Below are 56,588 nucleotides of genomic sequence, written 5' to 3' on the forward strand. Positions count from 1 at the left end.
ACACGCCAATTGCTCGCATGACCATGTTTCCACCTAAGTCGGAACGACTCTAGGCTTGTCCCGTTACGAGCCGCCGCCCGCGCGTCCCCCCGCGATCGTGCGGTGGAGCACCACCAGCGGCACGAGCCCCGCGAGCACGATGGTCAGCGCGCCGAGCGCTCCGCTCTCGATCTGCTCGACCGCGGCGAGCGCGTACACGTGCGTGGCGAGCGTCTCGAAGTTGAACGGGCGCAGGAGCAGCGTCGTCGGCAGCTCCTTGAGGGCGTCGACGAACACCAGGAGCCCCGCCGCGCCGAGCGCCGGGGCGAGCAGCGGCAGATGGATGCGCCACAGCGCTGAATGAGCGGTCTCCCCGAGCGCGCGCGCCGCCGCATCGAGATTGGGTGAGATGCGCTCGAGCCCCGCTTCGATGCCGCCGCGCGCGACGGCGAGGAAGCGGATGACGTAGGCATAGACCAGGGCTGCGACCGAGCCCGAGAGAATAAGCCCGGTCGACACGCCGAACAGGCTGCGCATCATCGCATCGACGCCGTTGTCGAGCGCCGCCAGGGGGATGAGGACGCCGAGCGCCAGCACCGCGCCCGGCAGCGCATAGCCGAAGCCCGAGATCTGCGCCGCGGTCCGCGTGAACCCGGTTCGCGCGACGCGCGGCGCATAGCTGACCAGGAGGCCGAGCGCCACGGCGGCGGCGGCGGCGAGGGTGGCGAGCAGCATGCTGTTCCACGCCGCCTTGAGGAAGCCGCTCTCGAGCGCGCCTGCCGCGTGCCCCATGGCGAAACGGGCGAGCACCAGGACGGGCACGAGGAAACCTGCAAGGAACGGCAGCGAGCAGAGAAGGGCCACCGCGTAACCGCGCCAGCCCTCGATGTCCTGGAACGGGATGGCTCGATAGCGCCCCGTCGTGTGATGGGTCTTGGCGCCGCCGCGCGCGATGCGCTCTCCCACCAGCAGGAGCGCGATGAGCCCCAGCATGACGGCTGCGAGTTGCGCCGCCCCGCCGAGGTTCGACCGCTGCAGCCAGGTCGCATAGATGGCGGCCGACAGCGTCTCGACGCCCAGGTGCTGCACGGCGCCAAGGTCGTTCAGCGTCTCCATGGCGACGAGCGCCGCGCCGGCGGCGAGCGCCGGGCGCGCGAGCGGCAGCGCCACGGCCCAGAAGGTTCCCATGGAGGTGCGCCCCAGCGTGCGGGCGACTTCGAGCGCGCACACGGATTGCTGCACGAACGTCGCCCGCGCGGCGAGATAGACGTAAGGGTAGAGCACGGCCGACATCACGAGCACCGCGCCTCCGAGCGACCGGATCGGCGGAAACCAGTAGTCGCGCGCCGTCCATCCGAAGAGGGCGCGCAGGCCCGACTGCACGGGTCCAGCGAAATCGAAGAGGTCGCCGTAGCAGTAGGCGGCGATGTAGGTCGGGATGGCGAGCGGCAGCACCAGCAGCCGGTCGAGCGCCGCGCGCCCCGGGAAGCGGTACATGGTGATGAGCCAGGCCGTTCCGGTCCCCGCGACGAGCGCCACTAGGCAGGCTCCGAGCGCGAGCAGCAGCGTGTTCTGCAACGCGGCCGGAAGCACCGATCCGATGAGATGCGGCCAGTCGTTGGCGCTGGCCGTCGCGGCCAGATAGAGCACCGCCGCCACCGGCAGCAGGATGACGCAAACGATGAGACCGGCCGTCACGCTCCATCCGGGCGCGTGCGAGCGCGTGCGCCTCGCGTCGAGCGCGCGCCGCAGGCGATCGAACGGACCGCCGGCCGGTGGATCGATGGATATCGGAGGGATGGAGCTCATCGCGGGCGACCATTGCGGCGTGGGCGGGGAGCGTCAGGCGCCGCCCGCGGTGGAAGCGAGATCCTGTCCCTGCGGAGAGGCGGCGCCTGATCCTTCCCCTTGGATCCAAGTGGGCGCCGCGTCCCCTCCCCGTGTGAGGGGAGGGTCGGCGACCAGCGCTTACGAGCTCGGCCCGGCGTCGAAGCGGACCTTGTCGACCAGCTCGGACGCTTTCTTGCGCAATGTCGCGATCTGGGAGAGCGGGATCGCATCCGGCTTGAGAGCGCCCCAGCTCGCCACGAGATCCGACGTCTTGGCCGTCGTGGTGACGGGATATTCGCCGTTGCCCTCCGCATAGAGCGCCTGCGCCTCGGGCGACACCATGAACTCGAGCAGCTTCACCGCGTTGTCCCGGTGCGGAGCGTGGGCCGCGACCGCCGCGCCCGAGATGTTGACGTGCGTGCCGCGGTCGGCCGCGTTCGGAAACAGGATCTTGACCGCGTCGGCCCAGGGCTTTTGCTCGGGGTTCTTCAGCATCGCGGCCATGTAGTAGGTGTTGCCGATCGCGAGATCGCAGAGCCCCGCCTTGACGTCGCGCACGCCCTCGCGGTCGCCGCCGGCCGGCTTGCGGGCCAGGTTGTCGCGCAGGCCGATGAGCCACTTCTCGGCCTTCTCCTCGCCGTCGTGCGCGATCATCGAGGCGATCAATGCGATGTTATAGGTGTGCTGCCCGGAGCGGATGCAGATCTTGCCCTTCCACTTGGGATCGGCGAGCTCCTCGTAGGTGATCGCGTCCTGTGCGACCCGCTCCTTGGACGCGTACACGACGCGCGCACGGCGCGTGAGACCGAACCAGTGCCCGTTCGGGTCCCGCAGCTTCTCGTCGATCGCGTCCTCGAGCACCTTCGATTGGATGGCCTGCGTGACGCCCGCGGCCTCGGCCTGGATGAGCAGGCCCGATTCCGGCGTGATCAGGAGATCTGCAGGGCTGTTGCGGCCTTCGGCGGACATGCGCTCGATGAGGCCGTCCTTGGAATAGACCACGTTGACCTTGATGCCGGTCTCGTCCGTGAACCTTTTGAAGATGGGATCGATCAGCCCGGGCTCGCGGTACGAGTAGACGTTGACTTCTTCTGCGGCATGGGCCGGTGTGCCCGGGCCGGCAAGCCCAAAGAGCACGAGCGCCGCCGCCGTGACGGCGCCGCGGACAGGAAACCGTGGGGATCTCATGGATCGAACTCCAATAATCGGCGGTCAGGGACCCGCTGTCGGCTGGCCGCGATCGGGCCTGCAAGATGCGACGCCCATAAAGCAGCGCCCATAAACTACGTCAAGAAAGTCAACAATTGGACGGGCGCAAAGTGCCTCTGGCCGGTGGAGAGGGACTGCGCAGCGCTCACACGGGGACCACGCGGCCTTTCTCGAACACGACCGACGCGGACGTCCCCTTGCCGGGCGCGCTCAGGATGCTGAGCTCCGCCCCGTTGGCCGCGGCGAGGGCCTGCACGAGGGGCAGGCCGAGCCCAAGCCCCTCCCCTTTCGCCGCACCGCCGCGCGCCTCGCGTGGGGCCCGCGCCACCGGCGCGAGCCGCCGCTCGATCTCGGCCACGGACATGCCGGATCCGGTGTCCGACACGGTGATCGAAAGAAGGCCGTCCCCGCCTGAGCGCGCCGCAACCGTGATCCGCCCGCCCCGGTCCGTGAACTTGAGCGCGTTGGTGACGAGGTTGAGCACGATCTGTCGAAGGCTCGTCGCATCGGCGATGACATGGGGGAGACGTGGCGCGAGATCGAGTACGAGCGTGATGCCGGCGCGCTCGGCGAGCGGGGCGAGTTGCGAGACCATCGCTGCGAGCATCTCTCCCGTATCGATCTCGGTGACGGCGAAATCATGCGGGAGGACCTGCGGCTCCGCGCGGCTGTCCGCCAGCATGCGGTCGATGACGCCGAGCGCGTGCTGCGCGCTGCCGCGGATATCGCGGACATAGCCGGCATAGCGCGGATTTCCGAGTGGCCCGAAGCGCTCGTCCTCCATGATCTCGGCCGCGGCGGCGATCGCGCTGACGGGTGTTTTGAGTTCGTGTGCCAGACGCGCCCGGGCCGGAAACGATACGTCGTGGGCGGGCCCGTTTGCTTGGGGGTGTGCGGGCACGGGTGCGACGATGTCCTGGTGCGGGGCCTTGGGCGCAGGGGAGAGGCGCGTCATTCGCCCTTCCCGGATGCGCCGCGCAATATCGTCGATCCGCTCCGCGCCAGGGGTCGCGACGGCTTCGGCGGGCAGCGTCTCCTCTCCGGCCTCGAGCGCCGTGACGAGGGCGAGCGCCTCGGGCCACGCCCGGACGATATGCACACGGCATCTGAGACGCACGACACCATCCGGCCTCCAGAACAGAAGGCGTTCGGGTGCGCGCTGATCGCCGCCGGTCTCGCGCGCGATCGCCCGCAGCCGCACGAGGGCCGGCATCGCGGCGTCGAGGAGCGGTGCGGAGACGACGCGGTCGAGGCCCAGCATCGCGCTTCCTGCCGCGTTGGCTGCGGGAATGCATCCGGCCGCCACGTCGATGAGCCACGCGGGCGCGCCGTTCGCCGCGAGCGAGGACAAGGCCGCCGCGGGCAGGTCTTCGGCAAAGGTCAGGACGCGGGCCGGTGTCATGAGTGGAAAGATTAATCGCCGCCGCGCCTAAGAGCGAGATCCTTCCTCGGGACGCGAGCTTCGCCGGGCGCGCGAGCGGCGCACGGCAGGCGATCATAGGCCGGCCGGCGAATTTGAGGATTGCCGGCTCTCGCCCTAAATTCTATAAGGCGGGCCCGTGGTGGAGACCCGCGCGGGGCCTGATGTCAGGCCCTTGTCGCAGTCATAAAAATTAAGATACTGAAATCCATCAGGTAAGCCGCCTTAGCTCAGATGGTTAGAGCGCTAGATTGTGGATCTAGAGGTCCCCCGTTCGATCCGGGGAGGCGGTACCAGATGAAATCCCGCAAGCAAGCATAAAGAAAAAACGGCGCCCCGTGGTGCGTGCGCCCGATTACGCACACGTGCCCGCCGGTACGCATTATGGGCCGATATGCGGTATGGAGCATGCCCTTGCTGCCCCCTCCGGCAGGGTCATGGCTCCGGACGCGCGTCAGTATCGCGCGGCTATTTATCCGTTTTGTTCGCTGGTCTGGAGCGACTGAATATTGACAGGACGAGTATAGTTTAATTTATGTCCTCCAAGGCAGTGTCGTAAAGGGCGGGTTGTCTAGACCATGAAAATGCGTTCCGCGAACGTTCCTGGGCTCCAGGATTGGCTGGCACGTTCGGTTCGAGCCACTGCGGCCGTGGCGATGATCATCGCGTCTTCGGTTCCGGTCGTCGCCCAGGAGTCGACCCCGCCCGCGGCGGAGACGACCGAGGCGGCGCCGGCGTCATCCGAGCCCGCGGCCGTGACGCCTCCCTCGCCGCCTCCGCCCGCCGCCGAGATGCCCGCGCCCGTCTCGCCCGCGAGCGAGACGGCTGCGTCGCCCGCGCCGTCCGCTGCGCCCGACGCGGTGACCACTACCCCTTCCGAAGCGGTGACCGCCGCTCCTCCGGCATCCGACGCCGCACCGCCGCCCGCGGAGCCCGGCCTTTCGCCGACCATGCCCCCCGAGCAGCAGGACACGCAAGCGCCCCAGGCGTCAGAAGAGATGCCGGTGACAGAGGACGCGCAGAAAACGGTCGACGCCTCGCATCTTCCGCGCGATCTCTCCCCGTGGAACATGTTCCTGTCGGCTGATATCATCGTCAAAGCGGTGATGATCGGCCTCGCCTTGGCATCCGTCGTCACATGGACAGTCTGGCTCGCGAAATCACTGGAGCTCACCTGGGCCAAGCGGCGCCTGTCGCGGGCGTTCGCGAGCATTCACGCCTCCTCGAGCCTGGCGGAAGCTGCGCAGCGGCTCAGTGGCCGCAAGGGGATCGTCGCAAGCCTCATCGAGCTCGCGGCCGTGGAGCTCCATTTGTCGGCGGACGTCCCCGACAAGGGGGGCATCAAGGAGCGTGTGGCCTCACGGCTCGACGGCTTGGCGTCGGCGGCCGGCCGGGATATGAACCGCGGCACGGGCGTGCTGGCCACCATCGGCTCGACGTCGCCGTTCGTCGGCCTGTTCGGCACCGTCTGGGGCATCATGAACAGCTTCATCGGCATCTCGGAAGCGCAGACGACCAACCTCGCCGTCGTCGCTCCGGGCATTGCCGAGGCGCTGCTGGCGACCGCCTTGGGCCTTGTTGCCGCCATCCCCGCCGTTATCATCTACAATCAGTTCGCTCGCCAGATCGGCGGCTACAGAGCCATGATCGCGGAGGCGTCGGCCGAGGTGCAAAGGCTTGTCTCGCGCGATCTCGACCGCGGCCTGCGCGTCGTGCCCGCCGCGCGTGCGGCCGAGTGATCGGGGGGAGATGACCCATGGCCGCGAAGCTCGACGACGGCAGCGACGATCTTGCAGAGAACCACGACATCAACGTCACGCCGTTCATCGACGTGATGCTCGTGCTCTTGATCATCTTCATGGTCGCGGCCCCGCTTTCGACAGTCGACGTCCCGGTCGATCTGCCGGTCGCGAGTGCTAAGCCCCAGCAGCGTCCGAACAAGCCGCTGTTCCTCACCGTCAAGTCCGACCTGTCGCTGGCATTCGGCAACGACACCGTCGCACGCGGGCATTTGAGGAGCGCGCTCGACGCCGCGACAGGGGCCGACCGCCAGCAGCGCGTGTTTCTGCGCGCGGATAAGACGGTGCCCTACGGCGAGCTGATGGTGGTCATGAACCTCCTGCGCACGGCCGGCTATCTGAAAGTGGCTCTGGTCGGCCTCGAGGATGTGCCGCCCCCGCCGGGCCAGCCGGCGCCCGCTTCGGATACGGGAGCAGCGTCCGGTCCATGATCAACACTTTCGAGCTGCTGGAGCCGGGATGGCGGCGCTGGCGTCGATGGATCGGCGCGGCGGTGCTGGTGGTGACGCTTCATGTCGGGGGAGCCGCGGCGGCGCTGTGGCAATGGCCCGTGGAGGATCAGAGCGAAGACCCCGAAGGCGCGATGATGCTCGAGCTCTCGCCGATGCCGATCGCCCCTCCCGAGGAGCGCCAGGATCTTGCGCCCGGGCCCCAGGCCGAGGATTCCGTGCCGGTCCCTCCCACGGAGGAGGTGAAGGAGGTGCAGGCCGAGGAAATCCTTCCGCCTGTCGAGGAAGCGCCGCTCGCCCCCAATCCCGAAGTGGTGATGGAGAAGGTGAAGCCCGTCGAGGAGACGGAGGAGGAAGAGGAGAAGAAGCCCCAGGAGGAGATGCAGGCTCAGACGGTTGCCTCGCTTGCCGCCGCCCCGCCGCCCATTGAGGCGGCCGAGAAGGGCCCCAAGGCCGCCGCGCCCCATCAGGGCGCCTCGCAGAAGCCCAATCGGGCAGTGCTCTCCTGGCAGAAGGCGCTGCATCTGCATTTGAGCAAGCACAAGCGCTATCCGGCCGAGGCCCGCAGTCGTCGTGTCCAGGGCGTGGTCACGGTCGGCTTCGTCATCGATCGCGGCGGACGCGTCCTCAAGGCCCGGGTGGTCAAGGGATCGGGCTCGGCGCTGCTCGACGGGGAGGCGCTCGAGATGCTCGCGCGGGCGGCTCCGCTCCCCGCGCCGCCCGAGGACGCAACGACCGGCACGCTCAACCTCACGCTGCCGATCCAGTTCAACATCCGCTAAAAAAGAGCCCCGCCTCTCATACCATGAGAGGCGGGGCTCCAGATCATGATCGCTTCGGATCGAAGGGGTCCGAGGTGGTTGCGGTCTAACTTGCCTTCTTGTTCTGCCGGTTCGAGATCAGGTCATCGACCACCGACGGATCGGCGAGGGTCGAGGTGTCGCCGAGGCTTCCGAACTCGTCCTCCGCGATCTTGCGCAGAATACGCCGCATGATCTTGCCCGAGCGGGTCTTCGGCAGGCCTGGCGCGAACTGCACCACGTCCGGCGAGGCGATCGGCCCGATCTCGCGGCGCACGTGCTGCACCAGCTCGCGGCGCAGCTCCTCCGACGCGGTCTCGCCGGCGTTGAGCGTCACGTAGCAGTAGATGCCCTGGCCCTTGAGGTCGTGCGGATAGCCGACCACGGCCGCCTCCGCGACCTTGGGATGCGCAACGAGCGCGCTCTCGACCTCGGCCGTCCCCATGCGGTGGCCCGAGACGTTGATGACATCGTCCACGCGGCCCGTGACCCAGTAGTAGCCATCCTCGTCGCGCCGGCACCCGTCGCCGGTGAAGTAGGTGCCGGGGTAGGTGCTGAAATAGGTCTGCACGAAACGGTCGTGGTCGCCGAACAATGTGCGCGCCTGCCCGGGCCAGCTGTCGAGGATGACGAGGTTGCCCTGCGCGGCGCCCTCGATGAGGCTGCCCTTGTCGTCGACGAGAGCCGGCCTGACCCCGAAGAACGGCCGTGTCGCCGAGCCGGGCTTCAAGGCCGTCGCGCCCGGCAGCGGCGAGATGAGGATGCCGCCCGTCTCGGTCTGCCACCAGGTGTCGACGATCGGGCATCGGCTGTCGCCGACCACGCGGTAGTACCACTCCCACGCCTCGGGATTGATGGGCTCGCCGACGCTGCCGAGCAGCCTGAGCGACGAGCGGTCGGAGCCCTTGACGAGATCGTCGCCCGCGCCCATGAGCGAGCGGATCGCGGTCGGCGCCGTGTAGAACGTGTTCACCTTCCACTTGTCGACCACGTCCCAGAAGCGCGATGCCGTGGGATACGTCGGCACGCCTTCGAACATGAGCGTCGTCGCGCCGTTGGCGAGCGGGCCGTAGACGATGTAGCTGTGACCCGTGACCCAGCCGACGTCCGCCGTGCACCAGTAGATGTCGCCGTCGTGATAATCGAACACGTACTGGTGCGTCATGGCCGAGAACAGGAGATAGCCGCCGGTCGTGTGCACCACGCCTTTGGGCTTTCCGGTCGAGCCCGACGTGTAGAGGATGAACAAGGGATCCTCGGCGTTGACCTCGACGGCGGGGCAGTCGGCGGAGACCTTCTCGAGTTCCTCGTGCAGCCAGAAATCCCGCCCGCCGGTCCACGGCACGGCCCCGCCGGTGCGGCGCACGACAAGCACTTTCTCGTTGCCCTTGGCGCACCTTTTGAGCGCATCGTCGGTGTTTTTCTTGAGCCCGACCGTCTTGCCCCCGCGCAGCCCCTCGTCGGCCGTGATGATGAGCGTCGAGCCCGCATCCTCGATGCGCCCGCCGAGGCTGTCCGGTGAAAATCCGGCAAATACGATCGAATGGATGGCGCCGATGCGCGCGCAGGCGAGCATGGCGTAGGCGGCTTCGGGGATCATCGGCAGGTAGATCGTGACCCGGTCGCCCTTCTTGACGCCGTGTGCCTTGAGCACGTTGGCGAACTTGCACACGCGCTCGTGCAGTTGGCGGTAGGTGATGGTGGTGTCCTCGGTCGGGTCGTCCCCTTCCCAGATGATCGCCACCTGGTCGCCCCGCGTTGCGAGATGCCGGTCGATGCAGTTGACGGACACGTTGAGCGTGCCGTCCTCGAACCATTTGATGGAAACCTCGTCCGGCCCGAAGGTGGTGTTCTTGGCCTTGGTATAAGGCTTGATCCAGTCGAGCCGCCGGCCGTTTTCGCTCCAGAAGCCTTCCGGGTCTTTGATCGAGCGCTCGTAAAGCGCAGTGTACTTGGCCTCGTCGAGCCACGCGCGGGCCGCCCATTCGGGCGTGACGGGATACGTCTTGTCCGACATCGTTAATCCTCCCGGAGCAGATTTTTGTTCTTCGAATTTATTGTTCGTCCGCCATTATGGGGAAACGGACGCCACGCGACAACTTCCCCCTTGGTCGAATGCGTTTCGCTGTCCGGAGACCAAGTCATGACCTAGGCCGCGACGGCCGCGCCGCCCGGGTCTCGTTTTGGCTCAGCCGCGCCGTGAGAGCGTGCCGGCCGCCTTGAGGCCGGGCGCGTCCGCGTCGTCGATGTCGGGGCCGGGATCGTCCGGCGCGCGCGGCGGGGTGAAGATCTTGGGCGGCTCGGCGGGCTCGGCCGCCTTCGCCTGGCGGTCGATGGCGCGCTGCGGCCGCAGGGGCTGCGTGACGGGCTCCGGCACGATGGTGACCGGACCGTCGTCTTCCGCCTGCGGGGCATCCGCCTCCGCGGGCGCCGCTGCCGCTGCCGCGTTTCGGGCCGCTGCCGGTGCCTCGCCCGCCGCACCCGTCACGGCCTCGGCCTTGACGATCACCGTCTCCGGCTCGCCCGTCGCGATGAACTCCGTAAGGTCTGCGCCGAGGATGCGCTCCTCCCCGCCCTCCGCTTCGTCCGCCGGCACCTGCCAGACGAAGGCGTCGATTGCGCCCGTCGCCGGAGAGACGGGCGCCCACCGGTCGGAGGTCACGCCGTCGGCAATCCAGGCGGCGTCGCGCGGCGCCGTCACCGCACGCGCGAGCCACTCGCGCGCGCGGCCCTTGTCGCCGCTCTCCTCGGCTTCGATGCGCGCCATCAGCGCCGCCACGCGCCGCGTCAGACCCTGCTCCGTGAACGGCTGCAGGATGCGCCGCGCCTCGGTATAGTCGTGTGCCTCGATGGCTGCCACCGCGACCGCGATCGAGCTCTCGATGGACATGGGGTTCAAGGTGAAGAGATGCTTCGCGCGGTCGAGCCGGTCGCGCGGGCTGTCGCCGATGCGGGCGTAGGCGTAGGCGGTCGCAAGCTCGGGATGCGGCGACTTGGTCCACGTCTTCTGGATGACCTTGGCGGCGCGCGCCGTGTTCCCGCGCGCGGCCAGGAGCCGCCCGGCCACGGCCGCGGCCGGGATGAGCGACGGGGCGAGGCCGTGCGCCTCGAGCGCCAGCGTCAGCGCCTTCTCGGGGTCGTCCTCCTCGAGCGCCAGCGCCTGCGCGGCAAGCAGCACCGCCCGGCGGCGGTCGGCCACCGGCCGCTCGATGTGTCCGTGACGTTTCGCGAGCGTGAGCGTCGCGAGCGCGCCGGCCCAGTCGCCCGCCTTGCATTGGAGATCGAACAGAGCTTCGACCGGCCACGACAGCTTCGGATTGAGCGTCAGGGCCCGGTCCGCGAACTGCCGCTGCACCTCGGTCTCGCCTTCGCGCCCGGCTTCGAGGAAGAGGCCGCGCAGACCAAGCTGCTCGGTATCGGGAGAGGCGAGCATCGCCTCGAAGATCCGCCGCGCCGTGGCTTTGTCGCCCGAGAGCTGCGCGGCCTGCGCGCGCAGGAGATGCGTCAGCGGCTCGTTGGGGAGCGACTTGCGCGCCTGCAGCGCATAGCGTGTCGCCATGGCGCGGTCGCCGGCGCCGATGGCGATCATGCCCGACGAGAGCGCATCGAGGCCGCGCCGCTGGCGCCGCCGCGTGAGGAAATGGCTGACGGCCGCCGGGCTTGACCAGACCTGGTTGAGCGCCGTCCAGGCGACGAGCGCGAGCCCGATCAGGGCGGCGAGGATCACCACGGCGCGAAACACGCTGGTTTCGACCTCGTAGCCCTGCCATGTCACGAGGAGGGAGCCCGGGCGGTCGGCGAGCCAGGCAAGACCGCTCGCAATGAGGATCACGCCGAGAAGGAAAAGAACGAGACGCGTCATCGCTCGCGATCCTCTCAGTTCTGCACGGGGGCTGGCGCGGCGGCGGGCTCAGGCGCGCCCGCGAGCGACGCCTTGAGCTTCTGATCGACCGCAGCGATGGCCTGGTCGACCGTATCGCGTGCCGTGACCTTGGTGAGCCAGTCCTCGATCGGCACGCGGGCCCGCTGCGGCAGCAGCTTGGCCTGCGCGAGCACGTCGCCGAGCCGGCCCTCGTCGATCGCCGCTTCCATGCGCGCTACGATCGCCTCCGTGCTCGTATCTTCGGCATCGTGACTGACCCTGCGCACGCGCACGACCGACTTGGCCCCGGCCAGCAGCCGGTCGATCACCGAGCCGTCCGCGGGCTCGAGGTCCGCATCGATTACCGCGTTGATGAGCGGCCGGAACTGGGCCTTGAGCTCGGCGGGCGTCGCCACGCCCGTATCCTTGAAGCGCTCGAGCGGCGCGAGGTCGAGCTGTCCGGCCGAGGCCTTCTGCACCTCCTCGAGCTCGGCCGCATAGCCCTGCCCCTGCCCGCGGTCGAGCGCGCGCTTGAGATTGGAGAGCTCGAGGGAGAGCACGATCCGCTCGGCGTTCTGCTGCCGGCTCTGCTCGTTGCTGGCGATGGTCTGAACGTTCTGCTCGATCTCGGCGACCTTGCTGGTGATCGGATCCACGGCCGCGGCTACGTCGGCCGGCCTGGCGAACGTTTTGAGCTGACTGTCGATCGAGCTTCTGAGCTCGCCGACGGCGGCGGCGAGGCGCGCGACCTCCTCTTTGGCCGCGGCGGTCACTCCCGAAATGCGGTCCGTGTCGGCTTTCGCCGTCTCGGCCTTCTGCGTGACGCGCGCCTGCTCGCTGCGGATGTCGGACAGCTCGCGACCGAGGCTCCGTATCGCTTCCTCGGCAGCCGCGAGCTTCTCCTCGGCGTCCGCAGGCAGGCTTTTGCGCAGCGCGGCGATCTCGCCGCCGAGCGACGATTGCAGGTCCGCGATCTTGCCGGAGATCGCCGCGAGGTGTGGGACGTCGCCGCCGGCCCCCGAAGCGCCCGAGGCGATCATCGACAGTTGCTCCTCGAGCCTCGAGAGCCGTTCGGCGGCAGCGTCGGTCTTCGGCACGGCCTCGCCAAGCGCCTTGGTTTCGGCCTGGAGCGCGCTCTGCGCTTCGCCGAGGCCGGCGACGTTGCGCTCGATATCATCGATCCTGGCCGAGCGGCCTTCGATATCTCCGAGCCGGGCCTGGAGCGCCGGGAGGTTCTGAGACGCCTCTTCGAGCGCCGCGATCCGCGCCGCGACGTCAGGCGCGCCACCGGCGAGGCCAGGGAGCCAGTTCGGCCCGAGGAACGAGGCGCCGGCATAGACGAGCGCGCCGCCGATGACGCCGGCTGCAAGATGGGAGAAAAAGCCGCCACCCGAGCGCGCGGCCTTCGGATCCGGCGCGGAGGAGGCCGGTTTGGGAGAGGCGCTCGCCGCCGCGGCCGTCTTGGAGGATGAGGCGTCGGCTCCGGATGCGGGCGTCGCGGGCGCAGCGGACGACGAGGATGGCGCGCTGCCGGCGGAGGGTGGGCTCTTGGAGGCGCTGGCAGCGGGCGCGCCGAGCGCGGCCTGAGGCGTCGTGCTCGGTGTGGTCGCGGGCTGAGCCGGTTTCACTTCCGTCGCCTTGATATCGAGCGTCGCGTGCGGACGCTTCGTGCCAGGAGCATCGGTCCGGCCGCCGTCCTTCGCGGGATCGGGCTTGTCGATCATGAAAGCAGGGTCTCCAGGGACTTGCGGTCGCCTCCGGGGGGGGGGATGAGGCACACCTAGAGTGAGTCTGACGCCTTGCGGGCGATGAGAGCAAGCATTTCTTGAGAGTTGGGCAGGCGCGCAACCGCGACCCTGACGCCGCCGAGCGCTTCGAGCGCCCGGCCGACCGCGTCCGAAAGGCAGAAATGCAGCATCGGGCGGACGGCGGCGCCGAGGGCGGCCTCGGAGATCAACCCGGCGTAAGTCTTGGCCGTTCTTGGCGACATCAGCACGACCCCGTCGAACGCGCCCTGCCGGAGCAGGGAGACGATGTCCGCCGTAAGGGCGCCGGCAGGTTCCGCGCGGTAGACAGTCTCGGTACGGACCGTAAATCCGCGGGCCGCGAGCGCGCCCTTGAGATCGAAGGCCAGCGTCTCGCCCGCTAGGTGCACGAGCGGCCCGACCGCCGGGTCCGCGTCGGACGCGATCAGCGCCGCAAGCTCGCGTCCCGTACCCGGCCCTTCGATCACATGGCGGAAACCGAGGGTGCGCGCCAGAGCGCCCGTTCCCGGGCCGACCGCATAAAGCGTGAGCGCAAAGGCCGCGTCTGGAAACGGTGCGACGGACTTGAGCGCATTGCGGCTCGTCACGATCAGCCCGCCCGCGCCGTCGAAGGCCGGCGCGGCGCCCGTCGGCACGATGGAGAGCAGGGGCGCCTGCGTGACGCGGTGCCCCGCCGCGACGAGCGCGTCCGTGAACGGATCGGGCTCCGCACCCGCGTCCGGTCTCGTCAGCAGGAGATGCATCAGAAGGACCGCGCGAGAAGAGCGTAGGCGCCGAGCTCGATGAGAGCGTCCGCTGCCGCCGTGCCGAGCGCATCGGCGGTGTCGGCCGGCCCTTCGCGCGTGATGTCGAAGCTCCGCTCGCCGTCCACCGAGAACACCATGCCGCGGAACCTCAGCGTGTCGCCGAGAAGCTCCGCGAGGCCCGCGATCGGCGTGCGGCACGACCCCTCGAGTCGCGCCAGGAAAGCGCGCTCCGCCGTGACGCACCGGCCGGTCGCCGCATCGTCGAGCGGCGCGACGGCCTCTGCCGTCGCCGCGTCGTCGCCGCGGATCTCGACGGCGATGGCGCCCTGTGCGACGGCAGGCAGGATCTCCTCCGTCGCGATCGGCGCCGTGATGCGGTCCGCCATGCCGAGCCGCTTCAGGCCCGCGCAGGCCAGCAGCGTCGCGTCGGCCACGCCGTCCGCGAGCTTCTTGAGGCGCGTCTGCACGTTGCCGCGGAACCCGACCACCTGGAGATCCGGCCGGAGGCGCTTCACCTGTGCTTGCCGCCTGAGGCTCGACGTGCCGACCACCGCGCCCTCGGGCAGGGCTGCGAACGATGCATATTTGAGAGAGAGGAAGGCATCGCGCACGTCCTCGCGCTTGAGCACCGCGCCGACGGCGAGCCCGTCCGGCAGCACGGTCTGCATGTCCTTCATGGAATGCACGGCGAGATCGATCTCGCGCGCGATCAGCGCCTCCTCGATCTCCTTGGTGAAGAGCCCCTTGCCGCCGACCTCGGCCAGCGGCCGGTCCTGGATGACATCGCCCGTGGTCTTGTAAACGCGGATTTCGAACGCCGCTTCAGGAAGCCCGTGTGCTGCCATGAGACGCGCCCGGACCTCGTGGGCCTGAGCGAGGGCGAGGGGCGAACCGCGCGTGCCGATGCGGAGGGTGCGAGCTTGCAAGTCGAGGGCTCCCGATGTTAGGGCCACGGTGCTCCGCGGCGGCGCCATTAATGCCCGCCTCGCAGAGCGAACGCAAATCGGCCCCTGTCGGGTCGTCAGGTCTGGGTAATGCTTCCGTCAAGCCGCAAGGCCATGCCCCATTGCCGGCGTGCCTGGACTCCGGCCTTCGCCGGAGTGACGGGAAATTCATGTCAGGCGGCCGCAACACCCTCAACGTCATCCCGGCGCAGGTCGGGATCCAGACACGCAGGAACCGGGCACGGCACCTGTCCTCCGCACGGGAGGCGCCCGTGACCATCGGATCGGCCGCGCCCGGAAAATCCCTGATCGTCCTCGGCATCGAGACGAGCTGCGACGAGACGGCTGCCGCCGTCGTCGTGCGCGAGGGCGAGGCGAACGGCCGCATCCTGTCCAACGTCGTGCGCTCCCAGCTCGCCGAGCACCGCCCGTACGGCGGCGTCGTGCCCGAGATCGCGGCCCGCGCTCACGTCGAGTGCCTGGACACAATCATCGAGGCGGCCCTCGCCGAAGCCGGTGTCGGGCTCACCGACCTCTCGGGCATCGCAGCGACCGCCGGGCCGGGGCTCAACGGCGGCCTCGTCGTCGGCCTCGTGACCGCCAAGACGCTGGCGCTCGCGGCGGATAAGCCGTTCCTTGCCGTCAACCATCTCGAGGCTCACGCGTTGACCGTCGGGCTGACCGACGGCCGCGCGCCGCCCTACCTCATGCTGCTGGTCTCGGGCGGCCACACGCAGACCCTCCTGGTCGAGGGGGTCGGTCGCTATCGCCGCATCGGCACCACCATCGACGATGCGATCGGCGAGGCCTTCGACAAGACGGCGAAGCTTCTGGGGCTCGGCTATCCGGGAGGGCCCGAGGTCGAGCGCTGGGCACTGAGCGGCAACGCCGCGCGTATTCCGCTGCCGCGCCCCATGGTCGGCCGCGCGGAGCCGCACTTCTCGCTCGCCGGCCTCAAGACCGCGCTGCGCCAGCGCGCCGAGGCGGCCGCCCCCCTCTCCGCGCAGGATGTCTCCGATCTCTGCGCCGCGTTCGAGGCCGCCGTCTGCGATATCGTCGTCGACCGCCTCGACCGCGCCATGGAGCTTTCCGAAGCGGCGTTCGTGTCCGGCGCCCCACGCTGGCTCGCCGTGGCCGGCGGCGTTGCCGCCAACAGGTCCATCGCCGCCGCGCTCGCGCGCCTCGCCGCGACGCGCGGCTTCCGCCTCTCCGTGCCGCCGCCCCACCTCTGCACGGACAACGGCGCCATGATCGCCTGGGCCGGCGCCGAGCGGCTGGCCCGCGGGCTCGTCGACGGGCTGGATTTCGCCGCGAGGCCCCGCTGGCCGCTCGACCCCGAGGCCCCCGCCGCCATCGGCGCCGGCGTCAAGGCTTGATAAACGCCATCACGGCGCCGCCACGGACAGGCGCCGTGCTATGTAAGCGGCACGAGAGGGAGGACGTGGGCGAATGACCATCGACAGGATCGGCGTGATCGGAGGCGGGGCGTGGGGCACGGCGCTCGCGCAGACGCTGGCGCTCGCTGGCCGCGAGGTCGTGCTCTGGGCGCGCGAGGAGGATACCGTCTCCGACATCAACACGCGCCACGTCAACCGCGCCTTCCTGCCCGGCATCGCCCTCGACCCGCGGCTTGTCGCGACCGACAGGCTCGAGGCGTGCGCCGCGGCTGACGCCATCCTGCTCGTGTGCCCGGCCCAGCACGTGCGCGCTGTCGCCGCCACGCTCGCGCCGAAGACGCGGCCCGGCCAGCCCCTCGTCGTCTGCGCCAAGGGCGTCGAGCAGGCGACCGGCAAGCTGATGGGCGAGGTCCTGGCCGAGACCGCGCCGGAGATGACGCTTGCCGTGCTCTCGGGCCCGAGCTTCGCCGCCGACGTGGCCCGCGGGCTGCCGGCCGCGCTCACGCTCGCCTGCCGCGACGAGCGCCTCGGCCGTGCCCTCGCCGAGCGCCTGGGCGACCGCCAGCTCCGCCTCTACTGGTCGGACGACCTCGTCGGCGTGGAGCTCGGCGGCGCGCTGAAGAACGTGCTCGCCATCGCCGCCGGCATCGTCGACGGCAAGGGCATGGGCGCGAGCGCGGCGGCCGCGCTCGTGACGCGCGGCTTCGCCGAGATGCGCCGTCTCGGCCATGCGCTGGGCGCGCGCCCCGAGACCATGATGGGGCTGTCGGGCCTGGGCGATCTGGTGCTGACCTGCGGCAGCCCGCAGTCACGCAACATGAGCCTCGGCCGCGCCCTCGGCCAGGGGGAGAGCCTGGCATCCGTCCTGGGTGCCCGCGTCTCGGTGACCGAAGGCGTCTACACGGCCGCCGCCGTCGTGCGGCTGGCCGGCGAGAAGCGGGTCGAGATGCCGATCTCCGCCGCCGTGCACGCCATCCTCGAAGGCCGCGTTTCGGTCGACGACGCCATTGCCGGTCTCATGAGCCGTCCCTTCAAGGCCGAGGACTAGGCTCGGACCTCGTGATGGGATGAGCAGTGATGGGCGAGGCCGCCCATGCTTGAGCCGCGCATGATATGGCGTAAGGTCGAGCCGGGCGCGAGAGACGAGGCGGAGACCGCATGGCCTACTGGTTGCTGAAATCCGAACCCGACGCCTTCTCCTGGGATGACCTGATCGCAAAGGGCGCCAAGGGCGAGCCATGGACGGGCGTGCGCAACTTCACGGCCCGCAACAACATGAAGGCTATGAAAATCGGCGACCGGGGTTTCTTCTACCATTCGAATATCGGCAAGGAGGTCGTCGGTATTTGTGAAGTGATCGCGCTCGCCCATCCCGATCCGACCGACGACACCGGCAAGTGGCAATGCGTCGACGTGCGCGCCGTGGAGCCGCTGCCGCGCCCCGTGACGCTCGAGGAGGCCAAAGCCAATCCGCGCCTGTCGGAGATGTCGCTCGTGACGTCGTTCCGCCTCTCGGTGCAGCCCGTGACGGATGCCGAATGGGCCGAGGTCTGCCGCATGGGCGGCCTTGCAAAGCAGAAGCCTGCGAGCAAGAAGCCCGCAAAGCGGACATGAGCCACGCCATGCCCGCCGCGCTGGACCCGCACGATGAAGCGTCTGCGCGACGCTTCATCGCCGCCAACACGCGGCCCCTCACGCCTCCGCTCGTGCCCGAGATCCGCCTCTACCTCGCCGAGGAAAGCCTGCCGATCTGGCAGAAGACCGAGGAGGAGCTGGGCGAGATGAACGTGCCGCCGCCTTACTGGGCCTTTGCCTGGGCCGGCGGGCAGGCCCTTGCGCGCTACCTTCTCGATAATCCGGCGCTTGTCATGGATAAGCCCGTCGTCGACCTCGGCACCGGATCGGGGCTCGCCGCCATCGCTGCTAAGCGCGCCGGCGCCGCAACCGTGCTCGCCGCCGACATCGATGCGCTGGCCCTTGTGGCTGTCCGCGTCAATGCCGCCTTGAACGGCGTGAGCATCGAGACGACCCGTGACGACCTCCTGGCCGCACTGCCGGGCCCGGCGGCCGTGGTGCTCGTCGGCGACCTGTTCTACGAGCGCGAGCTCGCAGAGCGCGTCACGGCTTACATCACGCGTGCCGCCGTCCAAGGTGCCCGCGTGCTGATCGGCGACCCGCAGCGCAGCTACTTCCCGCGGGATCGCTTCGGGCTCGCTGCCGCCTACCAGGTGCCCGTCACGCGCGAGCTCGAGGACGCCGAGATCAAGCGCACCTCCGTCTGGCAGCTCTGAGAGCTTATTGCCGCGTCCCGGGTTCCTCGCGCCGGCGCAAAAGCTTGGCGTGCAGCGCGCGGGCCGTCGCCTCGATTTCTGCGAGCCGCCCGTGCCGCATCTCGGACGCGACGACTTTCATGGCGGCCGCAAGCGTCATCGGGTGGGCGAGCCCGAGCCGCACCATGATGCGCAACGCCTCCCTTTCGGCGTCCTCGTGGACCCGGATGGGCTGACGCATGCGAAGGATCAGATCGTCCAGAACCGGGTTCCGGGACGTCATGGCGGTTCCCTCCCTCGGTGCGGCGGGATCGTGGCCTCCAATCGCGGCCTTGAGATGTGGAAGTCATATAACGCCTCGGGGCCCGACCGGGGTTCCGATCCCGTCCGGCCCTGGGGCCTGCGGCGCGGGCGCGCAGGATTGTGCCGGCCGGGGCTGCAACTCGGCCTTGAACGGAGGGCGAATTCGGCCTATCAAGGCGCGCTTCCGACCCTCGCGCGGGTCTCGGACAGCGACAAGCCGCAATAGCTCAGTTGGTAGAGCACGTCATTCGTAATGACGGGGTCACAGGTTCGAGTCCTGTTTGCGGCACCAAAAACCCCATTATAAGCCAAGTATCTATCGTGACCCGCCACACGAAACCTGGCGCGTAAGGGAACGACAGCCATAAAATAAGCCGTCGACGAGTCCCGCACCGCACCGAGTCGGCTGCCGACCTTCCCGTTCGTCGCATCGCGGCCGCGCATCACGTCATTGCCGCCCTCACGCTGCCGACCGCCGCGTTCGCCGCGATGGCCTCGCGCCGGTCGCGGCCGAACGGGCAGTTGACACAACGGGAAATGTCGCTCAGCGACGCATTTGATCGGATTAGCATTCGCGCCGTGTTGGAAGCCGAGCACTGTTGGACGCCAGCTAATCCCTCGATCGCGAACGAGTTCCCGAGGGCCGGTTCGGAAGATCACTGCGCAATCGTTGCAAATTCGAGTGCCGTCGGGTTGCCGCACACGGCAGGAAGATTTTGTTCGCCGGTTCGGGACAGCAGGCAGATCATCCGTATGCTCACCTGTTTCGAAAGAGCAACAGACGTATGGTTACTTCCTTACAAAACCTTGCGGAACATGGTAGGACGCTGCTCCCGTCTCATACTGCGTCCTGTCATATCGTCTTGCGTCACCGGGAGCCGTCCGCAGATGCGGGCGGCTCCCTTGCCGTTTAGGTCGCGGCGTCGTTGCCGGCTCTTGCTGATAGCCCGCTTGCCGGGCTGCCGTATGCGCGTGAAGGAGCCGCTAGAGAGCTCAGGCGAACAGGGACAGCTTCCCGAAATGCTCGGCCAGCAAATAGTAGACGGTCACCCTATTCCTTGCGCGCTCGCCTCTGAGCTTCTCGCCGACCGCCGCTATGGCCTTATCGAGTTCGGCATCGGGAGCGGTGAGACCCAGCTTCTTCTTGAGGAAATTATCGCGGACCCTTGCGAGCTCCTGCTCGTCACTGAACGAGACAAGCGATGAGTCCCTTTGCTGCAAGGCGATCCCGGCGTAGCGTACGATGCCGGCAATCGCCGCCTCATCCGCGTCGGGAACGTGCTTCTTGACGTTAGCGGCCCAATCCGTAGCCATAGACACCTCCAAAATATGCCGACCGACGATTCCAATGTCCTCAAACGGGAACAGTAGCAGCCGCCGCGTTTCACCACGATCGGACTTTAGGTCCTCGGTGTCTGGGTGGTCTACTGCTCCGTAGGAAAAAAGGCGTTAGGCCGACGCTGCAGGCGCGTGGCAGGGAGGGGGAGATGCCCCTCTTCCGACCCATCAACGCTACCTCGGCACGTCTCTCTTTTCTCTTATTGTGTGGCAACCTGAGTGGAGCGGCCAACGAATTTCGTTTCGTCGGTATCGAATGAGGTCACGTCCAGCGCGTTGTCCTTGGCGTTCTCGTAGGTGAAGCGGAAGTTCGGATTGGCCGAGAGCGAAAATCCCGTCTCCGCCTCGAACACCAGGTCGTCCCCACGCATCACCGTCACCTCGCGGATGAAGCGCGCCGGCACATACGCCCGGGTGTCCGGATCCATCTGCAATCCGTTGGTGTTGGGATGCTTGATCATGATCTGCGCCTCGCGCAACGCCGACGTAGCGGCCGCCGGGTCGAAACTCTTGACCAGGGTCTTGCCGAGATCGTCGTTGGCTCTGTCCGCATCCTTTGGCGCCGGCGCCGCGCACCCGCCGGACGCCTTCACAAACGCCTTCGTCATATGCAGCACGCCGTCGTCCGTCTCGACGATCGCGTGAACGTAGGAATAGGTGTCGATGCGCACGCGCGTCGTAAAGTGGCGCTCGCCGCCGCCCTCTCCCGCTGCCGGTCCGAATCTCAGCGCCGCCGCCACCGGAGCCGGGTTCTTGTCGATGATCAACCACATCGCCTTCAGCGGGCCTTTGACCGTCGGAGGGACGCGGATGGTGATCGGCACGACGGCGGCATCCTCGGCTCTCTCCGGCGCCTCGAGAAGCACTACTCCGTCACCCTCCGTGATCGCGCGCGACCCGAACACCTCGCTCTGCAGCGAGGGCCAGATGTCCTCGTCGGCGCGCGCCGCTCCGTCCGCGTGAATAAGAAGGCCCACCGCCATCGCAATGGCGACGGCATAGCGACCGGTCGCGTGCCTGTGCATTTCCATCGTTGAGTCTCCGCTCATTTAGTCCCATTCGAGTTCTGCGAACGCCACGCCAGAAAACTACGTCGTCAGCCGCTCCAAGGCCTGGCGATAGGCGGGCTTGACCACCGAGGGATCCTTCAACGCCCAGGCCACGATGCTTGCCCCCTGCAGCGTGCTGAGGAGCAGCAAGGCGCAGGCTTTGGGCGATCGGCCATTCTCTATCTCTCCGGCCGCGAGTCCGTCAGCCAACACCGTCTCGAGCCACGCCAGGTGAAGCGCGAAGAACTTGCTCACGCGCTGTTGCATGGAAGCGGGAAGGTAGGCGGCGTCGGCAGCGAGCGCGCCGCACAGGGGCATTTGCCCATCCTGCAGGCTGGCCGCAAAGAAGTCGCCATAGGCCAGCAGCTTGCGTTTTGTCGTGGCCGAACGTTCCGAAAGCGCATCCAGCTTGGCGGCAAACCGCTCGAGATAGCTGTCGATGACAGCTGCACCCAAGGCTTCCTTGGTCGGAAAGTGATGGTGAATGCTGGCTTTGCGGATGCCGACGCGCTCGGACAGATCCGCGTAGCTGAACGCGGCGTAGCCGATCGTCCGAATGAGCGTTTCGGCCTCGGAAAGCAGCGCAGACTTGGTATCGACAGGGATCATTCTTGGTACCTACCTACTACATGGTAGGTATGTCAAGCGTGCCCCTGCGGTCATAAGCTGCTCCGGCGTCCCGATCCGCCGGGGGCAGCGCGTGGATCGCGCCGCCCGCCGCTCGGAAACTGGCGGGCTTCCGTCAATGTCCGCCAAACACGAGAACCTTGATGGGAAACACAAGCGCCTGCAAACGCAGGATTAATGCGTGCACGACGCTGACGGTGTCCACGACATGCAGTCCCAGCCACTTCCAAAAGCCGATGTCAGGGTCCGAGAGCCGGTCGTGGTTGTTCGTGTAAGCATTTGCAATGCAACTGCTGCCCGGAGTGACCCGGTCGATACCGCCCTCGAAAAGCGGCTGCAGGAAAACGGTCAACGTGCCGGGAGCGCCGGTCTTGGCGGCATCGATCAGCTGTTCTCCGGTTCTGATTTGTCCGGCGGCGATGAAACTCTGGACGTCCGTGACCACCAGGGGAATGATGGTCCAGGGAACAGAGGCACACGTCACCTCGGCCACCATGCCGACCCGCATGACCTGAGCTTCAATCTGGTTGAAACCGGCGATGAGATATCTCCGGCCCGCTTCGGAGGGAATGAGAATGCCCGCCGGCCGCATGAGAGGATTGACGACATCGCCGATGCGAAGCGTGAACTGCTCGATGTATCCTGCGACACCGGCATAAACCACGGTTTTGCTCAGTGCGACCTGAGCCTGCTCGCGCGCCGCCTCCGCACTTGCCCGGGCGGCGGGAAGCAGCGTCGAGAGCTTCTTTTCCGCGCTTTCCTTCGCTGCAACGGCAGCGGCGACCGCGCCTTGGCGCCCGTCCACGATATTCTGCAAGCGCTCGACTTCGCGTTGGGTGACAACGTCTGCGTTTCGCCGCTGCAGCTCCTGCTTCGTCGCCAGCTCATCGACCGCCTGCTTGAGGGCCCCTTCCGCTTGCTGGATCTGGCCTGCGGCTCCGGCGATTTCCGCCTTTGCGACGGCCATCTGGCCATCGATCTCGGCAATCTTCCTGTCGGCAACTTCGAGCGCCGCCCGCTCATCGTTGCTGTCCAGTTTGAAGATCGGCTGGCCTTTTTCAACCTTGTCCGTCACCCCGACGAGAACCTCCGACACACGGCCGTTGGTTTCCGGAAGAATCGGGATCGTGCGGAAATAGGACGTCACGGCGGTCGTAGACGGGTGGAAGTAGAAGATAACCGTGATGAGGCCGACCGTTAGCATCAAACAGGTGGTGATGCCGTACCTGAACTCATACCAGAACGAGTAGAAGGTGATCTCATGTCCGAAACGCTTGCCTTGGCCGTACCGGCGGTAAAGGTAGTCCGGAAAGAGCGTGAAGAGCGAACATACCAGAAGCTCGAGCATGTCTCATGATCCCCGCTTCGCGCTGTCGCTATTTATCGCGGTCTCGGCCGAATGTATTTTTTGGGCATCCTCTGCGGGTTTTGTATATTGAGCCGTGCCGTCTGCGGTTGCGATCCTATCCAGAGAAACGGCCATCTGGTTGAGAGGCTTTCGAAAATCCCACGATGAAAAATCCGGGAATCGAATAAGAGCGAGCAGCAACGCTGCAACCCAGAACGCATGGATATGCGTGAACAATGACAGCAGCGCCAGCACGGCCACGATGTCGAATTGCACCTTGTTGTGCACCATCCGCTCCGGCAAAGAGTGCAGCCAGAAGAAGAAGACACCTATGCCAAGCACCGAAAATACAAGGACAATCGCCATAATCACCAGCAACACGTCGGTCTGGCCGGGCGCGGTAATGAAGAAGGGCAGGTGATGAGGCGCTGCCTCATTAACAGATGGGCTCATGGCATCCCTAGACGAGTTCAATCACCGCTCACCAACCCCGGCCGCGTTCCCTATTGCTTTGGAAGCGTGCATCTGGCTGCTTCGCGACGATGTTTCTTATGTCGTGCGACGATTTCTATATTCCATATTATTACCTTGTCGCGATCCCGTACATATGTAACAAACGCCGAACGCGACCCGGCCGAGAAGACGCGCCACGCGTTTCATGGAGTTGGGTTAAATGGCATTCCGAGCGCAAGCGAAGGCGGATAGGGGCCCGGCTTCCAATTTGCTGACCCTTGGCAGCGACGCATTCGGTTACTGGATTGATGCGTGCCAACGCTCGATCCTTTTCTTCGACGTTATGCGCCAGCGTGGCGAGCAATATCGCGAGCACCTTGCCGAGGTTGCGCCTCACGTCCTCAAATTCGAATACGATCTTGAGATGGACGGTCGCCTCCTTCCGCGGCCAACGAATTACGTGCTCGTGCGGATCAAGCCGCCGCGCGATGTTGCAGTCGATCCGAAAAAGCGTCCTTTCATCGTCGTCGACCCTCGAGCGGGGCACGGTCCGGGCATCGGCGGGTTCAAGCCGGAGAGCGAGATCGGCGTTGCGCTGAAGGCCGGGCACCCCTGCTATTTCATCGGTTTTCTGCCTGATCCGATGCCGGGCCAGACCATTGAGGACGTGGCGCGCACCGAAGCCGCGTTCATCGAGCACGTTATCACGTGCCACCCGGACGCGGAGGGAAAGCCAGCCGTTGTCGGCAACTGCCAGGCCGGATGGGCCGTCATGATGCTCGCCGCCATGAAACCCGAGCTCTTCGGGCCGATCATTGTTGCGGGCTCTCCGCTTTCGTATTGGGCCGGCGTGCATGGAGAAAATCCCATGCGCTACTCCGGTGGTCTCCTGGGCGGCAGCGGGTTGACCGCGCTGACCGGCGACCTCGGAAACGGCAAGTTCGATGGCGCGTGGCTGGTCACGAACTTCGAGAACCTCAATCCGGCGAACACCTACTGGTCTAAGCTCCACAATCTTTACGCCAAGGTCGATAGCGAAGGCCCGCGATTCCTCGATTTCGAGCGGTGGTGGGGCGGACATGTGCTCCTCAACGCCGACGAGATGCAGTTCATCGCCGACGAGCTTTTCATCGGCGACAGGCTGGCGGCGGGAGAGATACGGACGTCCGACGGTTGTCGCGTCGACCTTCGCGCCATCAAATCTCCCATCATCGTCTTCTGCTCGAAGGGCGACAACATCACGCCTCCGCCGCAGGCACTCGGCTGGATCCTCGACTTGTATGACAGCGTCGACGACATCCGCGCGCATGGCCAGACGATCGTTTACACGGTGCACGATACGATCGGGCATCTCGGCATCTTCGTATCCCAGTCCGTCGCCAGAAAGGAACACGAGGAATTTGCGAGCAACATCGATCTGATCGATGTGCTTCCGCCCGGCCTCTATAACGCGGTGATCACGCCGAGGGATGACGCCACCAGCGGGGACGATCTGATCGAGGGCGAGTATCACGTCCGCTTCGAGGCGAGAACGATCGACGACATTCGCGCGCTGTGCGCCAACAGCCCCGAGGACGACCGCAAGTTCGAGACCGTGTCTCGCATATCCAAGATCAACCTCGACCTCTATCGGCTGCTGTGGCAGCCCTGGGTGCGGAGTTTCGTGACCGAGGCCTTCGCTGAAGGGAGCCGCAGGCTTCACCCGTCCCGGGTTCAGTTCGAAATGTTTGCGCCGTCCAATCCCTTCGTGCCGACTTTGGAGAAAGTCGCGGATCTGGTCCACAGCAACCGGCAGGCTGTGCCGGCGACCAACGTGTTCTGGCAGATGCAGGAGTGCTTCTCGCATTACATGGAGACGTCGCTCGAAGCATATCGCAAGATGCGAGACGATGCGTCAGAGGCGATTTTTCATCTTGTGTACGGATCTCCCCTTCTCCAGGCGTTCGTCGGGCTCGGTCCGTCCGACGTCGACTGGCGTACGGCAAAGGACCCTGCCCATCTCTCGCGTGTGGCGGAGCGTGTCGAGGAATTACGAGATCAGATTGATGAAGGCGGCGCGCGCGAGGCCATCATCCGCGCGTTGATCTACGTGCGGATGCCGGAAGGCGTCGTCGATGAGCGCGGCTTCAATTTCCTTCAGCGCGTACGGGATGAGGCCGGCAGCGGACTGAAGCTCGCCGAATTCAAACGCATCCTGCGCGAGCAGTACTTCATGCTTTTGATCGATGAAGCGCGCGCGGTCGCAGCGATCGGCGGCATGCTCACCGCCGAGCCCCGGCTCGCCTCACGATTGAAAGCGGTATTCTCTCATCTGATCGACGCGGTCGGTGTCAACACGGAATTGGCCAAGACCCGCCTTGCCGAGATCGAGGCCATATTCGCAAATCCCGATGCGCAGGGCAGTCCTTCTGCCGAGGACAAGGTTTCATCATTGAGGACGGCGCGGCATGGAGAACTCCGGCCCGTCCGCAAAGCATGAGAGCCGAGATTTCAATCAGGAGACATGCGCTATGGCTGGCTTGTTACGTCCTCAAGATCTCAATCTCATAAGCTCCGAATCCGAAGCCGAGAAAATGGATGAAGAGCGGCGCTTGAAACAGCGAAAGGAGCAGCAGCAGGCCGAGCTGCGTGACGCGTTCCTCTCGCGAGAGATTCATCCCGAGGCGATCGACCGGATCAACAGTGCTGTGAGCATTGCCGCCAAGCAAGGCGTTCACCAGATCCAGGTCATCACCTTTCCCTCCAAATACTGCACCGACGGCGGCAGGCGCATCAATATCGCGGATCCCGAGTGGCCCAGCACGCTCGATGGCTTCGCGAAAAAGGCCTACGACTTCTATGTGAAGGAGCTCAAGCCGCTCGGCTACAAAGTGCATGCGGAGATCATCAGCTTTCCCGAGGGCAGGCCGGGAGATGTTGCGCTGTATCTCAAGTGGTAAAGCATGAGAAAAAAGCATGAGAAATATGAGCGCCTCATAGCCGCCGCCCGGGAAAAGGCGCCGTTGGCGACGGCGGTTGCCCATCCCTGTGATGAAACCTCGTTGCAAGGGGCGCTGGAAGCGGCCGAGGCGGGCCTTATCGTTCCTATCCTCGTCGGCCCCAAGGAAAAAATCGCCGCGGTCGCCAGATCTCTCAAGGCGGACATTTCGCGTTTCGAGATCGTCGATGTTTCTCACAGCCATGCCGCTGCCGAGAAGGCGGTGGAGCTCGTGCGCCTGGGAAAAGCCGAGCTCCTGATGAAAGGGAGCCTTCACTCGGATGAGCTCCTGAGTGCCGTTGCGAACCGCGAAACGGGATTGCGAACGGCTCGGCGTATCAGCCACGTGTTCGTCATGGATGTGCCGGCGCATCCGCAGACGCTCTTCATCACGGACGCGGCCGTCAACATTGCGCCCGACCTCATGGCTAAACGCGACATCATCCAAAATGCGATCGATCTTTTCACCGGGCTCGACCTTGGCACGCCCAAGGTCGCGATTCTCTCTGCGGTCGAAACCATAAACCCGAGCATCCCCTCGACCATCGAGGCCGCGGCGCTGTGCAAGATGGCCGATCGCGGACAAATCACGGGCGGCGAAATCGACGGCCCGCTAGCGTTCGACAACGCGATCAGCATGGAGGCTGCCCGCATAAAGGGCATCAAATCCCCGGTGGCCGGACAGGCGCAGATCTTGGTCGTTCCCAACCTGGAAGCCGGCAACATGCTGGCAAAAAATCTGTCGTTCCTTTCGAAGGCGGACGCTGCCGGCATCGTCCTCGGCGCCCGCGTCCCGATTATTCTGACCTCACGCGCCGACAACGTGCGCACGCGCATGGCCTCATGCGCCGTCGCCATGCTCTTCGCTCATAGGCGCAGAGTGACCGAACCGGTTCGCGTCTGAGCCATGAGCGATACCATTCTCGTCATCAACGCCGGCAGCTCCAGCATCAAGTTTCAACTTTTTGCCGTAGCTGCCGAAGGCCCGCCGGATCGGCAGCTCAAGGGACAGATCGACGGGATCGGCACGCGCCCGCGGCTGCGCGCGACGGACGCAAAAGGCGAAAGCGTTGCTGAAGAGAGTTGGTCAGGGACGGACGTTGCCGACCTGCCGAAGGCCTTCGAAAGGCTGATCGCGTTCCTGAGAACGTATATCGACGACAAATTGCCGGTGGCCATCGGCCATCGCGTCGTCCACGGCGGACCGGATTACAGCGAGCCCATCGCTGTCGACGCGCAAATCCTGGCGAAACTCGAGCGTCTCTCTCCTCTCGCACCCCTGCACCAGCCGAACAATCTTGCGCCGATCCGTATCGCGCTCGAGCGCCAGCCGCAAATGTTGCAGGTCGCCTGTTTCGACACGGCGTTCCATAGAGGTCACCCCGAGGTCGCCGACCGCTTTGCCATCCCGGAGGAGCTCTACGTCAAAGGCATACGGCGCTACGGCTTTCACGGCCTCTCCTACGAATACATCACCCGTCGCTTGCACGACGTCGCACCGGAGGTCGCGGATGGGCGCATCGTCGTCGCGCACCTGGGCAGCGGCGCGTCCATGTGTGCCATCTCGGCCGGAAAAAGCATCGACAGCACCATGGGCTTCACGGCCCTCGATGGGCTCCCGATGGGAACCCGTCCGGGTCAACTCGACGCCGGCGTCGTTCTCCATCTCGTGAGCGAGGGGATGAGCGCGAAGGATATCGAAAGCCTGCTTTACAAGGAATGCGGTCTCAAGGGCCTCTCCGGCATCAGCAACGATGTGAGGGAGCTGTTGGAAAGCGCGGATCCCCGGGCGAAGTTTGCGATGGAGTACTTCACCTACCGCATTGCGCTCTTCGCCGCCCAGCTGACCGCCGCGATGGAGGGGATCGATGCCCTGGTCTTCACGGCTGGCATCGGCGAAAATTCACCCGTCATTCGCGAGGCGGTTCTCACGCGCCTGTCGTGGCTTGGACTCGACCTGGCGATCGACGCCAATCGACGCAACGAGCTCTGCATCACACGCAAGGACTCGCGGGTTCGCGCATACGTCGTGCCGACCGACGAGGAGCTCATGATTGCGATCCATACACGCGAGCTGATGCGCAATCCCGGTACAACGAAACTCGCGGAGAAACGCGCATGATCGACGTCTCATCGCTGGCCCTTCTCAAAGGGAAAAAGGCTCTCGTCACCGGCATTGCAAACGACCAGTCGATAGCGTGGGGATGCGCGAAGGCATTCCACGCGTTCGGCGCGGATCTGGCCATCACCTACCTCAACGAAAAGACCAGGCGCTTCACCGAACCTCTCGCGAAAGAGGTCAATGCGTCTCTCTATCTGCCTCTCGATCTCCAGCATGACGGCGAGCTCGAGACGGTCTTTGAAGCCGTGAAGAAGAAATGGGGAAAGCTCGACATCGTCCTCCATTCCATCGCCTTCGCGCCGAAAGAGGACCTGCATGGACGCGTCGTCGATTGTTCGAAGGAGGGCTTCTTGCAGGCGATGGACCTCTCCTGCTGGTCCTTTATCAGGATGGCGCATCTCGCCGAACCGCTGATGAAAGCCGGCGGCACGCTGTTCACGATGACCTACCATGGCTCACAGCGGGTTGTCGAAAATTACAACATGATGGGCCCGGTGAAGGCCGCGCTCGAATCTGCAACGCGCTACATCGCGGCGGAACTGGGTCCGAAAGGAATTCGCGCGCATGCCATATCGCCCGGCCCCTTGAGGACGCGCGCGGCCTCCGGGATCAGCGAGTTCGATCGGCTCCTGCGAAAAGTAGAGTCCAAGGCACCGAGCCGCAGCCTGGTATCGATCGACGATGTCGGCGTCGCCGTAGCCGTGCTTGCAATGAACGGCGCGAAGCTGATCACCGGCAACACGCTCTATATTGACGGCGGCTATCACATCATGGACTGAAGCAAGCCAGGAACGAGCTCTGCGCCGGTCATTCCGGAAGCCGTCCTAGTAGAGCTCGGGGATCAGCCTCAGGCGTGCGTCGGTGCTTTCACCGGCGTGGACCTTGCGCTTGGGAAGCTTGACCTTTTTGCGCTCGACATCCTCGTAAGGGATCTGCGACAGCAGATGGCGAATGATATTGAGCCGTGCCCGTCGCTTGTCGTCGGAGCGTGCAACGTTCCACCGCGCCCAGGAGGTGTCGGTCGCTGAGAACATCTCATCGCGTGCCTTCGTATAGTCGTTCCATCGTGTGTACGACTTCACGTCCATATCCGAGAGTTTCCAGATCTTGCGCCCGTCGTTGATGCGCTCCTCGAGGCGTCGCGTCTGCTCCTCGGCAGAGACCTCGAGCCAGTACTTGATCAGGATCACGCCGGAGTCCACGACGGCCTTTTCGACGCTCGGAACGACATCGAGGAAACGGCGGGCCTGCTCGTCCGTACAAAAGCCCATGACCCGCTCGACGCCGGCGCGATTGTACCAACTGCGATCGAATATCACGACCTCACCGCCGGCCGGCAGGTGAGGCAGGTAGCGCTGGACATACATTTGCGATTTTTCACGCTCGGTCGGTGCCGGCAGCGCAACGACGCGGAAGATGCGAGGGCTCACCCTCGCTGTTATGGCCTTGATCGTTCCACCCTTTCCGGCTCCGTCACGCCCCTCGAAAATAATGCACACCTTGCTCGACGTGTGGCGCACCCACTCCTGAAGCTTGACCAGCTCGACGTGCAGGTCGCGCAGTTCGCGCTCGTATTGCTTACGTTTCAGCTTCGCTCCGGAAGCCTGCGCATCCGCTTCCTCGTCGGGTGCCGGCTTGCGGCGCTTGACGTCGCCTCGATTGCCCATTTTGACGCTCCACGCTTTTCGTTCGAGTTATTCAGAGGGCCTCACCGTCCGATGAAGTTCGGGCTTCTCTTTTCCAGGAACGCCTGGATGCCTTCGGCATAGTCCGCGCTGTCGTAAACGATGCGGCGCAGACCCTGAACGCGCTCGAAACGCCGCGGACTCATGGGATTTGCGCCTGCAAGCATGCGCATCTGCTCTTTCATGACCGAAATCGAGAGCGGGGCATTCTTGCTGATGTCCGCGGCCAAAGCGTCGACGAACGCCTCGATTTCGCTCGCTTCCACGACGTGGTTGATCATTCCGAGCCGCTCGGCGCGTTCGGCCGAAATCGGCTTGGCCGTGAACAGCATCTCTTTCACGATACGAAGCGAGCAGGCATTCATGAACGTCTGCATGCCCGACACGTTATATGGCACGCCAAGCCGCGCCGGCGTCACCGCAAATGTCGCCGTGGGCGATGCGATAATCAGATCGCAGGCAAAGACAAGCTCGCAGGCCCCACCCCAAACGCCGCCTTCGACAAGCGCGATCACGGGCGCCGGCAGCTCCTCGACGGAGCGAACGAGATGGCGGAGAGGGTCATTCCAACCGAGAGGATCGCGTCCGCCCTTCGGCAGCTCGCTCACGTCGTGTCCGGCCGACCATACCCTGACGCCGGCTCGCGCCCGCAGGACGACCACACGCGCATTCTCAGACGCGCACCGGGACAAAGCCTCGATAAGCTCTTCGATCAGCGCCGTTGACAGCGCATTGCGCTTAGCAGGTTGATCAAGCGTTATGGTAGCAATTGCACCCGAAAAATCGGTTCGGACGAGAGACATGCGCGACCCACGCAACCGGGAGAAGTTATTCTAGCGATAACAGCAAATTGGGCGTAACGTAACACGAAAAGGATAAAAAATGCAGGGTCGATTGTTCCGGACATTTTCCGGATAACACCTGCGTTTTTCGAACGTCGCAAAAGAGCGTTCATGCCGGATATTTCAGCCTACCGGGCCGAATGTCTTCTGAAAGGGGGCGCGCCGACGATCTTGCGGGCGATCCGGCCTGACGACAGGCGGAGCATCATCGACGCATTCAAGGATGCCGCGCCCGAGTCGATCTATACCCGCTTCTTCACTTATAAGAAGAGCCTTTCTGACGCCGAGCTCTCTGACCTCACGGACGTCGACTTCGATCGGGTCGTCGCACTGGTTGCAACGACGCGCGTCGGCGATCGGGAAAGCCTGATTGCAGGCGGCCGCTATGTCGTGAGCGAGAGCGCCAGCGGCAACCGGACTGCGGAGCTTGCCTTCATGACGCGAGGCGACTATCGCGGGCAAGGCGTCGCCCGTCTACTTCTCGCGCATCTGGCAAGCATCGCGCGCCAACACGACATTCAGCGTTTTGAAGCCGTTGTCTTGCCGGAAAATGCTGCCATGCTCTCGGTGTTTCGAGGCTGTGGACTTCCGGTCGAGATGGTGATGGAGGATGGCGTAGTCCACGTCCAAATCCACTTGCGCGAGAGTGCAGGGCCGAAAGTCCCGAAGGCAACCAATGGCACCGATTGATCGCGTTGCGCCCGGCTTGGCCGCGCTCATGCGGTACAAAGCGACGGATGCCCCTGCCGATTTACGGGCGGGCCTGGCGGTTGCAGCCGTCGCGGTCCCGGTCGGGATCGCCTACGCGCAGTTAGCGGGATTTCGACCGGAGACCGGACTCTACGCGACCATTTTGCCTCTGGTCGCCTATGCGATATTTGGCAGCTCCCGCCAGCTGATCATCGGTCCTGATGCCGCAACGTGTGCCGTGGTGGCGGCGGCTGTAGCGCCTCTCGCCGCGGGAGACCCGGCAAGCTATGCCGCGCTCTCGGCCACGCTTGCGGCTCTCGCCGGAGCGATGTGCATAGCGGCGAGCTTTCTGCGCCTCGGCGTCATTGCCGATTTCCTTTCGAAGCCCATTCTGATCGGTTTCCTGAACGGCGTCGCGCTCTCCATCATTCTCGGCCAAGCCGACAAGATTTTTGGGTTTGCGCTGCATGAAGATCGGGTCTTGCCGCGCATCATCGAAATCGCCGGGGGATTAGGGGGCACCCACTGGCCCACGCTCGCCGTCGCGGCAGCAACACTCGCCACCATGGTGATCCTGCCGCGCATCACCGCTTGGCTGCCTGCATCGCTCGCCGGAATGGCGTGTGCGGGTCTGCTCGTCCATCTCTTCAATCTCTCGGACCTCGGAGTGAAAACCATCGGCGCGGTGCCAGGCGGGTTTCCGCTACCGACATTGCCGAGTGCCGCCCTGACCACGGTTCCGTTGCTCCTGGCGGAGGCCGCGGGTCTCGCCCTCGTATCTTTTTCCAGCATGATGCTCACGGCGCGGGCCTTTGCGTCCAAAAACGGCTACGACGTCGATCCTGATCAGGACTTCGCGGCGTTGGGCGCGGCAAACATCTCGTCGTCCCTTTTGCAGGGGTTTGCCGTAAGCGGCGCGAGCTCACGCACCGCTGTGGCAGATGCCGCGGGTGGCAGAACGCACGCTGTCGGCCTCGTCGCGGCGGCAGCGGTGACGCTCGTCCTCATGTTCCTGACCCGTCCCCTCGAATATGTGCCGTTGGCGGCGCTCGGCGTCGTGCTCGTCATGGCAGGCCTGGCGCTGATCGACGTCGGAAATCTGCGTCTCATCTACCGCATCGATCCGGTCGAGGCGTTGCTCTCCATTCTCGCAACGCTGGGCGTCCTCGCCGTGGGGCCGGTCAATGCCATCCTGTTTGCGGTCATCCTTGCGACCCTGCGATTCATAAAGCTGATGTCGCGGCCGCGTGTCGAGCTGCTCGGCAAGGTGGCCGGATTTCCGGGGTTGCATTCCCTGGAGCGACATCAGGCCGGGCAAGCCATCCCTGGCCTGCTTCTCTTCCGATTCAATGCGCCGATCACGTTTTTCAATGCCGGGTATTTCAAACGCGAGCTGATGCGCGCCGTCGACGATGCGGGGCCCGGCTTACGTCATGTCGTTGTCGATATGCTTCCCGTGACGAACATCGATGCAACGGGGCTTCTCACCATTCTCGAGGCTGAGGACGCTCTCGATGCGCGCGGCATCCGCTTGAACGCCGCCGGCCGGGCGACCGAGTGGGGAGGGTGGGCGCAGAGCCGGGGCTTCGAGGGCCGCCGCATTCGTCTTTTCCCGACCTTGAGGCAAGCCATCCGAGAGCTCTCGGGCGATACGGGAGCGTAAGTGTCGGCGCAGGCAACGGGTGAGCGAACTCACAGTTTGCGGCGCTTGCGTAAAGAAATCGGCGTTCACCAGCCGGATCTGGACCGGCGCGCCATAGCGGGCAAAGCTGACGCCGACGTCCTCGAGCCGACAGTGATTAGCGTCGCGTCGAAACCGACTTTGCGGCGCGGCAGATCAAAACTGCTGACCGCGTAGAGGGGCGAAAAGCCGCTCGTGCAGTTCGTTGTAGAGCTCGAGAGGGTCACACCGATACGCCGCTTTGACATCGGGAGCAATCGATCGAGGTATAGAGCGTCAACGGCGATACCGGAGCGTTTCCGTATGTCGCGCGCGTTGACCGGCACGGTTCTCGCTGCCCGCCGGGTCATCCGAAGAGCGCCGAGAAGCCGTTTCTCGGGAGCGGTGAACCTTTCGAAAAAGTAAGGCAACCGCCAAGCGGTCTCGATCGTAGGTGTGGCATGGCAGCTTGAAGCCTGCTTGTGGTGAGCGCCGGGCGCTCCCGATCGATGCAGAAAGGAACATCTCCATGACAGTCAAAAGCGCCGCTCTGACGGTGGCAGCGGCCCTGTGCGCCGCGACGCTGGCAAGTGCCGCAGAGGCGAGGGGCCCGAACGTCGGTGCCGGTCCCGCAGGCGGACACGTCGGATCGATGGCCCCCATGGGACATGCCGCAGGACATGCGGGCCACGGACCCGGCCACATGGCAAACCATATGGGCAGCAGCCATATGGGACATGTGGTCCGCGGGCATGACGGCCATCACCACCACCACGGTTTTTTCCCGGTGTATGGCTTCGGCATCGATGATGGCTATTACGATTACGATTACTACGGCGATGACGACTGCTACCGCGTTTATCGCCATCACCGCTGGCGGATTGTCTGCGAGGATTGATGACAGCGAAGGGATGCGGCGGCTTTCTCGTTGAGGGTCATCGAGCGGGCCGCGCCGAGGAGGAAAAGGGCCGGCGGAACGAAGTTTCGGGCGCCGCGTTGTGTCGGCGATCGCGATCCCTCATCGAACCGTAGAAGGAGCCGTCCATGGCCCAGTCGTATCAGTCCTACCAGTCCGCCGCCGAAGCCCGCGCGCGGGACAGCGAGGATACCTTCCATGAGCTCCGGCAGAAGGCCGACGCCGTCGCCGACGGCGGCGCCAAGGCGATCGAGGCCGCCGGCGAGAAGGCCGAGCACGCATTCGCCGCGACGAAGCGCTTCGTGCAGGACCAGCCCTATGTCGCCATCGGCGCCGTCATCGTTGTGGGATGCGCGTTGGGTGCGCTCTGGAAGCTGACGGCCGGACGCCGTGATCCGGCCCTTCTCGATCGCCTCTCCGATTATGTCGAGCCGGGCTACCGCGCCCTGCGCCGGCGCATCTAGAAAAAGCGAAACGAGCGCAAAGAGGAAGCCCGTTCGCCTGTTGCGGATGGGCTCTTGTTTGAAAAGACCGAGGGAACCCGCCCGTGGACTTGTGCGTTCACGCTCCCAGGAATCCGGGAGGATCAGTCCATGACCGCGAGCAAACGCAAGCAGAAGGCCGAGCTCGAAAAGGAGCTCGACAAGGCCCTCGAAGCGACGTTTCCCGCCAGCGATCCGGTTGCCATCGAAGGCAAAACCTCGGATCGTCCGGATCGCCCCGTCGATCGACGCCCGCCCAGGATCGACAAGAACCTCGTCGAGGCGCTGGCAAAAAAGGTGGCGAAGAAGAAAGGCGCAGCCTGAGGCGGCCGCGCATGCGGTCCGCTCGCGGCCCATCCGTGCCCGAAGCGCGGTCCTGAAACCCTTCAAAAGCCGGAAACGATGGCGGCGGCCTCTAGAGCCATGCTCGAGAGGCCGCCGCTCGACACCAAGGTACGCGGGACCCAATCCCTGGCGTGTGACAGCGATTAAACCGCGAAATCGTTTCAACTCTGCAAACGAGCGGCGCGGGGCGACGAATTTCGTGCCAGCCGGTCGTGGCGTCAGTCCCTGCCCCGGCCGTCCGCAGGCCCCGAGACCCAGAGCAGCGCGCCGACGAGGGGCACGCTGAGCGCGTGTGGCAGGAGCTTCACCGCAAGCGCCGCGAGCGACGGCATGAGGCCGGGCACGATGACCGTGCGCCCGATCCGGTAGCCGAGGAATGCGCTCCGCGCCACGGCCTCCGCGCGCATCGCCGGAAGGAGTGTGCGATAGAGCGCGCCCTCGGCTCCCATTGCGCTATGGAAGGTCGTGTCCACCGGTCCCGGCGCGATGGCCGTGATCCTGACGCCGCGCCCGCGGGCCTCGTGTGCCACCGCTTCCGTGAGCGACACGAGGTAGGCTTTGCTCGCGTAGTACGCCGCCTGATAGGGGCCGGGCACCAGTCCGCCGAGAGAGGCGACGTTGAGGATGCCGCCGCGCCCGCGGGCGAGCATCGCCGGCAGCGCGTGATGCATGAGGCGCGTCGTGGCCGCGATGTTGAGCGCCATCAGCCGCTCGAGATCCTGGGTCCGCTGGTCTGCGAACGGACCGGCGAGCCCTGATCCCGCGTTGTTGACGAGCACGTCGGCATAGAGCCCTGCCGCGCGAAGCCCCGCTTCGAGCCGGTCCGGTGCATCCGCGTGCGCGACGTCGAGCGGAATCGGAACGGCCCTGACGCCGGTCGCGCGCCGGATCTCCGCCGCCGCCTCCGTGAGCGGTCCTTCATCGCGCGCGACCAGCACGACATCGCACCCCGCCTCGGCAAAGCGCCGCGCCAGCGCCCGCCCGATCCCGCGCGAGGCCCCCGTGACGACCACGGCGGGCGCGCGCCCGCTCACGGCCGCGAGCGCCTCCGGATCGGGACGTGCTGACCGGCCGATCCAGAGGTCGGCGAGAGAGGCAAGGGATCCAAGGGCGTTGGGCGGCATCGGTGCGGATCGGATCGGGGTTTCGGCCGGGACGAGCGAGCGGATTGGATCGAAAGACACCCCACTACCGCATGGATCGTTTTGATTTTGAAGGGCGAATGCGCGAAAAGTCCGCACGCCCTCGGTGCCGGCGCAGGCGCTGCATTCGCGCATCCGGCACCGGGCTGAGGGGCCTCAAATGCGCCCCGATCCTGTGGATATCTTTGAAGGCGCGCGGCGTTGGCAATAAAGTGGCGCGACAGAAGCGCCGCCGGCGTGAACGGAGCGGCCCCCGCGCCCAAGGTTGGGTGCCGCCATCGGACCAGCAGCGAGAACACCGACCGCCCTGGTCCGGGTCTCGAAATGCGCCAACGAGGACGTTGGCGTGCGTGCCAATCGTGCTCGATTTTACAATGGATTGGCCCGCAAGTCGGATGACTGGTGGAGGAGCGTACGATGAATGCAAATGCATCAAGATCGCTGGCCGACCGGGGTCTGGACAAGAATCCGGGTCTCGCCTCATTCGAAGCCTGGCTCGGCATGAACCGCCCCATGTTCGCGGCCATGTCGGAGCTGAACGGCCGCTTCCTCGAGCAGATGTCGCGGGCGAACAACGAGTGGCTGGGGTTCGTCAACCGGCGCCTGAACGAGGACATGGCCGCGTCGCAGCGCTTCATGGAATGCAAGACCATGCAGGACTTGTTCGCCGCGTACTCGGACTTCTTTGAGCGTGCCCAGCAGCAGTATCAGGCCGAGTTCCAGTATTTCGCCCGGCTGAACCAGAAAATCGCCGATGAGACGGCGTCCGTGATCAAGTCCCACATGGACGAGATCGAAGCGGAGGTCCGCCACTAGGCTGCGCACGCCCCCGATGCGTTTCTTCGAAGCCGGCCGCAGGTGTGGCGCCGGTTACGCGGCGTCTTTGCGCGCTCCGCGCCCCGTTCGCTGCGCCAGCGGCGAAAGCAGGACGATCACCGCCACGATGGCCAGTCCGAACACCAGCGCCACCGAAATTTCGTCGGCTCCCGAACCGAGATAGCGCACGATAATCGACACCAGGATGTCGTACTTGAAGACCGCGATCGTGCTTGCCGCGACGCCCGCGAGCTTGGCGGCGAGCTCCAGATCGTGATCGTGCTGGCGGAACGAGAACAGGAGCAGCAGCATCGCCCAGGCGCCGAACAGGAAGCTCATGAGCGGCACGATGGCCCGGAAGCCGCCCTTCTGCTGCACGCCGAACAGCGCGTCCGCCGACTGTACGTAGGCTTGGCTCATGAGCGGGAAGAAGATCATCGCCGCGGCTCCCACCAGGACGCCGATCTCGATGCGCGCGATCTTATCGGGGTAGTGTTCCTTGACGCCCGAGTGACGGACCGTCAGCAGGACGCTGATGGCAAGCAGGAGGAACAGGAAGAACACCTTGCCCGGCAGCAGCAGCCTGTGGATGCGGCCGGTGACCGATTGCTCTGCGGGATCGAGATAAAGGCGGTCGATCGCCGACTGGTAGTGCTGCTGGGCCTGGCAGCATTCGGCGTCCGTGCTGAGCGGGGGCGCGTCCGAGAGCGGCGTCGAGGCGAAGCAGAACCGCCTGGGCTCTTCGGTCCCGTTGCGCGCGATCAGCGGCTCTGCCCGGCACGAGCGGTAGAACTCGTGCACGCCGAGCCGGTTGCGGCTCACCGTGCGCAGATTGCTCACCCCGTCGATGAGCGCGATGCGCGCGCAAGGCTGCGCGGCGTCTCCGCAACCGGCAGGCTCGCTGGTGTCCGCGGCGAGGGTCGCGGGCTTGAGATCCCAGACCGAGCGATGCGGATTGGACGTGAGGCCGGCGGCCACCTGGAGCGCGAGCGCGGCGAGAAGCACGAGCCCGGCGAGGAACCGCATTGGCCCGAGGCGGACGTGGCGCCAGTACATGTCCACGAAGGCGCAGGACGGCAGATAGAACGCCGCGAGCGCGACCAGGCCGAGCGTCGGGAAGAACAGGAAGAGATGGCTGTCGAAGGTGACGAAGGTGAGGGCCTTCTCTGGGCCGAACTCCCAGATGAGGAGCGCCGGGACGGCCACGAACGACGCGCCGAGCAGCACATAGATGACGAACACGAACGCGCGCGCACCGAGAGACATGAGGGAAGACCTGCCTGGCAAAGGATCTCCATTTCGCGGCCGCAGTATGCCGGGCCCGGCCGGGCCGGCCTAGGGTTTCCCGGCCACGCCCGGCCGCGAACCCGCACGGGCCCCGCGGCCCAAGACGTGGCCCCCGGCGGAGGAGGCGGCCCGTAGCGGGGAGGCGGCCGACCGGCGCCCGTGCTAGGCCATGACTTAGGCCGCCACCGCGAGGGGCTGATCCGGCCGGGAGCCTGCGACCGGAGCGGGCCCGGTCGCGCGGGGACGCGCGACGCGCTCGCAGGGAATGCCGTGCCAGTGCGTGCTGGCCGGGAGCGTCTCGCCCTTCATCAGCACCGACAGCGGACCGAGCGCGGCACCGGCCTCCATCTCCGTGCCGTAGAGCACGACGGCCATGTTGCCGACCGTGCAGCCGTCGCCGATCTTGAGGTGGTCGGCCTTGAAGATGCGGTCCTCGAAGAGGTGCGTCTGGATCGTCGCGCCGAGATTGAGGCACGCCCTGTCGCCGATCTCGACCAGGTCGAATTCGGAGAACAGCGTCGTGTCGATGAAGCACCACTTGCCGATCTTGCAGCCCATCATGCGCAGGCAGGGAGCGATCAGCGGCGTGCCCATCAGCGGCTGCATCGCCGCCGCTGCGATCGTCTCGTAGAGGCCGTTCACGAGCTCGTTGTGCCAGACGTAGCGCGACCACAGCGGCTTGACGACCGGCCCGTGCGTGCCGGTCAGGATCTCCTTCACCATGGCGGTGATGATGATCGCCACGTAGGCGAGCGCGAGCGCGACCGCAGGCATGAGCGCCAGCACCCCGAGGAGGCCGAGCGACCGGTAGCCGGCGACGAGGAAGGCGACGAACGCCACGGCGCAGCCGATCGCGATGACGCTCGGCAGCAGGATGCGCACCGCGTCCGTGAGCGCCCGCTCCAGCCGCGCAAGCAGGCTCGGCTTGAAGATCTGGGCTTCCGCGAAGCAGCTGTCGCGCTGCGTGTTGGGGAGCGCGAAGCTCGGCGAGCCGAGCCACCGCGTTCCGTTCGGCACCACGGGCATGTCCGCAGGCGGCGTCGAGCAGACGCCGATCAGAACGTCGTCGCCGATGGTGTGGCCGCCGGTGACGACCGCGCTGTTGCCGATGAACGTCCGCGATCCGATCTTGACCGCACCGACCTCGAGCATGTCGTTGTGGATGCGCTCGCCGCCGACGAGGCAGGCGTCGGCAAGGAAGCTGCCCTCGCCGATCTCGAGCACGTCGGGGCAGATCTGCGAGACGGTCGAGATCTCGACCCCCTTGCCGATCTTGGCGCCGAACGCGCGCAGGAGGCCGGGCAGGTAGATCGTCGCATACACTGGCATCAAGAGCGTCTTGGTGTTCTCGAGCAGATAGGCTGCGAACCAGTGGCGCAGGTAGCGGAAGCTGTAGAGCGAGGTCATGCCAGGCTTGAGCGGGCCGATCAGGCGCTTCAGCATGATCGCGCCGCGGATGTAGGTGAAGAGCCCGACCGGGATCGAGGCGAACGCCGCCGCCACGCCCCACCACGGACCGCCGAGGTAGAGCGCTCCGAGCACAAGCGCGATCGAGGGAAGCGCGGTCAGGAGCAGAAAGTAGCCCATGGCGTAGATCAGCGTCAGGTGCATGAGGCCGTAGAATGCGCGCGTGAGCTTGTGGCCCATCCGGCGCAGCGGCGTGGCGTTCTTCATGTTGCGCCGGCGCTCGGGCACGTTGACGACGGCAGGGAGCGCGGGGATGCCCCGGCGCGCTTCGCCGGCCGCCATGTCGATGCCGTCGGCAAGCAGCGACATATCGTCGAGGCGCGATCCGTCGCCCATGCGCGAGCCGAGGCCGAGCGCGCACTGCATGCCGACGAAGCAATCGTTGCCGATGCTGACCGGCGCGATGACGAGATAGCCGTCCTCGATGCGATAGCCGAGGATCTGGGTTTCCGCGCCGACGCTCGCGTTGTCGCCGATCGACACCATGTCCCACGCACTCGAGAGGTTCGTGGAGATGGTCACGTCGCGTCCGATCTTCGCGCCCATCGCGCGCCAATAGAGGCTCATGAGCGGCGTGCCCTTGAACATCTCGGCCCAGGCCAGCGCCTGGAAGCGGTTGGCGATCCACCAGCGCAGGTAATAGCCGCCCCACAGCGGATAGCGCCCGGCCTGGTAGCGTCCGATGACGATCCACTTCACCGCGATGCTGAGCAGGACCAGGAACGGCCAGGCCACGAAGCCGACCACGGTCGACAGCGCCGCGGCGACGGTCCAGTGCATGTTGCCGTCGATGGTGGCCGTGATGACGAGCACCACGTACGTGAGCGGCAGCGCGAGCACCGCATAGTAGGCCGTCGCCACGAGGGCCTGTACGGTCGCGGTGGTCCAGCGGACCAGCGGGTGCACGCTCGCGAAGGCGGTTTCGCTCGCCGTCGGGCCGCCGCGGGCAGCTTCGTCATCGGCTCCGTCCTGGCGGTCGTCCTGCCGCCCGTTGTTCGTTTGAGTGAGATGCGCGGCGAGGCCGCGGACGGTGCGGTGCTCGTAGATGTCGCGCACGGAAAGGAACATCGAGCCCGTGCTCTCGCGCATGCGCGCGACCGCCTGGGCAGCCAGCAGCGAGTGGCCGCCGAGGTCGAAGAAGAAGTCGGCTTCGACGGAAATCTCGGGCAGGCGGAAAGCCTGCTGCCAAGCGTCCGCGATGCGCCGCTCGAGGTCATTGGCGGGCGCCACCACGGCCCCCGTGGCCGCGAGCAGCGTCTGCGGCGGCGGCAGCGCCTTGCGATCGATCTTGCCGCTCGACATCATCGGCAGCTCCGCCACCACGTCGAGATACTGCGGCACCATGTAGGCCGGCATCCGCTCGCGCAGGAGCGTGGTGAGCGCGTTGCGGTCGAGCGCCTTTTCGCCGCCCTCGACGACGACGTAGGCAGCGAGCTCCTTGAGGTCTGTCGTGTCGACGACGGTGGCGGCCGCAGCCTTGACCGCGGGGTGCTCGAGCAGCACTGCCTCGATCTCGCTGAGCTCGACGCGGAACCCGCGGATCTTGATCTGGCCGTCGAGCCGTCCGAGGAAGTAGAGCTCTCCGCCCTCGCCGAGCCGCACGTGGTCGAACGTCCGATAGAGACGCTCTCCGCCGTCCGCATCGAACGGGCTCTCGATGAAACGCTCGCTCGTGAGCGCGGGGAGGTTCATGTACCCGCGCGCGACGCCGGCGCCGCCGATGTAGAGTTCGCCCGTCTCGCCCGCCGCCACGGGGCTGAGGCTCTCGTCGAGGACGTAGGCGGTATAGTCGGGCAGCGGCACGCCAATGCTGACGGCCTCGCTCGGCACGCATTCGCTCCAGGTCGCGACCACGGTCGCTTCCGTGGGCCCGTAGGTGTTGAGCATGCGGCGGCCGGGGATCGCCCAGCGGGTGACGAGCTCATTGGAGCAGGCTTCGCCGCCGAGCACGAGCGTGTGCACGCTCGGCAGATCGCGGTCGATCATCGCCAGCATCGTCGGCACGGTGGAGAAGTAGGTGATCTCCTGCTCGTTGATGAAGAGGGCGACATCGGACGGCGACCGCAGGATCTCTTCGGTGGGCACGACGAGCGTGCCGCCGAGCGAGAGCGCGGCCCAGATCTCCTCGACCGACGCGTCGAACGCGGTCGAGAAGCCCTGATAGACGCGATCGTCCGCGGTGACTTTGTAGATGCTCTTGAGCGAGCGCACGAACGCCGCCGCGTTGCGATGCTCGATCATCACGCCCTTGGGGCGTCCGGTCGAGCCCGACGTGTAGATCACGTAGCAGAGATCCGTGGGCTCGATCTCGCGGGCGAGCGGCGGAACCGTTGCGGGCAGCCGCGAGATCGCCGTGTGATCGCCGTCGAGGTTGAGGATCGGCGTCGGGATCGCGCCGTCGACGGCGGCAGACAGGGCGTGCTCCGTCACGAACGCCTTGGCACCCGAATCCTCGAGGATCGCCCGGATCCGCTCGAGCGGGAACTTAGGATCGATGGGCACGTAGCCGGCACCCGCCTTGAGGATGGCAAGCATTGCCGCATAGAGCCGGGGCGACTTCTTGAGATAGAGCGCGACGAGATCGCCGGGCCGGACGCCGCGCGAGATCAGGCGGTGCGCGATCTGGTTGGCGTAGGCGTCGAGCTCGGCGTAGGTGAGGCTTTCGTCCGAGAACTCGACCGCAGCCTTGTTCGGGCGCTGGACGACCTGTGCCTCGAAGTAGAGGTGGAGCAGGCGCGGCTTCGATGTCGTGTAGGATCGCCGTGTCTGTGGTCCGCGGCCCGGATTGAGCATTGACGTGCGCCTCGGTGGGACGAGGCGAGGCACAAATCGATCCCGTTGCCGCCGTCGGGGTCCGACGGCAGCTTGAGGCGGCTTCGATTGTTCGATCGGCTAGGCTGCGAACCGCATTCCGGAGTCTTCGGGACGCTTGTGTCGCGAACTCAGACGCTCTTCCTCGCTTCGGCTTCTAGTTTCGAAGCGACGGTCGCAAGGCGCGTGCCACGCATTTTCGAGGCGAGTGTGTCAGGATGCCGGGGCGCGCTCCGGCGCCCGATGGGGCCGATTAACTCACTAATATTGCCGACATTTGTGAGATGTCCTGCGGTTGAGCGAGGTTGTGCGCGCGGGGTCCGGGATCGCCCCGCGCGACCGCGCGGGGGACGCGTCGCTTCGAAATGCTCCACGTGTCCTGGTCCCTGTCCTAGACTGGAACGATCCGCCTGGTGATCGTTTCGAGCGCGGGACGCGCCGCCCGCGGGGCCACGGCGGGGCGCGCATCGCCCCTCCTCATCGTCCCTCCATTGTCCCTGTGGCGATCGCCCCCTGGGCCCCCTGCGGGGTAACGTTAACGCATGCCGCCGGTTGCGACCCTTAAGCCATTTTCGGTCATGCGCTTACGGCCGAAGTGGGATATGGAACATGAGAAATTGAGCGGGACGGACGGCGTGCGGCGTTTACTGGCATCCTCACTCTTTATTGTCGGACTGGGCGTTTCGTGCGTCCCTGCGATCGCACACTTTCTCGAAAGAGGGTCGGGCGACGTGAAGAAGGGCTACGACATCACGCGGAGCGCGCTCGTGCCGGTCTATCCGAAGGGGCACGCGTGCTCTCCGTTGACCTCGCTCTACGCGAGCTGGCGTGACGTCGACGGAACGCGCCGCAGCGAGGCGCACTCGGGCGTCGACGCGGGACGGCTCGGCGAGGACATCATCGCGCCCGCCCCCGGCATCGTGAAGGCGGTCTGGGAGGCGAACTGGGGATGGGGCAAGGAAGGCGCGCTCCTCATCCAGCACACCGCCTCCGAGCTCAACCTGGACGACGGCGCCGCCTATTACCTCACGGCCTACGACCACCTGAGATACGATGACATCAAGCACTTGAAGCCCGGCCAGCGTGTCGCGCGGGGCGAGCGTCTGGCGCGCGTCGACAGGCCGGGCGGTCACGCCCACTACCTGCCGGAGGTGCATTGGGAGGTCTGGGAGGCGGAGACCGATGCGCTGCGCTGGGTCACCAACCAGCACGGCGGCCGGGAATGGCGCACCCCCGGGGCGCGCCTGATCGATCCCCTGTACATGCTCGGCCTCCACGATCCGCCAAAGGACGGCAAGTCGGTCAGGATCGTGCCGTTCGACGCCGAAGCCGACTACACGCATTTCCGGGGCTTCACCTACATCCTGCCCTGCCCCAAGGCCGCGGCGTAAACCCTGACGGCCGTTTCCCGGGCGGCAGAGAGCGGGCGGCGCGCAGGTGGCATCCGCCTTGCAGTCCCGTGTTTCAGTTTCTCATTCCGACAGGAGCTGAACATGCGCCGCCCTCGCCTCGCCTTCGCCCTCAAGCATGCACGTGCCCCCGCCCTCGCCGTTCTCGCCGCGCTCGCGTCGGGCCCGGCCGGTGCCGAGAACGGGTCCGGCGCCACCGCGAGCGCGGACAATGGCACCGTCTGGTGGTCCGAGATCGTGAGTGCGGATCCCGCCCGGACCCGCGATTTCTATGCCAGCGTCGCCGGCTGGACGCCGAGGACGGTCGCGGCCGTTGATACAACGCGGCCTCCGATGACCGGCGAGGCCGAGTACACGCTCTTCATGCACAACGGCGTCGAGGTCGCCGGCGGCTCGAAGCTCGAGGCCGACGATGCCGCCGAGGTTCGCCCGGGTTGGATCACCTACATCCAGGTCGCAAGCGTCGACGATGCCGTCGTCGAGGCTCTGAAGAAGGGCGGCCGCATCCTGAAGGCGCCCTTCGACGACGCCAACACCGGCCGCCTGGCGATCGTGGCCGACCCCGACGGCATCCCGGTCGGGCTCGTCACGCCGAGAAGCGGGGCCCCGGTGAACTGACGGGCGGGCTGGCGGCTGAAATTGCGGTCGAGCCGACGGTCTCGATCGCACCGGTGCCGCGGGCGGGCTGAGCCCGCTGGCCCGGCTCAAGCGTTAAGAAAACGTGTCAAACCAACACCGAGGTTGCGCCATCGACACCTTTTTGCACCTCATGCGACGGAAGCGTGGCATTCGCGCATGCACGCCCACGGAAAATCGCCTTTAGGGCTTGCCGTCCCTCGACAGGGACCCAGCGAATCGGGTGTTTGATCACCTCATATATTGTTCTGTCGGGACTGTATCGCGTTTTTCCCGCACCGTTTTTGGGGGCATTCAGGATGGGAAAGCGCACCGTTACGTCCGTCGTAGGTGGTCTTGCTTTGGCGCTGGTAGCAAGTCCGGCACTTGCTGACGGCATGGTCTCGCTGAAGGATACCGTGGTGGCGCCTGCCGCGCCAACTTGGACCGGTATGTATTTCGGCGGCAGCGTCGGCTACGGCTGGAACGATTCGAAGAATATCTACCGAGACAACGATGGCGGCAATCGGACCGTCAGTGAGGACGCTGACGGCGGCCTCGTTTCGCTTGTTTGGGGTTATGACTGCCAGTGGGATCGTATCGTCGTCGGCGTGTTCGGCGACATCGACTGGTCCGACATCAACCGCGGCCGCACCTTCGACGGCATGACGATCGATCGCTCCTACAACATCGGTGCCCGCATCGGTGTGCTCCTGAGGCCCGAGACGCTGGCCTTCGTGACCGCCGGCTACTCGCGCGCCCACTTCGACAACGACGGTTGGTGGGATTACGATTCAGGATTTAACGGTCGAGGATCCGTAGATTTTGATGGTTATTTCATCGGCGGCGGCCTTGAGCACATGCTCGGCAACGGCTTCTTCCTGCGCGGTGAGGTTCGCTACGCTGACTACGGATCCGAGATCACAAACGCCGGGTCCTCTGGTGGCGTGACCTGGGTTGACAAGGAAGACCCCGAAATCTGGACCGCCAGGCTCGGTATCGTCTACAAGCTGAACCGTGACCATGGCGCCGAAGGCTTCTCCGACGGCAACATCAAGGTCATCAGCTACACCGGCGTCGATGTCGCCAAGGACATCTGGACCATCTACTCCGGAAGCCTGTTCGCCCTGAACGGCGACTTCACACGCAATGGCTTGGTGGCGCGGACCTTCGGCTGGTACTCGAACTACGACTACAATGCCGGCGGCACCTCCATCGATGCGGACGACCGCGCCATCGATGCGATGCTCGGCTACCTCTATTATTTCGGGACGACGAGCGCCATCGGCTATGTCGGTATGGAAGTGCGCGACGTCGACCTATCTCCGGATGATCCGGACAATCCGGTCCGCGGCACCGAGACCGGATTCAAGGTCGCCCTTGAGGTCGAGACCGGGGACGAGAACCCGTTCTACTTCGCCTTCGATACCAGCTACTCGACGGCATTCGACACCTACTACGGCAACCTGCGCCTCGGCTGGAACCGCAACGGCACCAAGTTCGGTCCCGAAGGCGAGATCTGGAGCGAGGAAGGCGACGTGACGTCCCGCCTCGGTGCCTTCGTGGTGCTGCCCTTCAACCTGAGGCCGACCCTTCCGGCCGAGGTCTCGCTCAGCGGCGGCTACCAGTGGGTCGACGAAGACGACACCGATGGCTTCGGCGGCAACCGTGGCGGCGAAGGTGCCTACTTCAACTCCTACCTCAAGGTCATGTTCTGATCGGCGCGCCCGCGCTGGCAGGACGGTCGAACGACAAGCGCTCCGGACCAAGGTCCGGAGCGCTTTGTTTTCAATAGCCGCGCGCGACGTCGAGCCCTTGGTCCGCCAAACGGGCCGCAAACCGGATCAGAAGCGGAGCGCCAATTCGGCGCAAGAGGATCCTCTCGCCTTGGAGTCGTTCCGACTTATGTGGAACCATGGTCATGCGAGCAATTGGCGTGTCTGGATCCCGGCCGTCCATGCGGAGCATGGCTCCGCCATGATGCCGGGATGACGTCATTTGTATGCAGGCCGGCTACGCAAACTCAACGTCACTCCGGCGAAGGCCGGAGTCCAGACAAGCTTGCGCATGTCGAACCGCTGTTTCCATCTGAAACGGAAACTCTCTAGGGAGCCGGCGCCGGTGTCCGCTCGCGCGTGATGCGTCGGGCGGAGGGCGGCGTCGGCGTGAGGCCGAGCCATCCCTGCATGCGGATCAGCGCTTCGGGAAGCACGACGAGATTGAGGAACGTTGCCGTGGTGAGGCCGCCGAGGATCGCGATCGCCATCGGCGCCTCGATCTCGTGCCCCGGCCGGCCGAGGCCGAGCGCCAGCGGAACGAGACCCAACGCCGCGAGAAGGGCGGTCATGAAGACGGGCGCGAAGCGCTCACCGGCCGCAAGCCGTATCGTGTGATCCGACCAGGGGTGGCCTTCGCGGTCCACCAGATGCTCGACGTGCGCCAGCATCATCACGGAGTTCCGGGCCCCGATGCCGAAGACGGTCGCGAGTCCGACGAGGCTGCCGAGCGTGAGGCCAATTCCACTGGCGACCGTCGCGGCCATGCCGCCGATCAGGCAGAACGGCACGTTGATGAGCAGCACGGCCGCAAGCGCCCGCCGGGTGAACGCGGCCGTCAGCACGAGCACGACGAGCGTGACGCTCAACGCCGCAAGCAGCGCGAGCCGGATCTGACCCGCCCGCTCCTCCTCGGCCTGGCCGGCGAAGGAGACGTAGATGTCCGGCGGCAGCCCGAGGTCTGCGACGCGCGCTTTCACCTCCGCAACCGTATCGCGGAGCGAACGCTCGGACGATCCGTTGAAGTTGACGTTGACGCGCCGCTCTGCGCCGTCGTGCTGGATGTTCACGCGCCCGTCGGTCATCGAGATCGAAGCCACGTTTCCGAGCAGGACGCGCGTGCGCGCGTTGCCGACGAGCAGGTTCGAGAGCTGCTCGACGCGGCTGCGTGCTTCCGGCGGCAGGATCACCACCACATCCACCGTCTCGGCGCCCGCGTACGTCTGGCCGATGGTGGTGCCGGCGAACGCCGTCTGCATGGTGTCGAGCGCATCCCGCGCCGTGAGCCCGTAGTTCGCCAGCGCCGCGTGATCGAGCTTGACGGTGAGCGTGGGCACTCTGGCGGCCTTCGGGATACGGAGATCCTCGACGCCCTCGATTCCGGCGATGGCGCTGCGGACGGCCTCGCCCGCGGCCTCGAGCTTCTCGAGGTTGGTGCCCGTGAGGTTGATCACCACCTGGGCCGTCTCGCCGCTGAGGCTCTCGCTGATGCGGTCGCCGAGGAACGTCATGGTCTCGCTGCGCACCTCGGGGAAATTCTCGAGCACGTCGCGAATTTTCTCCTGCGCCTCGCTCTCCGTCTCCGCGTGCTCGTCCGTGAGCTCGATATGGAACTCGCTCTTGTCCGGGCTCCAGGTGTCCTCGCCCAGATCCGCCCGCCCGATCTGGTGGCCGACGGCAAGCACGAAGGGCAGCTTCAGAAGCTCGTTCGACACCCGCACGCCGGTCGCCGTCACGTCGCCCACCGACGTTCCCTGGGCGGCCATCGCCATCTGCACGACGAAATGCCCCTCGCGGAACTGCGGGATGAGCTCGCTGCGCAGGAACGGCGCGACCGCCACCGCCGCCGCGGCCGCCGCCGCAAGAACGGAGACCGTGAGACCCCAGTGCCGGCGGACCTTCTCCATGCACCACGCCTGGAACGCCTTCATCACGTCGAGAAGGCGCGGCGTCTCCTTGGTCTCCTCTCCGGTGAGCAGAAGTGCACAAAGCGCCGGCGTCACCGTCATCGCCACCACCATGGAGGCGATGACCGCGAGGATGAAGGTCAGTGCCATCGGTGCGATGAAGCGTCCCTGCACGCCGCCGACGAACAGGATCGGCAGGAACACGAAGATGACGGCCAGCGTGCCGTAGAGCATCGAGCCGCGGATTTCGATCGAGGATTCCTCGATGGTGGCGAGATCGTCGTCGCGGCCAGCCGCTTTCGCAAGCCGGAGGCGGCGCATGATGTTCTCGATGTCGATGATGGCGTCGTCCACCAGCACGCCGAGCGCCAGCGCGAATCCGCCGAGCGTCATGGTGTTGAGCGTCTGGCCCATTTCGGCAAGCACGAAGATCGCCGCGAGCAGCGACAATGGAATGGCGAGAAACGAGATCAGCGCCGCCCTCCAGCTCCGGAGGAAGGCGTAGAGCACCGCCAGGATCAGCGCCGAGCCCAACGCCAGCGCATGCGCGAGGTTGCCGAGCGCGCGCTCGATGAAGGAAGCGGGCCGATGCAGGAGGATGATGTCGATGCCACGTTGCGCGAGCGTGGGTTTCAGGTCCTCGAGCGCCGCCTCGACTGCCTGCGTGGCTTCGAGCGTGTTGGCGCCGAACTGGCTCGACACGGTCACGAGCACGCCGGGCTTGCCCATGATGGTCGCGTCCCCGATCGGCACGGCCGGTCCGATCGTGACGTTCGCGACATGCCCGATCGTGATCGGCATGTTGTCCTGCATCGCCACCAGCCCCTGGGCGATCGCCTGCGGATCGGGCGCGGGCGGCGCCGTATCGAGCGTGATGCGCTGCGAGGCAGTGTCGATGGTGCCGCCGCCGCGCAGCGCCAGGGCCCCCTTCCCCGCCTCCATGACGTCGCTCACGGTGAGGCCGAGGCCGGCCAGCCGGTCGAGATCCGGCTGGATCTGCACCTGCCGGATGGCGCCGCCGTAGACGGTGACGCGCGCGATGCCCGGCAGCGACAGGAGATGCGGATGGATGGTCCAGTCGGCGATGTCGCGCAGCGTGTAGGGATCGACGGTGTTGGATAGCAGCCCGAACTTGATCACGTCCATGGTGCTGGAGGTGAGCGGCGTCAGCGTCGGCTGCGCGACGCCGGCCGGCAGCTCGCCCGCGAGCGTCGACAGGCGCTCGGAGATTCCCTGCCGGATGGCGACGGGATCGACGGTCTCCTCGAACGTGATCAGCACGACGGAGAGGCCGTAGACCGATTCGGAGCGGATCGATTCGATCCCCGGCGCGCCGTTGACGGCGGCCTCGATCGGCCGCGTCACGATCTGCTCGACGTGCTCGGGCGCGAACCCGGGCGCCTCGGTTTGGATCGTGACCTGGGGCGGAACGAACTCGGGAAAGACGTCGAGCGGGGCGTGAAGCGCGAAGAAGACGCCGGCGACGAACCATACGACAGAAAGGGCGGCGACGAGCGAGCGGTGCCGGATCGACCATCGGATCAGGGTGTCCATGGCGCAGGGTCTCAGTCGGGATCGGGATCGGAGCTGGCGATCGGCGCAGCGTGGAGCCCGGTCGCGCTGTCCGTATCGCCCGGCCGACGCCGCGTCGGGCGCGGCCGGTCGTCGTCGTCATCATCGTCATCGAACGAGCCGGGCTCCGCCTCGCGGGCAAGGAGCGCTGAGGCTCCCTTCACCACCACTTTCGTTCCGGCGGCGAAGTCGTTCGTCAGATACCCCGTTTCGACCGGCGTCGTGAGCGAGATCGGTTTGCGTTCGAACGCGTCGGGGCCCGTCTCGACATAGCACCACGAGGCGCCCGCATGGACGACCACCGCGTCGGCCGGCACGATCACGCCGGAGGCAGGCGTGCCGCGCTCGGCCGTTGCCTTCGCGCGGTCTCCCGGTTTGAGGCTGGGCCCCGTCGGCATGATGCCGAAGAAGGAGGTGCCGGGCATGGCGAGATTGCCGGAAGGGGCGGGCCACACCTTGTCGACCGCGATCTCTTCGCCGCCGCCGAGCGGCGTGATGCGCACGTTTTGAGGGTTTCGCTCGACCGAGCGTGGGAAGTCGACGCGCACGAGCGTCGTCTTGCCGGAGGAAAGCTCGTCCACGAGCCGCAGCCGGTTCTCGGCGGCGAGGAACGGCGCCGTGTCGCCCCAGGCATTCCGGAGGCGCAGCTCGAGCAGCGCCACCTGCGTGGCGTCGGTCGCGGCCTGCCGCTCGGCGTTGTCGAGGCGATGCTCGCCAAGCGAGCTTGTGCCCTTGAAGCGCGCCACGGTCCGCTGGCTGAAGGCCGACGCGATTTCGGCGGCGCGGATTTCGGCGTCGAGCTGCGTCAGCGGGTCGGGGCTGACGAGCGTGGCGATGCCGTGGATCCTCTGGGCTCCCTGGGCCGGCGCGAGCGCCACGGAGACGGGCCTGAAATCCACCTCCTGCTCGGGGGAATAGGCTTCCGAGCGCGGCTCCTCGCACGCCCCGAGCGCCAGAAGGAGGATGAGTGCAGCCTTCCTCATGATTGAGATTCAAGCACCAGGGGTAAAATCCTATAACTTACTGGGAAGAATGCCCTATTAGGCGTGCCGTCGCCAGCCTTTAGCGAATCCACGAATTTACGATGTGTTGTCAGGGCCTTGGAGCCAATGGCTCTCCATCGCCCCGCGACGCCGCCGGGCCGGTGCGTGCGGTTAAGGTTCTCGATGTCGAAGGGCTCAGGCGGCGGAGCGGTGAGGATAGAGTTCGCCGCGGATGCCCCGGAAGCCGGTGCGGATGGTCGCATCGATCCCCATGGCATCGCCCCACGCCGTGGGGCATCCGGATGAAAGAGACCGCGGATGCAGCGTTTCTTCTCGCCCCTTCCCACTCCCGGCCGGTTGGTCTATGAAGGCCGCCTCCACACGCTCCCCTCCCAAAAATGCATTGACCCGTAGGTGTTATCTTGCTGCACATCGACCTTCCGACCCGCGTTGAGATCGAGAAGCTGGCCGCGTATCGGCAGAGCCCTGCGGTTTCGATCTACCTTCGGACCACGCCTCTGACCCAGGACACCGATGCCAACCGCATCGAGCTCAAGAACCAGTTGAAGGCGGCGGTGGCCGAGATGACCGAGGCGGGCATCGACAAGCGGTCGATCTGGCCGATCGAGGAGAGCGTCGGCGCACTGATCGAGGACGATGATTTCTGGGCGTACCAGGCCAACAGCCTGGCCATCTTCGTCACTCCCGAGAAGATCCAGACCTTCCGCCTCGCCAACAAGCTGACCAGCATGGTGGAGGTCGCCGACCGCTTCCACCTGAAGCCGCTGATCCGCGCCGTCACCTTCCCGCACAATGCCTATGTGCTGGCGATCGGCATCGGGGCGGTGCGCTTCATCGAGGTTTCGGCCGACCTTCCGCCGCACGAGGTGAAGGTGCCGAACCTGCCGCGCGACGCCAACCAGGCCATTGGCCGGCGCAGCCATCTGGAGCGCTCCGGCGACATGCGTTCGGGCGAGGCCACCAGCGAGAACGCGCTGCTCACCCGTTACGCCCGCGCCGTGGACGAGGCGCTGCGTCCCGTCCTCGCCGGTCACGGCCGGCCGCTGATCATCGCCGCCACCGAGCCCCTGGCCTCGATCTTCCGCTCGGTGTCGAGCTACCCGAACGTCGCCGACGTGACCATTCCCGGCAGCCCCGACCATGTGCCGGAGCATGAGCTGGCGGCCTCAGCCCGCACCGTCCTCGACGGTGTCTATGCGGCCGAGATGGCAGCCGTCGCCGCCCTTTACGCCAAGCGCGAGGCGCAGGGCCGTGCCACCGCCGACGTGGCGCAGGCCGCGCGCGCCGTCACCTTCGGCGCCGTGGATACGCTGATCGTCGACATGGACAGCGCGAGCCCCGGAACGGTGGACGACGAGACCGGCGCCGTGACCTTCGCCGAGACCGCCGATGCCATCAATTACGGCGTGGTGGACGAGATCGCCCGGCGAGCGCTGGAGACCGGCGCGCGGGTGATCTCCGCCCGGCGGTCCGAGATCCCCGGCGGCGGCGAGTTGGCGGCGATCCTGCGCTATCCGGTCTGAGCGACCGTTTGAAAACGCGAACGGAGCGGCGTGGGGACCTACCTCATGCCGCTTTCCCCCGCACTGCGCTGATCGCCAGCGAGATCGCAATCGGCCTCGATTGAACTTCTGGCCACCGATCAATGGCGGCCCTTACGAGAAAACGTCGGGCCTCCTGGCAGACGCGTGCGTGCGCCGAGGCCGCGGTCGTCCAAGCCCCTCTTCAGGCTGACAGGACCGCCTTGGGTATGGCGATCGTGGCAACGAGGCCCGTCGGGCGCCAGTGACGCTCGATCGTTGTCTTCAACGCGCATGTCACGCTTCGTTCCAATTGGCTGCCAAACCCTTGAGGCCCGCCTGTTGAAGGCACCGGCCCGCCGGTTTCCCGCCAGACGAGGCGAACCAGGTCGCCATCGGTTGCGACGCTCACGTCGAGCTGTCCGCTCGCAGCCGATAACGATCCGAATTTGGCGGCATTGGTGGCCAACTCATGCAGCAGCAGCGACACATAGGGGACAGCGTTGGCGCCGACATCGCAGTCATGGCCTCCGATCACAACCGGGCCGTCCGCCGCCGCATAGGGATCGAGAATCCGGTGGATGAGCGCGAGGAGCGACGAGGCCTGCGGGGTCCCGGCATCGTGTGGCCGGCCCGCCATCGTCATGTCATGCGCGCGCGCCAGCAATGACAGCCTCGCGCGGATATCGTCGACCACCACCCTCCCGCTTCCGGACGACCTTGCGCTGATCGACACGATCGCGGCCGCCAGCGCAAACAGGTTCTTCACCCGATGACCCATCTCGCCCAAGAGAAGCCGTTGCTGCTCCTGCGCCCTCAGTCTCTCCGTAATGTCGCGGGCGATCTTGGAGACGCCGACAATAACGCCGTCCTCATTGCGAATGACGGAGGTCGTCAGCGATATGTCGACCAACGATCCGTCCTTGCGGCGTCGTTTCGTCTCGAAGCGCCCGACACGCTTGCCGCATTGGATCTCCGCCAGGATCGCCGAGTCTTTCTCCAGCCGGTCCTCCGGGATCAGGATCGCGATCGGCTGGCCGATCGCCTCGTCCGCCGAATACCCGAACAGGCGGGACGCACCATGGTTCCAGCTTTGGATGATGCCATTGAGGTTTCTGCTGAAGATTGCATCATCCGATCCGTCGATCAGCGCAACCCGCCAGTCTCTCGGATCCGGTGCGCTACCGCTATTGCCTGAGTTTTGTTTGAGCAGGTTCCCGGCTGCACCCGTGGCGCAAGGACCGGTGCTGTGTGTATTAAATTTACGCATACCCGCTCCAACTCCGTAAGCATTATCGAACGACAGCATGCGGGAATCATCGGTGTGGCCCGGCGACAAACAAGGTCGGCATTGGCCAGAAACCGGAGACATCCGGCCAATCCTGGAAATTTCATAGGCGCGTCGCGTAATTACGAAAGAGTTCGCTTCATGCCATTGCAGAGGCACCGTTACCGGCTCGAATTGGTCTGTGACCTCATTATTCGATGCCCATCCAATAATGAGGTTACAGCCTAGGTTTCGCGCGTCCCCTTGCGATAGTCGTGAGGGGCAGCGTTCGTCCAGCGGCGGAACGCGTGGCGGAACGAGGAGGCATCGCTGAAGCCCAGGGCGAACGCGATATCCTCGACGCTGAGGTCGGTTTCGCGGACATACTTAATGGCGACCTGGCCCCGCAACTCGTTAGCGAGACTTCGGAAGCACGTTCCCTTCTCCTGCAGCTTGCGCCTGAGGCTGCGACCGCTCATGTTGAGGCACTTGGCGACCTGCTCGAAGCTGAGCGGCCGGGACAGGTTGGAGAGGATGAGTTCGCGGATCTCGCCGGCGATCCCTGCGCTCAACTCGAGCTCCTTGAGCAGGCCATTGCAAAGCTGCCTGAGCTCGGCATGGGCGAGCTTGTTGGCGAAATCCGGCTGCCGGTCGAGCCAGGCGGCATCGAAGGCGAACCTGTTCTCGGATTTGCCGTAGAGAACCGGGCAGCCGAAGAAGGCCGTCCCGCGCTCGTCGCCATGCGGTCGCTCCAAAGCATAGTCCACTAGCGTGGGCTTGAAGGTCGGTCCCATGATGTTGCGATGGAGCGATAGGTGGACCGCCATCTGCAGCTCGACGACGAATTTATAAAGCACATCGTCGAGTTCCAGATGAGGCGCGGGAGTGACGATCCAGACAGCCGCGCGCCCGTCTTCCCGGAAGTCGATATCCATCATCGGCGTCGCCAGCTGATGATAGGCCATGGCGAAGGCCATTGTCTCCCGGAAATCAGGGCTGCTCAGGATGGAAAATCCATATATTCCATAGGTCGACACGCAGGATTTCAAGCCGGCACGGTATGCGAGCTGGGCATTCCGCGAGAGTTTGATGGCGTTGCGATAGGACTGCAGAACCTGCGCCGCCGAGACCTTCGTCGCCGGTGAGTCCAATTGCTCGCGCGACAGAGAGACATCAGCGAGCGCCTCTTCTGCGGGAATGCCTTCATCGGCCAGCAAGTCGACGATTACGGCAATCTTTGCGACGGAATAAATTTTGGCTGCGGTCGATGAGTTCATGGATAAAAAATAGACTTAGGGAGCATGATTTTATTCTGTCGGAATTCGTCCAGAAGCCATCTCCGGCGCAACGGGGACGATGGCATCGGTTCGCACCAACGCAAGGCGACCAATGTCGCCGAATACTGCCGCGGCCAATCAAAACAACATACTATAAGAAAAGGCGTACTGCAGAGTCCACGCCGGCTATTTTCGATGGGCCATGCTGCCGGTGAAGACGCCGGAAGCAATAGTTTCTATTGTTACCTCGTTTGGTAAACTGCCCTTTGAATCCATAAGAGAATTAATTATTTAGCGCGGTGATCGGCGAGAGAAATTTCGAGCAGCCCGCAGGGCTCAGGAGCAGGGCGACCCGGTGGTCTTGGCGAAGCCAAGCTCCGCTTGGACCGCCGCCCCCGCGGAGCGCCTTCGGCGCGTGAGCTAAAAATGGCGGGCTTGGAGAGACCAAGTTCGAACTCTGGTCCAAGCCCGAAGGGCTCGGGAGCAAAGCGACCCGCGGCGAGCCGCGCCCCCGCGGAGCGCCTTCGGCGCGTGAGCCATATAATGGCGGAGAGAGTGGGATTCGAACCCACGAGACGGTTGCCCGCCTACACGCGTTCCAGGCGTGCGCCTTCAACCACTCGGCCATCTCTCCTGCGCGTCGGGATCCGGATCGTCGCGAACCCCTTGGGTTCGGAGCGGTCATCGGTCCGTCGAAATTCCGATGTGGAGCCGCGCACTATACCGATAACGCCCTCGGAGGCAACACGCCCGCAGGGGCCCCCGTCCGGTCCCCTTTTGCCTGACCCCGCTCGGGCGAATATGTTAATCGAGAGGCGGCTTGGCTGGCCGCAGATGCAGGCGGACCCGCCGGCCCGGGCGCGGCCTCGGAGACCGCCAATGTCGTGAGCCTCGCATGATGGTCGTCTTTCGCTTCCTGGCCGCCGTCTTTCTTCTGGCGGCCACCATTGCTCTGGTTGTCGATGCCACGCCGCCGCTCTACGGGGCAGCGGCGTTCAAGGCCACCTCCCTCGCTGCCCATTGGCAGGAGCTGGCGCCCAGCAGCTTCGAGGCCTCCCGCGAGGCCGTGACCGGTCTCGGCCCCTGGATCTGGAACGGCGTGATCGCCCCCCTCCTTGCCGTGCCGACGTTCGTGACGTTCGGCGTGCTGGCGCTGCTGAGCGGTTACATCGGGCGACGGCGCCGGTCGGTGCGCATCTTCGTCAACTGAGCGGCGCGGCGAGGGACGCTTCCTGTCCGCCCCGGTCGCCTCACTTCTTCTGCGGCGCGAGTGTGCCCGAGGCGGCGAGGCCCGCCGAAGCCGTCTGGCCGATCGGCGTTTCGCTCGCTAGGTCGTCGACGATGCCGACGACGATGAGGAGCGCGAGCCCGCCCACAAGGCCGATCACCATATTGTGGTGCGACCTGTTGA

49 protein-coding genes and 3 tRNA genes (1 of these 52 running past the window's edge) are annotated in these 56,588 nt (G+C 65.8%); 26 read left to right on the forward strand and 26 right to left on the reverse strand.

Going from position 1 to position 56,588, the window contains the following annotated elements:
- Positions 1-63 precede the first annotated feature (63 nt).
- The 3 genes from V7082_RS02290 to V7082_RS02300 all read right to left on the reverse strand — a co-directional run bounded on the left by V7082_RS02290 (position 64) and on the right by V7082_RS02300 (position 4,420).
- The gene (locus V7082_RS02290; protein WP_334145982.1) at positions 64-1,788 is read right to left on the reverse strand and encodes an ABC transporter permease; all 1,725 of its coding nucleotides are present in this window, start codon (positions 1,786-1,788) and stop codon (positions 64-66) included.
- A gap of 159 nt (positions 1,789-1,947) precedes the next feature.
- Positions 1,948-2,997 (reverse strand): Fe(3+) ABC transporter substrate-binding protein, encoded by a 1,050-nt coding sequence (locus V7082_RS02295; RefSeq protein ID WP_334145984.1) that lies wholly within the window; start codon positions 2,995-2,997, stop codon positions 1,948-1,950.
- A gap of 166 nt (positions 2,998-3,163) precedes the next feature.
- Positions 3,164-4,420, reverse strand: a complete 1,257-nt coding sequence (locus tag V7082_RS02300; RefSeq protein ID WP_334145985.1) for a sensor histidine kinase — start codon at positions 4,418-4,420, stop codon at positions 3,164-3,166.
- A 237-nt stretch (positions 4,421-4,657) separates the two neighbouring features.
- Between V7082_RS02300 and V7082_RS02305 the strand changes: the two genes are divergently transcribed.
- A tRNA-His gene (locus V7082_RS02305) sits at positions 4,658-4,734 on the forward strand.
- Between the two features lie 275 nt (positions 4,735-5,009).
- Here V7082_RS02305 and V7082_RS02310 read toward each other — a convergent pair.
- On the reverse strand, positions 5,010-5,390 hold the full coding sequence (locus V7082_RS02310; protein WP_334145986.1) for a hypothetical protein: 381 nt from the start codon (positions 5,388-5,390) through the stop codon (positions 5,010-5,012).
- Positions 5,391-5,442: 52 nt separating this feature from the next.
- On the opposite strand from V7082_RS02310, the gene exbB reads away from it, so the two are divergent.
- Genes exbB through V7082_RS02325 form a run of 3 tightly spaced genes read left to right on the forward strand, consistent with a single transcriptional unit; the run spans position 5,443 to position 7,468 of the window.
- Entirely contained in the window at positions 5,443-6,177 is a 735-nt protein-coding gene (exbB, locus tag V7082_RS02315; RefSeq protein ID WP_334145988.1) for a tonB-system energizer ExbB, read from the forward strand.
- Between the two features lie 17 nt (positions 6,178-6,194).
- On the forward strand, positions 6,195-6,668 hold the full coding sequence (gene exbD, locus V7082_RS02320) for a TonB system transport protein ExbD (RefSeq protein ID WP_334145989.1): 474 nt from the start codon (positions 6,195-6,197) through the stop codon (positions 6,666-6,668).
- Positions 6,665-7,468 carry an energy transducer TonB gene (locus V7082_RS02325; protein ID WP_334145991.1) on the forward strand — a complete coding sequence of 268 codons (804 nt, stop codon included), beginning with the start codon at positions 6,665-6,667 and terminating at the stop codon, positions 7,466-7,468. The genes exbD and V7082_RS02325 overlap by 4 nt, the downstream gene beginning before the upstream one ends.
- Before the next feature lie 85 nt (positions 7,469-7,553).
- Here the strand turns inward: V7082_RS02325 and acs are convergent, their stop codons facing one another.
- The 5 genes from acs to hemC form a co-directional block, all read right to left on the reverse strand.
- Positions 7,554-9,503, reverse strand: coding sequence for an acetate--CoA ligase (gene acs, locus V7082_RS02330; protein WP_334145992.1), 1,950 nt, complete (start codon positions 9,501-9,503; stop codon positions 7,554-7,556).
- Between the two features lie 171 nt (positions 9,504-9,674).
- Positions 9,675-11,348 carry a heme biosynthesis protein HemY gene (locus tag V7082_RS02335; protein WP_334145993.1) on the reverse strand — a complete coding sequence of 558 codons (1,674 nt, stop codon included), beginning with the start codon at positions 11,346-11,348 and terminating at the stop codon, positions 9,675-9,677.
- 14 nt (positions 11,349-11,362) lie between these two features.
- Entirely contained in the window at positions 11,363-13,072 is a 1,710-nt protein-coding gene (locus V7082_RS02340; RefSeq protein WP_334145995.1) for a COG4223 family protein, read from the reverse strand.
- 56 nt (positions 13,073-13,128) lie between these two features.
- Positions 13,129-13,857: a uroporphyrinogen-III synthase gene (locus V7082_RS02345; protein ID WP_334145997.1), complete on the reverse strand. Its 729-nt coding sequence runs from the start codon at positions 13,855-13,857 to the stop codon at positions 13,129-13,131.
- Positions 13,857-14,786: a hydroxymethylbilane synthase gene (hemC, locus tag V7082_RS02350; RefSeq protein ID WP_334145998.1), complete on the reverse strand. Its 930-nt coding sequence runs from the start codon at positions 14,784-14,786 to the stop codon at positions 13,857-13,859. The genes V7082_RS02345 and hemC overlap by 1 nt, the downstream gene beginning before the upstream one ends.
- Before the next feature lie 323 nt (positions 14,787-15,109).
- Between hemC and tsaD the strand changes: the two genes are divergently transcribed.
- From tsaD to V7082_RS02370, 4 genes are all read left to right on the forward strand, one after another.
- A complete protein-coding gene (gene tsaD / locus V7082_RS02355) occupies positions 15,110-16,180 on the forward strand; it encodes a tRNA (adenosine(37)-N6)-threonylcarbamoyltransferase complex transferase subunit TsaD (protein ID WP_334146101.1) in 1,071 nt (356 codons plus the stop codon).
- 73 nt (positions 16,181-16,253) lie between these two features.
- Positions 16,254-17,249 carry an NAD(P)H-dependent glycerol-3-phosphate dehydrogenase gene (locus V7082_RS02360; protein WP_334146000.1) on the forward strand — a complete coding sequence of 332 codons (996 nt, stop codon included), beginning with the start codon at positions 16,254-16,256 and terminating at the stop codon, positions 17,247-17,249.
- Between the two features lie 110 nt (positions 17,250-17,359).
- Positions 17,360-17,815: an EVE domain-containing protein gene (locus tag V7082_RS02365; RefSeq protein WP_334146002.1), complete on the forward strand. Its 456-nt coding sequence runs from the start codon at positions 17,360-17,362 to the stop codon at positions 17,813-17,815.
- A complete protein-coding gene (locus tag V7082_RS02370; RefSeq protein WP_442909744.1) occupies positions 17,740-18,492 on the forward strand; it encodes a class I SAM-dependent methyltransferase in 753 nt (250 codons plus the stop codon). Before V7082_RS02365 ends, V7082_RS02370 begins: the two co-directional genes overlap by 76 nt.
- Positions 18,493-18,496: 4 nt before the next feature.
- Here V7082_RS02370 and V7082_RS02375 read toward each other — a convergent pair whose 3' ends face one another.
- Positions 18,497-18,754, reverse strand: coding sequence for a hypothetical protein (locus tag V7082_RS02375; RefSeq protein WP_334146005.1), 258 nt, complete (start codon positions 18,752-18,754; stop codon positions 18,497-18,499).
- A 236-nt stretch (positions 18,755-18,990) separates the two neighbouring features.
- Between V7082_RS02375 and V7082_RS02380 the strand changes: the two genes are divergently transcribed.
- A tRNA-Thr gene (locus V7082_RS02380) sits at positions 18,991-19,066 on the forward strand.
- A 701-nt stretch (positions 19,067-19,767) separates the two neighbouring features.
- Here the strand turns inward: V7082_RS02380 and V7082_RS02385 are convergent.
- The 5 genes from V7082_RS02385 to V7082_RS02405 all read right to left on the reverse strand — a co-directional run bounded on the left by V7082_RS02385 (position 19,768) and on the right by V7082_RS02405 (position 23,589).
- Positions 19,768-20,088 carry a DUF2853 family protein gene (locus tag V7082_RS02385; protein WP_334146006.1) on the reverse strand — a complete coding sequence of 107 codons (321 nt, stop codon included), beginning with the start codon at positions 20,086-20,088 and terminating at the stop codon, positions 19,768-19,770.
- A gap of 224 nt (positions 20,089-20,312) precedes the next feature.
- Positions 20,313-21,143: a quinoprotein dehydrogenase-associated SoxYZ-like carrier gene (locus tag V7082_RS02390; protein WP_334146007.1), complete on the reverse strand. Its 831-nt coding sequence runs from the start codon at positions 21,141-21,143 to the stop codon at positions 20,313-20,315.
- Positions 21,144-21,200: 57 nt separating this feature from the next.
- Positions 21,201-21,770, reverse strand: coding sequence for a TetR/AcrR family transcriptional regulator (locus V7082_RS02395; RefSeq protein WP_334146008.1), 570 nt, complete (start codon positions 21,768-21,770; stop codon positions 21,201-21,203).
- A gap of 133 nt (positions 21,771-21,903) precedes the next feature.
- Complete coding sequence (locus tag V7082_RS02400) at positions 21,904-23,136, reverse strand: HlyD family secretion protein (protein ID WP_334146009.1); 1,233 nt, start codon at positions 23,134-23,136, stop codon at positions 21,904-21,906.
- Positions 23,137-23,139: 3 nt separating this feature from the next.
- The gene (locus V7082_RS02405) at positions 23,140-23,589 is read right to left on the reverse strand and encodes a hypothetical protein (RefSeq protein WP_334146010.1); all 450 of its coding nucleotides are present in this window, start codon (positions 23,587-23,589) and stop codon (positions 23,140-23,142) included.
- A gap of 220 nt (positions 23,590-23,809) precedes the next feature.
- On the opposite strand from V7082_RS02405, the gene V7082_RS02410 reads away from it, so the two are divergent.
- From V7082_RS02410 to fabI, 5 genes are read left to right on the forward strand one after another with little or no spacing between them, the layout of a single operon-like run.
- Complete coding sequence (locus tag V7082_RS02410; RefSeq protein WP_334146012.1) at positions 23,810-26,068, forward strand: DUF3141 domain-containing protein; 2,259 nt, start codon at positions 23,810-23,812, stop codon at positions 26,066-26,068.
- Positions 26,037-26,528 (forward strand): hypothetical protein, encoded by a 492-nt coding sequence (locus V7082_RS02415; RefSeq protein WP_334146014.1) that lies wholly within the window; start codon positions 26,037-26,039, stop codon positions 26,526-26,528. The genes V7082_RS02410 and V7082_RS02415 overlap by 32 nt, the downstream gene beginning before the upstream one ends.
- A gap of 3 nt (positions 26,529-26,531) precedes the next feature.
- The gene (locus V7082_RS02420) at positions 26,532-27,470 is read left to right on the forward strand and encodes a bifunctional enoyl-CoA hydratase/phosphate acetyltransferase (RefSeq protein ID WP_334146016.1); all 939 of its coding nucleotides are present in this window, start codon (positions 26,532-26,534) and stop codon (positions 27,468-27,470) included.
- Positions 27,471-27,473: 3 nt separating this feature from the next.
- Positions 27,474-28,688 (forward strand): acetate/propionate family kinase, encoded by a 1,215-nt coding sequence (locus tag V7082_RS02425; protein ID WP_334146017.1) that lies wholly within the window; start codon positions 27,474-27,476, stop codon positions 28,686-28,688.
- A complete protein-coding gene (fabI, locus tag V7082_RS02430; protein ID WP_334146018.1) occupies positions 28,685-29,467 on the forward strand; it encodes an enoyl-ACP reductase FabI in 783 nt (260 codons plus the stop codon). The genes V7082_RS02425 and fabI overlap by 4 nt, the downstream gene beginning before the upstream one ends.
- Positions 29,468-29,512: 45 nt before the next feature.
- Here fabI and ppk2 read toward each other — a convergent pair whose 3' ends face one another.
- Positions 29,513-30,355 (reverse strand): polyphosphate kinase 2, encoded by an 843-nt coding sequence (gene ppk2, locus V7082_RS02435; RefSeq protein ID WP_334146020.1) that lies wholly within the window; start codon positions 30,353-30,355, stop codon positions 29,513-29,515.
- Between the two features lie 41 nt (positions 30,356-30,396).
- Positions 30,397-31,176, reverse strand: coding sequence for a methylmalonyl-CoA decarboxylase (scpB, locus tag V7082_RS02440; RefSeq protein WP_334146022.1), 780 nt, complete (start codon positions 31,174-31,176; stop codon positions 30,397-30,399).
- Positions 31,177-31,326: 150 nt separating this feature from the next.
- Between scpB and V7082_RS02445 the strand changes: the two genes are divergently transcribed.
- From V7082_RS02445 to V7082_RS02470, 6 genes are all read left to right on the forward strand, one after another.
- Positions 31,327-31,905, forward strand: a complete 579-nt coding sequence (locus V7082_RS02445; RefSeq protein ID WP_334146024.1) for a GNAT family N-acetyltransferase — start codon at positions 31,327-31,329, stop codon at positions 31,903-31,905.
- The gene (locus V7082_RS02450; RefSeq protein WP_334146026.1) at positions 31,892-33,568 is read left to right on the forward strand and encodes a SulP family inorganic anion transporter; all 1,677 of its coding nucleotides are present in this window, start codon (positions 31,892-31,894) and stop codon (positions 33,566-33,568) included. Before V7082_RS02445 ends, V7082_RS02450 begins: the two co-directional genes overlap by 14 nt.
- Positions 33,569-33,763, forward strand: a complete 195-nt coding sequence (locus tag V7082_RS02455) for a hypothetical protein (RefSeq protein ID WP_334146029.1) — start codon at positions 33,569-33,571, stop codon at positions 33,761-33,763.
- A gap of 331 nt (positions 33,764-34,094) precedes the next feature.
- Complete coding sequence (locus V7082_RS02460; RefSeq protein WP_334146030.1) at positions 34,095-34,463, forward strand: hypothetical protein; 369 nt, start codon at positions 34,095-34,097, stop codon at positions 34,461-34,463.
- A 146-nt stretch (positions 34,464-34,609) separates the two neighbouring features.
- On the forward strand, positions 34,610-34,945 hold the full coding sequence (locus V7082_RS02465; RefSeq protein ID WP_334146032.1) for a glycine zipper domain-containing protein: 336 nt from the start codon (positions 34,610-34,612) through the stop codon (positions 34,943-34,945).
- A 129-nt stretch (positions 34,946-35,074) separates the two neighbouring features.
- Positions 35,075-35,287, forward strand: a complete 213-nt coding sequence (locus V7082_RS02470) for a hypothetical protein (RefSeq protein ID WP_334146033.1) — start codon at positions 35,075-35,077, stop codon at positions 35,285-35,287.
- A 239-nt stretch (positions 35,288-35,526) separates the two neighbouring features.
- Here the strand turns inward: V7082_RS02470 and V7082_RS02475 are convergent, their stop codons facing one another.
- Positions 35,527-36,432 (reverse strand): SDR family NAD(P)-dependent oxidoreductase, encoded by a 906-nt coding sequence (locus V7082_RS02475; RefSeq protein WP_334146034.1) that lies wholly within the window; start codon positions 36,430-36,432, stop codon positions 35,527-35,529.
- Between the two features lie 435 nt (positions 36,433-36,867).
- Here V7082_RS02475 and V7082_RS02480 point away from each other — a divergent pair, with 435 nt between their 5' ends.
- Positions 36,868-37,266, forward strand: coding sequence for a phasin family protein (locus V7082_RS02480; protein WP_334146035.1), 399 nt, complete (start codon positions 36,868-36,870; stop codon positions 37,264-37,266).
- Positions 37,267-37,320: 54 nt separating this feature from the next.
- On the opposite strand, the gene V7082_RS02485 is transcribed toward V7082_RS02480, so the two are convergent.
- Positions 37,321-38,532, reverse strand: coding sequence for a hypothetical protein (locus V7082_RS02485; protein ID WP_334146036.1), 1,212 nt, complete (start codon positions 38,530-38,532; stop codon positions 37,321-37,323).
- Positions 38,533-38,727: 195 nt separating this feature from the next.
- Entirely contained in the window at positions 38,728-42,813 is a 4,086-nt protein-coding gene (locus V7082_RS02490; RefSeq protein ID WP_334146037.1) for a Pls/PosA family non-ribosomal peptide synthetase, read from the reverse strand.
- Positions 42,814-43,562: 749 nt separating this feature from the next.
- Between V7082_RS02490 and V7082_RS02495 the strand changes: the two genes are divergently transcribed.
- The 3 genes from V7082_RS02495 to bcsS all read left to right on the forward strand — a co-directional run bounded on the left by V7082_RS02495 (position 43,563) and on the right by bcsS (position 46,573).
- On the forward strand, positions 43,563-44,222 hold the full coding sequence (locus V7082_RS02495) for a M23 family metallopeptidase (protein WP_334146038.1): 660 nt from the start codon (positions 43,563-43,565) through the stop codon (positions 44,220-44,222).
- A gap of 102 nt (positions 44,223-44,324) precedes the next feature.
- Positions 44,325-44,858, forward strand: a complete 534-nt coding sequence (locus V7082_RS02500) for a VOC family protein (protein ID WP_334146039.1) — start codon at positions 44,325-44,327, stop codon at positions 44,856-44,858.
- 317 nt (positions 44,859-45,175) lie between these two features.
- Complete coding sequence (gene bcsS / locus V7082_RS02505) at positions 45,176-46,573, forward strand: cellulose biosynthesis protein BcsS (RefSeq protein ID WP_334146040.1); 1,398 nt, start codon at positions 45,176-45,178, stop codon at positions 46,571-46,573.
- A 386-nt stretch (positions 46,574-46,959) separates the two neighbouring features.
- On the opposite strand, the gene V7082_RS02510 is transcribed toward bcsS, so the two are convergent.
- Together V7082_RS02510 and V7082_RS02515 are read right to left on the reverse strand one after the other, a co-directional pair.
- The gene (locus V7082_RS02510) at positions 46,960-50,091 is read right to left on the reverse strand and encodes an efflux RND transporter permease subunit (protein WP_334146041.1); all 3,132 of its coding nucleotides are present in this window, start codon (positions 50,089-50,091) and stop codon (positions 46,960-46,962) included.
- An 11-nt stretch (positions 50,092-50,102) separates the two neighbouring features.
- On the reverse strand, positions 50,103-51,092 hold the full coding sequence (locus V7082_RS02515; protein WP_334146042.1) for a hypothetical protein: 990 nt from the start codon (positions 51,090-51,092) through the stop codon (positions 50,103-50,105).
- A 422-nt stretch (positions 51,093-51,514) separates the two neighbouring features.
- On the opposite strand from V7082_RS02515, the gene V7082_RS02520 reads away from it, so the two are divergent.
- Entirely contained in the window at positions 51,515-52,636 is a 1,122-nt protein-coding gene (locus tag V7082_RS02520; RefSeq protein ID WP_334146043.1) for a baeRF11 domain-containing protein, read from the forward strand.
- A gap of 202 nt (positions 52,637-52,838) precedes the next feature.
- Here V7082_RS02520 and V7082_RS02525 read toward each other — a convergent pair whose 3' ends face one another.
- The 3 genes from V7082_RS02525 to V7082_RS02535 all read right to left on the reverse strand — a co-directional run bounded on the left by V7082_RS02525 (position 52,839) and on the right by V7082_RS02535 (position 55,811).
- Entirely contained in the window at positions 52,839-53,942 is a 1,104-nt protein-coding gene (locus V7082_RS02525) for a PAS domain S-box protein (protein WP_334146044.1), read from the reverse strand.
- A gap of 203 nt (positions 53,943-54,145) precedes the next feature.
- Entirely contained in the window at positions 54,146-55,177 is a 1,032-nt protein-coding gene (locus tag V7082_RS02530; RefSeq protein WP_334146045.1) for an AraC family transcriptional regulator, read from the reverse strand.
- Between the two features lie 544 nt (positions 55,178-55,721).
- A tRNA-Ser gene (locus V7082_RS02535) sits at positions 55,722-55,811 on the reverse strand.
- Between the two features lie 261 nt (positions 55,812-56,072).
- On the opposite strand from V7082_RS02535, the gene V7082_RS02540 reads away from it, so the two are divergent.
- Positions 56,073-56,387, forward strand: a complete 315-nt coding sequence (locus tag V7082_RS02540) for a hypothetical protein (RefSeq protein WP_334146046.1) — start codon at positions 56,073-56,075, stop codon at positions 56,385-56,387.
- 40 nt (positions 56,388-56,427) lie between these two features.
- Here V7082_RS02540 and V7082_RS02545 read toward each other — a convergent pair whose 3' ends face one another.
- Positions 56,428-56,588, reverse strand: partial view of a hypothetical protein gene (locus tag V7082_RS02545; RefSeq protein ID WP_334146047.1) — the 3' end only. The gene runs 664 nt beyond the window's last position; 161 of the gene's 825 nt are visible here — the last part of the coding sequence; the start codon falls outside the window, past its right edge — the gene reads right to left on this strand; the stop codon is at positions 56,428-56,430.

This window comes from Hyphomicrobium sp., assembly GCF_036833075.1.
Classification (GTDB): domain Bacteria; phylum Pseudomonadota; class Alphaproteobacteria; order Rhizobiales; family Hyphomicrobiaceae; genus Hyphomicrobium_C.

What these genes read in the sequence shown, in the direction of transcription:
- V7082_RS02300 (WP_334145985.1), bottom strand. Translation starts at nt 4,420, where the DNA reads ATGACACCGGCCCGCGTCCTGACCTTTGCCGAAGACCTGCCCGCGGCG.
- V7082_RS02385 (WP_334146006.1), bottom strand. Translation starts at nt 20,088, where the DNA reads ATGGCTACGGATTGGGCCGCTAACGTCAAGAAGCACGTTCCCGACGCG.
- V7082_RS02395 (WP_334146008.1), bottom strand. Translation starts at nt 21,770, where the DNA reads ATGATCCCTGTCGATACCAAGTCTGCGCTGCTTTCCGAGGCCGAAACG.
- V7082_RS02400 (WP_334146009.1), bottom strand. Translation starts at nt 23,136, where the DNA reads ATGCTCGAGCTTCTGGTATGTTCGCTCTTCACGCTCTTTCCGGACTAC.
- V7082_RS02470 (WP_334146033.1), top strand. Translation starts at nt 35,075, where the DNA reads ATGACCGCGAGCAAACGCAAGCAGAAGGCCGAGCTCGAAAAGGAGCTC.
- ppk2 (WP_334146020.1), bottom strand. Translation starts at nt 30,355, where the DNA reads ATGGGCAATCGAGGCGACGTCAAGCGCCGCAAGCCGGCACCCGACGAG.
- V7082_RS02340 (WP_334145995.1), bottom strand. Translation starts at nt 13,072, where the DNA reads ATGATCGACAAGCCCGATCCCGCGAAGGACGGCGGCCGGACCGATGCT.
- V7082_RS02490 (WP_334146037.1), bottom strand. Translation starts at nt 42,813, where the DNA reads ATGCTCAATCCGGGCCGCGGACCACAGACACGGCGATCCTACACGACA.
- V7082_RS02540 (WP_334146046.1), top strand. Translation starts at nt 56,073, where the DNA reads ATGATGGTCGTCTTTCGCTTCCTGGCCGCCGTCTTTCTTCTGGCGGCC.
- V7082_RS02295 (WP_334145984.1), bottom strand. Translation starts at nt 2,997, where the DNA reads ATGAGATCCCCACGGTTTCCTGTCCGCGGCGCCGTCACGGCGGCGGCG.
- V7082_RS02370 (WP_442909744.1), top strand. Translation starts at nt 17,740, where the DNA reads ATGGGCCGAGGTCTGCCGCATGGGCGGCCTTGCAAAGCAGAAGCCTGC.
- V7082_RS02465 (WP_334146032.1), top strand. Translation starts at nt 34,610, where the DNA reads ATGGCCCAGTCGTATCAGTCCTACCAGTCCGCCGCCGAAGCCCGCGCG.
- V7082_RS02515 (WP_334146042.1), bottom strand. Translation starts at nt 51,092, where the DNA reads ATGAGGAAGGCTGCACTCATCCTCCTTCTGGCGCTCGGGGCGTGCGAG.
- V7082_RS02500 (WP_334146039.1), top strand. Translation starts at nt 44,325, where the DNA reads ATGCGCCGCCCTCGCCTCGCCTTCGCCCTCAAGCATGCACGTGCCCCC.
- bcsS (WP_334146040.1), top strand. Translation starts at nt 45,176, where the DNA reads ATGGGAAAGCGCACCGTTACGTCCGTCGTAGGTGGTCTTGCTTTGGCG.
- V7082_RS02480 (WP_334146035.1), top strand. Translation starts at nt 36,868, where the DNA reads ATGAATGCAAATGCATCAAGATCGCTGGCCGACCGGGGTCTGGACAAG.
- V7082_RS02390 (WP_334146007.1), bottom strand. Translation starts at nt 21,143, where the DNA reads ATGGAAATGCACAGGCACGCGACCGGTCGCTATGCCGTCGCCATTGCG.
- V7082_RS02290 (WP_334145982.1), bottom strand. Translation starts at nt 1,788, where the DNA reads ATGAGCTCCATCCCTCCGATATCCATCGATCCACCGGCCGGCGGTCCG.
- scpB (WP_334146022.1), bottom strand. Translation starts at nt 31,176, where the DNA reads ATGTCTCTCGTCCGAACCGATTTTTCGGGTGCAATTGCTACCATAACG.
- V7082_RS02450 (WP_334146026.1), top strand. Translation starts at nt 31,892, where the DNA reads ATGGCACCGATTGATCGCGTTGCGCCCGGCTTGGCCGCGCTCATGCGG.
- V7082_RS02415 (WP_334146014.1), top strand. Translation starts at nt 26,037, where the DNA reads ATGGAGAACTCCGGCCCGTCCGCAAAGCATGAGAGCCGAGATTTCAAT.
- V7082_RS02405 (WP_334146010.1), bottom strand. Translation starts at nt 23,589, where the DNA reads ATGAGCCCATCTGTTAATGAGGCAGCGCCTCATCACCTGCCCTTCTTC.
- V7082_RS02525 (WP_334146044.1), bottom strand. Translation starts at nt 53,942, where the DNA reads ATGCTGTCGTTCGATAATGCTTACGGAGTTGGAGCGGGTATGCGTAAA.
- V7082_RS02420 (WP_334146016.1), top strand. Translation starts at nt 26,532, where the DNA reads ATGAGAAAAAAGCATGAGAAATATGAGCGCCTCATAGCCGCCGCCCGG.
- acs (WP_334145992.1), bottom strand. Translation starts at nt 9,503, where the DNA reads ATGTCGGACAAGACGTATCCCGTCACGCCCGAATGGGCGGCCCGCGCG.
- V7082_RS02425 (WP_334146017.1), top strand. Translation starts at nt 27,474, where the DNA reads ATGAGCGATACCATTCTCGTCATCAACGCCGGCAGCTCCAGCATCAAG.
- V7082_RS02325 (WP_334145991.1), top strand. Translation starts at nt 6,665, where the DNA reads ATGATCAACACTTTCGAGCTGCTGGAGCCGGGATGGCGGCGCTGGCGT.
- V7082_RS02365 (WP_334146002.1), top strand. Translation starts at nt 17,360, where the DNA reads ATGGCCTACTGGTTGCTGAAATCCGAACCCGACGCCTTCTCCTGGGAT.
- V7082_RS02510 (WP_334146041.1), bottom strand. Translation starts at nt 50,091, where the DNA reads ATGGACACCCTGATCCGATGGTCGATCCGGCACCGCTCGCTCGTCGCC.
- V7082_RS02375 (WP_334146005.1), bottom strand. Translation starts at nt 18,754, where the DNA reads ATGACGTCCCGGAACCCGGTTCTGGACGATCTGATCCTTCGCATGCGT.
- V7082_RS02335 (WP_334145993.1), bottom strand. Translation starts at nt 11,348, where the DNA reads ATGACGCGTCTCGTTCTTTTCCTTCTCGGCGTGATCCTCATTGCGAGC.
- V7082_RS02360 (WP_334146000.1), top strand. Translation starts at nt 16,254, where the DNA reads ATGACCATCGACAGGATCGGCGTGATCGGAGGCGGGGCGTGGGGCACG.
- V7082_RS02345 (WP_334145997.1), bottom strand. Translation starts at nt 13,857, where the DNA reads ATGCATCTCCTGCTGACGAGACCGGACGCGGGTGCGGAGCCCGATCCG.
- fabI (WP_334146018.1), top strand. Translation starts at nt 28,685, where the DNA reads ATGATCGACGTCTCATCGCTGGCCCTTCTCAAAGGGAAAAAGGCTCTC.
- exbD (WP_334145989.1), top strand. Translation starts at nt 6,195, where the DNA reads ATGGCCGCGAAGCTCGACGACGGCAGCGACGATCTTGCAGAGAACCAC.
- V7082_RS02485 (WP_334146036.1), bottom strand. Translation starts at nt 38,532, where the DNA reads ATGTCTCTCGGTGCGCGCGCGTTCGTGTTCGTCATCTATGTGCTGCTC.
- V7082_RS02530 (WP_334146045.1), bottom strand. Translation starts at nt 55,177, where the DNA reads ATGAACTCATCGACCGCAGCCAAAATTTATTCCGTCGCAAAGATTGCC.
- V7082_RS02445 (WP_334146024.1), top strand. Translation starts at nt 31,327, where the DNA reads ATGCCGGATATTTCAGCCTACCGGGCCGAATGTCTTCTGAAAGGGGGC.
- V7082_RS02475 (WP_334146034.1), bottom strand. Translation starts at nt 36,432, where the DNA reads ATGCCGCCCAACGCCCTTGGATCCCTTGCCTCTCTCGCCGACCTCTGG.
- V7082_RS02310 (WP_334145986.1), bottom strand. Translation starts at nt 5,390, where the DNA reads ATGGTCGGCGAAAGGCCGGGCTCCGCGGGCGGCGGTGCGGCGTCGGAT.
- V7082_RS02410 (WP_334146012.1), top strand. Translation starts at nt 23,810, where the DNA reads ATGGCATTCCGAGCGCAAGCGAAGGCGGATAGGGGCCCGGCTTCCAAT.
- V7082_RS02460 (WP_334146030.1), top strand. Translation starts at nt 34,095, where the DNA reads ATGACAGTCAAAAGCGCCGCTCTGACGGTGGCAGCGGCCCTGTGCGCC.